Here is a 53,816-nt window from a genome sequence, read left to right as displayed (position 1 = left end):
TTGCCGAGGCCTACCCGGCCCGGCTCTGCGCGCTGGTGGCGCACCACTCGGCGGCGACGTGTGAGGCGGAGGAACGTGGCCGGCTGGCGGATCTGGAGGTCTGGCCGCGTGAGGAGTCGCCCGTTGCGGATGCGCTGTGGATGGCCGACATGACCACCGGGCCGCGCGGTGAGGAGCTGGCCTACTCCGAGCGCCTGGCGGAGATCCTGTCCCGCTACGAACCGGACTCGATCGTTGGCCGCGCCATGCGACGTGCGGAGCCGTCGATCTCGGCAGCGATCAGCCGCACCCAGCAGCGGATGCAGGACGCCTACACAATCTGAGGCGTCGCCCGTCCGGCCAGCGCGTCGTCGATCCGGCGCCGCATCGACGGGTGCACGTTCAGATCCGCAATGGCCGATGGCTCGACCCAGCGGACGGCCTTGGTCTCGGAGCCGTCCTCGCGCGCCTCGCCCGAGATCACCCGGGCGTGGAAGCACACCGAGAACTCCTGACGCACCTCGCCGTCGTCGTACTGCATCACGTGGCCCGGGTCGGTGTAGATGCCCACCAGACCGGTGATCTCGACGTTCAGACCGGTCTCCTCGACTACCTCGCGGACCGCGGCATCAGCGATCGACTCCCCGAGATCCATCCCGCCTCCGGGCAGCGCCCACAGGTCGTTGTCGACCTTGTGAATCATCAGCAGTCGGCCCGCGTCGTCGCGCACTGCTGCGGTGGTCGATGGGACGACGCTGTTGGCCTTCGGAGCGGCGGGGTCGTGGTAGTAGTCGCGGCGGCTCACCCACCCAGAATGCACCGAAGTCAACCGAGCGGCTTGGCCTCCGCCCAGACCGCCTCGAACGATCGCATGTAGTGGTCCCACATCCGGCCCCCCGGGACACGGCGCAGGTGCATCACCGGCGAGTGGCCGGCGGGCTCGCCGTACGCGTGGCCGTTGACCATCAAGTCCTGATCGAACCGGTACAGGGAGTTGTAGAGCGTCGTTCTATGCGCGCGGACCTCGACACCCGGCAGATCCGCAACGGCCGCCAGGTAGCGCCGGTGAAGCTGAATGCGGCCCTCCAGCCCGCCGGTCGTGCCCTCGTCGATCGCACGCTGACGCACGGCATCGGAGGTTTCGTCACCAATGAGGAAGCGGCATTGCACGCCCTGTGCAGACTTGGCCCGCAGCACCTCGCAGATGTCGAGCTGCTCGAACAGGAACGTCCCTGCGTAGGTCAGCACGTCCAGCGCTTCGCGCGTCGAGCCGATGAGCTGCCGCCACACAGCGTCCGGCACCGCGGCCCGGGAGGGGTGCAGCTCCAGGAGCTCGGCGACGCTCGCGGACTGAGTGGCCGGCGCGGTCAGTAGCTCGGGCCAGATGTACGCCTCGTCGACCCCTAGCGCAGTGGCAACAGCCGCGCGATGCGTCCGGTGCGGCAGACGTCCCTTGGTGATCCACCGCTCTACCGTCTTCGGGTCGACGCCGATCCGTTCGGCGAGGTCCGCCGTGCTGAGCTGCGCAGTTGCCAGTGACCCGCGCAGACGCTCGTTGGTTGGCATCAGGGACCCCCAGGGACGTTTAGAACCGACAGGGACGTTTATAGCACGGACGAGACGTCCTGTCGCGTCCCTTGTTGGTGGTGCCGACGTCCCCCGTGTCCGGGGTCCCATAGATCCACGACGGAGGACGGACCGACGAAGGAGGAGCGATGCAGAACATCCCGGTGATCCTGAACGGCTACCGGATGACGGTGGTGGACCCGCCCGCGCCGAAGATGCGCGAGGACGGCTCGATGGTGACCAATCGCGAGGGCGTGACCCAGTTCGTGGTGTCAGTGTTCGCGAAGCTCCGTCCCGGCCCCGGTGAGCGGGCGCCGAAGGGCGAGGAGATCAAGGTGACCCTGGAGACCGATCCGGGCCAGGGCTTCGAGGAGGGCGCGCGGGTGGAGCTGATCAGCCCGCGAGTGTCGCCGTACGAGATCAAGGGGGACAACGGGCGCACCGTGTCCGGTCTGGCGTTCCGGGCTATGGGCCTCGCGCCTGCCGCTCCGGCGCCGGCGCCGCGGGGTGAGAAGTGAACGTTCGACCGGATTGGGCCGCGAACTTGGCCGTGACGGTCTATGCCCACCTCTGCGACGACACCACGCTGTGGCACCGGCTCGGCTCCGAGAGCGGGCGCGCGGCGTTGCACATCGATGGTGCGAACTCCGCGGAGGTCGTCCTGTTCGCTGATCGCGCCGGTCTGGCCCGGCTGCAAGCGGCCGTAGGTGGCGCGCTCGCCGCTCTCGATGCACAGAAGACCCCGACCAGCCCGACCGACTCGGCGGACGTGCCCGCCGCGTGAGCATTTCGCCCGCGTTCTGCGGGTGAGCATTCCGGTTCTCTGCTGAGCGCCGATCGTTCGTTGAGAATTCCACAGTGGATACACCCATGCCTGAAACCGGCCGAGCAACTGTCACGGCCGGAACATTTCAATACGCATCAATCGGGAGGTTGATGACCGATGATCTGTGATTTCTGTTCAGGATCCGGGGCGTTTGATCCATGCGACGGCTACGGCACCTCCCCCGATTCCTTCCCCAATGCCGGCGACGGCGTCGACTGCGGAATCTGTGGCACCTCCGGTGTCTGCCCAGCCTGCGACGGCACTGGCGAGACCGACAACGACACAAGCGACAACGACAGCGGTGAATACGGCGAGTTCCTGGGAGTGATGACCTGATGAGCACGACGACGATCAACAAGGCCGCAGGCGGCCGGCGGGCGACGACGGGGGTGGCGCGGTTGGTGCGCCGACTGGAGCGGGAGCGCCGCCAGTGGAACCGCCCCGCCTCCGACGCGATGGAGCTGCCGACGGAGATGGCGTGGCGCGCCGGGGTCGCCGAGGGGTTGCGGCTGGCTCAGTACGCGATCCGGAAGGGCGTCTGACGTGGCTACATCGACGCTCGGTTCGGCTGCCCGTTCCACCCGGGCATGGGCGCAGCGGCGGCACAACCGCCGGGCACTGGCTCGGTTCGGTGAGTTCTGGCAGGCGCTGCAGCACGTGGGCGATGTCCTCGCCGAGGCCGAGCGGCTGTCCAAGTCGGCGGACGACTCGGCGTGGAAGAGCCGCAACACCCGACACTGGACGATCGCCACGGCCGATGAGGTCCGCACCTCGATCAAGCGGTGCCGGTCCTCACTGCGCATCGTCTCCTCCTCGGCGAAGCGGTTCGAGCCACAGCTCATCGTGAAGGACTGGAGGCGCTGACATGTCCAACCCGACTGATCGCATCATCGACGAACTGGACCGCTCCATGCGGGAACTGCGCGAAGCGATGCGCGGTATCCCGATTCGGCGCGGGTCATTCAAGAAGACCCACGACAACCTCGCCCGCGACGTCGCGCACGTCACCACGATGCTCGATGCGGCCCGACCGGTCCTACGCAAGAACGACAAGTAACGCACCACCACTTCTTCGGGCCGGGACGCATCACCAAGGGAATTGCGTCCCGGCCCGACCCATGTCCGCACCCTTTTCGCTGGAGACACGATGGCGACGTTCATGAAGACGAAGAACCGCACGAACACCAATCACTGGAACGGCACAGTGGCGGGCCGGCCCTCGACCCGCTCGACCGGCGCGGAGATCCGCGCGGTGGCGTGGCTGTGTCGCCACCCGCTGTTCCTGCTCCTGCCCGGCGTGCTGCTCGCGGCAACGCTGTGGTGGGGACCCGTCCCGCCGGGCGCAACACTGGGCGGGCTGGCGCTCGGGCTGGTGGCGTGGTGGCGCGCCCATCCACCCACCTACGACCGCTGGGTAGCGCCTCGGGTGCGCTCCTGCTGGCGGCGTTGGACCGCCTACCGCGGTCGCCGCTGGGCCCGCATGCTGAGCGACTGCGAACTCACCCGGGAGCAGCGCGGCACCGGCCACACCCTGGTACCCCGCGTGCTGCGGGTCCGGGCGGTCACCCCGTCGATCGACACTCTGACCGTGCGGATGGTCCGCGGGCAGGACGCGGAGACCTTCACCGACCGCGCCCCCGCCCTGGCCGACGCCCTCGGCGCCCACCGGGTCGCCACCACCCGCACCCGCCCCGGCGTGTTGACGATGGTCGTCGAGCGGCGGATGCCGTTCACCGCCCCTGTCCCGCCCGCACCCCTCCCGGCGACGGCCGACGAGGTGGACCTGTCGGCGTTGGATGTCGGGGACGTCGAGACAGGGGCGCCGTTCCTACTGCGCCTGCGCGGCAAGCACGTCCTGACCGTCGGCCGCTCCGGTGCCGGTAAGGGATCGCTGCTGTGGAACCCGTGGCGGGCGATGGCTCCGATGATCCGCGACGGCCTCGTCCGGCTCTGGGTCATCGACTTGAAGGGCGGCACCGAGACCGACCGCGGACGCCCGCTCTACCACCGGTGGGCCACTACCGGCCGTGAGGCTGTCGAACTGCTGACCGAGTACCGGGACTCGATGAAGGACCGGCAGTCCTGGATGCGCACCGAGGGTGTGCGGGAGAGCCCGATCAGCCGGGATACCCCGCTGGAGCTGCTGGTCATCGACGAACTCGCGATGCTCACCGCCTACGGCGACCGCACCGACGTCCGCGAATGCCTGCGCCTGCTCGCCGAGGTCCTGACCCAGGGCCGGGCTGCGGACCACAGCGTCATGGGCTACGTCCAGGAACCCACCAAGGACGTCGTCGACGTCCGGGACCTGTTCACCGTCCGGATCTGCCTCGCCGTCACTGCCGCGTCCCATGTGGACATGGCATTGGGCGACGGCGCCCGGGACCGCGGGGCACTGGCCGATCAGATCCCCGGCGATCCCGCCCACGCCGGCATCGGCTTCGTCATGGACGACCGATCGCGGCTGCCGGTGCGGTTCCGCGCGGGCTGGGTCACCGACCGCGACATCGACGAACTCGTCGCCCGCGCCACCCCCCGTACCGCCGACGTCCTGCCCTTCCCCACCGACACCGACACCGAGATCGACGACCGCGACGACGAGCGCGGAGAGGAGCACGCGTCATGAAGACCTTCGCCGCTGGCCGGGCCCGGGAGGCCCGCATCATCACCATCGCGCTCGCCACGGTGTGCGCGGCTGGCTGCGCCGCCGCCGTCGTCCCCGGTGCCGAGCACGTGATCACCGTCGGGGTGCTCGCACTTGCCGGGCTTGCCGTGGCCGTCCTGCTCGCCCGCCTCACCGTCCGGTGCGTTCGGGAGCGCCAGGAGGACCGGACCGACGCGGTCACCGCCGCCCGCTGGCGCGCCACCCACGCCCCGCGCCTGCTCGACGACCAGGACCGCGCCGTCCTGAACATTCGGGTGGTGGCGTGATGTGGGACGCCACCGTGTGGGCCGCCATGACCTGGCTCAAGCTCACCGCCCTGCTCGCGGTCGCCGTCGGGGTCTGCTGGCTCGTCTTCGGTGCTGGCTCCGGCGGGTTCGTCCTGGCCGTCATCGTCGCTGCGGTCGTTGAGCTGTACCTCACCCGTCAACTCGCCCGCGAATGGGCCTACGAAGCGGCGATGCGCTGGTGGTGGTCCCCGTGACCCCACGGCCGGACCCGCCGGCCGATCCGGGGCAGCTCGACCTGTTCGGGCCGCCGCCCGGCACGGCTCCCGCGCCGCGCTCGCCGACCGACCACAAGGGCACACCCGGACGGGACGAGTCGAACGATCTCGACCTGATCCGGCACGTGGCCGGCAATGCCGCCCGCGGGCTCTACCTGCTCGTCGGCACAGCCGATCGGGTCTACGCCCGCAGCGACGACGGCACGACCACCGACGCCGCCGTGCGTGTCCCCGGCTACGAGGAAGCCGCGGTGCACCAACTCATCGCGCGCGGCTGGCTCACCACCGGCAACGGGCAGCACCGCGTCACCTGCGGCGCCGCCCAGCTCACCGGAACCGCCGTGCTCGCACCCCGCTCCACCCGCAACCGGATCGTCCGCTGGGAGGCGTTGGCCCGCCCGACCTCGTGGCAGCCCGACTCCGGCCACGCCAACCGCACCCGTCGCTGACCACCCCGCCCGACCCCGGGCACGAGCACCGGGTGGGCGCCGCTGACCACTCGTGGCGTCCGCCCGGCCCCAACCATGCGCACCTGGAGTACCACCATGACCCGAACCACCCACGTCGACGTCATCCGTCCCGGCCGTGCGCTGGTGACGGGCCCCGCCGAGACCCGGCCGGACCGGGAGACCTTCGCCGGAGGAATCGTCCGCGACGGTCGCTACTACATCGTCGAAGACGAGTACGGCATGGTCATCGGCCGCGCTCGCAGCTACCGCGCCGGAGCCGAACGCCTCGCCCGCCACTACGACACCGACCCCGGCCACATCGAGATCACCTACGAACGCGACTCCGATGGACAGTGGTCCGGCGACATCAACGCCTCCCGCGCCGCCGCCGAGATCCGCCGCACCACCGCTAAGGAGTCCAGGTCGCCGCGGAGATCGGGGTGAGCGCCCCCACCCGGCAACGGGTCGGACGCTTCCGTCTCCTCACCGCCGCCGCCGACGCCCTGCGCCGCATCCACCACGACGGCGGCATTCCGGTCGTGGACTGCCCTCGTTGCGGCGACACCGTCCGCACCCGTCAACCCGTGCGCGCCGCTGACGCCGCGCGGGAGGGCAGCCCCCTGCACGCCGCCTTGCTGGATCACCTGTTCCGCGACTGCCCCGCCACGGAGGTAGCCCGATGATCCCCGCTCCTGCCACCGACCCGCTCGACCTCGTCGCCGCTCGGGTGCGCCGCCCGGACTTCGCCACCTGGCGGGCCCAGGTCGACGCCACCCGCGGCTGCTCCGCACCCATCCACCTGCGCGGCGCCTCCGCCGTGCTCGACCGTGACGGCGCCGTGCTCCTCGAGCGCAGCGGCGACGTGCTGGCCCCCTGCGGCAACCGCCGCGAGTCCGTCTGCCCGGCCTGCTCGGACCGCTACGCCGCCGACGCCTTCCACCTCCTGCGCGCCGGGCTCGCCGGGGACGACACCAAGAACGTCCCCGCCACGGTCACCAACCGGCCCCGGGCGTTCCTCACCCTCACCGCACCCTCCTTCGGACCGGTCCACACCCGCAAGGTCACCGCGCGCGGGCACGTCATCCCCTGCGGCTGCGGGGACCGCCACCACCCCGACGACCCGCGCCTGAGCACCGCTCGCGATCCCGAGTCCTACGACTACGTCGGGGCGGTGCTGTGGCAGGCCCACGCGGGAGCACTGTGGGCCCGGTTCACCACGGCTCTCCGGCGGGCGCTCGCCGCGCAGCTCGGGGTGAAGACGCGCGAGTTCCGCGACCACGCCCGGCTGTCCTACGCCAAGGTCGCGGAGTTCCAGCGCCGCGGGCTGGTGCACTTCCACGCCGTCGTCCGCCTGGACGGACCGGACGGCCCCGTCACCCCGCCGCCGGCTGGGCTCGACCACACCGCCCTGCGCGCCGCGATCACCCACGCTGCGGCCACAGCGACGCTCACCGTGGCCCGGCCGGACGGGTCGCTGATGGTGCTCGGCTGGGGTGCACAGCTCGACCTCCGCGCGGTCACCCCCTCGGCGCTGCGGCAGGTCGAGACCGAACAGGGCGAGATGACCGACGCCGCCTTGGCCGGCTACATCGCCAAGTACGCGACGAAGGGCACCGGCGCCACCACTGCCGCCGACCGGCCCATCCGCGACATCGAGCACGTGCAGTACCTCGACATCGGCCCGCACCACCGAGCGATGATCGAGACCGCGTGGGAGCTCGGCGGGCTCGACGCCTACGAGGCGCTGAACCTGCGCCGCTGGGCCCACATGCTGGGCTTCCGGGGCCATTTCCTCACCAAGTCGCAGCGGTTCAGCACCACCTTCCGGGCCATCCGCGCCGACCGACGGCTCTGGCGGCTGCGCGCCGACCTCGACGCGCTCGACCGCGCCACCGACGACCCGAACGCCATCCCGGTCGACCTGGAGACGGTCACCGTCATCAACGACTGGTGGCCCATCCACTTCGGACACCACGACGACGGCGAACGCGAGTTGGCCGCCGGTATCGCCGAACGCCACCGATCCCAACGACGCAGCATCCCGACGACCACCCCCAGGAGGGCAGCATGAGCATGGCCCTGACCGGCCCGACGATCGACACCGGGCGCTTGACCTACACCGTCGACGAGGTCGCCTACCTCCTCAACATCTCGCGCGGTATCGCCTACCAGTACGTCCGCGACGGAGTGATCCCCGCCGAGCGCGTGGGCCGACGCTGGCTGATCCCGCGCAAGCGCTTCCACGCCTGGCTCGACGGACAGGCGGTCGCGTGATGGCCGGCGGGATCCGCAAGACCCCGGCCGGTAACTGGCGCGCCTACTGGCGGGAGCCCAGCGGGCGCCAGACGTCCAAGACGTTCGGCACCAAGCGCGAGGCGACGGTGTTCCTGGCGCAGATGTCGGCGGCCGCAAGCACCGGGGGCTACGTGTCCCCGCACGCCGGGCGGGTGCTGTTCGGGGACCACGCCCAGCAATGGATGGACTCGTGGAACAACGAGAAGACCACCCACGCCCGCGATGCATCGATCATGCGCACGCACGTCCTCGCCCAGTGGGGCACCTGGCAACTCACCAAGATCGACCACCTCTCCATCCAGACGTGGATCACCGACCTGAGCAGGCGCCTCTCCCCCGCGACGGTCGCCGAGTGCCGCCGCCTGACCAGCGCTGTGCTCCGCTCCGCGGTGCGCAACCGGCTGATCGCCTTCAACCCCTGCGAGGACATCAAGGTGCAGAAGCGTCGGCGCCGCGACACCGACGAGCAGATCATCGAGCGCACCACGTTCCGGAGGCGGCTGCTACCCGCCGTTCCGGACCGACACCGCGGCATCGTCGCTGTGGCCGGCGGGTGCGGTCTGCGGTGGGGTGAAGCCGCTGGGCTCTGCATCGATGCGCTCGACCTCGACCGCGGGACGCTCCGCGTGATCCGAACCGTGATCGAGGTCGGCGGGCACACATCGTTCAAGCCCTACCCCAAGTCGACCGCCGGACGCCGCACCGTTCCGCTCCCGGGCTGGCTGGTCACGATCCTGCGGAAGCACATCGACCGGTACCCGCTCGGCGAGGCCGATCTGATCTTCGCCAACGAGGTGGGCGGGGCGCTGCGCCGCACGCTGTTCCGCTCGCGCATCTGGCGACCCTCGCTCGTCCGTGCCGGAATGCTCGGGTCGGTGGTGCCCGACGGCAACGCCTACCTCGCGCGGTGGACCGCCACCAACGGCCAGCGGCACCGGCGGCACTTCACTACGGAGCCCGCAGCAACCAAGCACGTCGTGCACGAGCAGGCCGGCGGGCTGCGCTTCCACGACCTCCGCCACTCCTACGCCACCTGGCTCGTCGACGACGGGGTCCCGCCCAACATGGTGCAACGGGTGATGGGCCACGAGCGGTCGTCGACGACCCTCGACCTCTACACCCGACGGACCGAGGACTCGACCCGGATTCTGCAGGCACTCGACCACGAGGACCCGGACGACGGGGCAGCCGACGCGCACGTGCCCGCGTGATGCTTTTCTGATGCCTCTCAGGGCGCTACAACGGCAAACGGCCTGGCCGGAAGCTCTCAAAAGAGCCTCTGACCAGGCCGTTCGGCTGTGGGCGATACTGGGATCGAACCAGTGACCTCTTCGGTGTGAACGAAGCGCTCTCCCCCTGAGCTAATCGCCCTTGCCGTCGTAGACCCTACCTCACCCGAACAACGGGCTCTGCAGCCAGGTCCATGATCCCAACCCGAGCCAGCGTGCCACCGGGTAGATCACGTTGAGTAGCCACAGGGTCGTGAGCACGACGAGGCCGGTGGCGGCCAGCACCGCGAGCCGGACGACGAGCGACTGGCGGCCGAGCCAGTCGGTCCAGGCGTCGTACTTCTTGCGGGCGTAGGTCAGGACACGGCGGGCCCAGAGGAACTCGCTCGCGAGGATGGCCAGCCCGACGAAGACGACCGCCCAGCCCGGGCCGGGGTACGGGATCATGATGATCCCCGCGATCAGCACGATGCCGCCCACGACGGCGATCGCGACGCGGTAGGTGCGCCGGAGCTTCGGCTTGGCCTCGATGCCGTCGCGGAAGGTCTTGACGCGCTGCTTGAGCGCCGCGCCGCGCCCGGGGGCCGCGGAACGCCCGCTCTCGGTGCTGCTCAGTTCTTCACCCCCGCGCCGCCGCTGCGTACCGGACCGCGACGTGACGGCGGAACGGCCTCTCACCGGCGTCAATCGTACTGGGAAGCATGCGCAGCGACGCCCCCGACGCTCCAACCGAGTGGGCAGAGTGACGCCCGCCACCGGCCGATCCGGGTACGCCGGCACCCCGAGAGGGACCCTTCTGCGAGGTTCACGCTGGTCACCGGGACGCCGTGCGCAGACCGGCTTCGACACGGAGCGTCGTGGCCGGGCGCATCCATTGGGCCGTCAGGGTGACACCGGGCGGTCAGTCAGAGGGAGTTCGTTCCTCTACCCGTCACGCCTTCGCACCCCAGTCGTTTTTCCGGTGACGAACCACGCAGGACCATGAAAGAGGACGCACGATGCGCGACGAGCACACGGTCATCTGCTCACCGGCGGTGTTCGAACTGATCGCTCCGGACGCCCCGGTGGTGCCCGTCAACGTCGATCTGACTTACAACAGCCGCGACCCCTACGCAGTTCAGGCTTCGTTCCGGACGGGGAACGGTACCGCTGTCGACTGGGTATTTGCACGGGACCTCCTGCACGACGGCCTGATTGGCCCGACGGGCACCGGTGACGTCCGGGTCCAGCCGATGCCGCTCAACCCGACGCGGGTCCAGCTCGAGCTGTCGTCACCGTCCGGGCATGCGGTCTTCACGACCTGTGCGCAGGCTCTCGGCGAGTTCCTGCACCGGACGTACGTGGCCGTGCCGCCGGAGACCGAGTACTCCTGGCTCGACTTCGATGTTGCTCTGTCGGATCTTCTGAACTACCCGGCGCGCGACTAACCGCAGGTCACGGGCCCCCTCCGAGTATGGAGGGGGGTGGTGTGGAGGTCCGGGCGCAGCTGCGCTAGTGTTCTCCCATCAACGCAGCGGGAGCTGCATAGGCGGACGTAGCGCAGCTGGTAGCGCATCACCTTGCCAAGGTGAGGGTCGCGGGTTCGAATCCCGTCGTCCGCTCGGAGGAACCTCGGGTCCCGTCGGACCTCCACGGAACGAACTCCACGGAACGCTCCGGGGACTTCGGCCCAGAGTTTCGGCGGAGTGGCCGAGTGGCTTAGGCAAGGGCCTGCAAAGCCCTGTACGCGGGTTCGATTCCCGCCTCCGCCTCGGGCGATTAGCTCAGTGGGAGAGCGCTTCCTTGACACGGAAGAGGTCACAAGTTCAATCCTTGTATCGCCCACCATGTAAGGCCTGGTCAGATCCCCATCTGGGGATTCGGATCAGGCCTTCTTGGCGTTCCGGGCCGGGGTGAGGGCCCAACCGAGGGCCTAACTCCTCGGCGGGGGAAGACGCGGTTCATCGCGGTGGTCCCGTCGTCGATGACGGGTCGGAGCTGCTTTGCGGTAGACGGCCTCGGTGACCTTCGAGCCACCCGCATGACCGATCGGCCGCGCGATCTGCTCGATCGGCACTCCCCCGTCCGACAGCAGCGACACGAAGCTGTGGCGGAGCTCGCGCGGTGTCCACATCCGGTCGTCCAGCCCACCGCGACAGCCACGCGCCGGAAGTCCCGCCGGACGTTCGCCGCGTCCATCGCCGTCCCGGCGTCGGTAGCGACGAGGTCGTGGTCGGCCCACCCTCCCGCGACCTGCTGCCGGCCGCGGTGCTCCTCCAGAGCCTCGACGCACCGCTCCGGCAACGCGGTCGGAGGTCAGCGCTTGCGACGGCCGTCCGCCCCGCCCGGTCGGAGTCCCGCACAGCAGTACGACGTTGCGCTTCACCTTGTCCCGAGCCTGCGCCCGAGTGATCGACCGGGCCAGGATCGACTTGATCCGCGCCACCGTGCTCGTGCTCAGCTCGCGCGACTTCTCCGCCAGCCAGCGGTCGACGTCCTCGGCCGAAAACTCCCGCAACTTCCGCCCGCCCAGGGTCGGGATGACGTGTCGCGGCGCCAGGTTGCGCAGGGTCTGCACCCTGCTCGGATCCCGCCCGCCGAGACCGTGATCGAGCCAGTCGGTCACGGTCTGCGCGACGGTGTACCCGCCCGCGCCAGAGACGGGCACGCCGTCCTCGTGGTCTCGGATGATCTCCCTGAGCCGGTCGCGTGCCTTGTCCGGCCGCCGGCCCGCCGTTGGATCCGCCGACCGGACGGGTGTAGCCGACCGTGGCGCTGACCATCCAGCGCCTGACCTCGTCCCAGTAGATGCTGCCGTCGCCGCAGCTACGCCGCGCCGTCATCGGCTTCCCGCACGAGCAGGTCGACGTAGTCGGCGATCGCGGTCGCCGGGATGAGGCGGGTGCGACCCTGCGTCACCGACCGGAGCCGGCCGGACCGGATCTGCTCGTAAACCACCGAACGACTCATCGAGAACAGCCGCATCGCCTCAGGCACCCGGTAGACCCCCCGATCACCTGCCCTACATCGCCTCGCTCGAGGCACTGGGCGTCGCGCGCGTGTTCACCCCCGGTACCACGACGGCGACCATCGTTGAATGGGTCCGGACGAACATCGGGCGGCCGGTCGGCTGACCGGCCGCGCAGAGGAGGAAGCGACCGTGACGATCACCCCGGAGGCGGTCGGGCGCGAGGCCCCACCGGTGACGCGCACGTGGTCGGGCGACGACGCCGCGCTCTACGCCCTCGGGGTCGGCGCAGGCATCGACGACCCGAGCCAGGAGCTGGCCTTCACGACGAGAACTCCACCGGGTTGGCGCAGCAGGTGCTGCCGACCTTCGGGATCCTGCTCGCCCGCACCCCGCTCCCCTACCTCGGCGACTACGACCGGGCCATGCTGGTGCACGCGGAGCAGGCCTGCACCCTCTCCGCGCCGATCCCCGTGGCGGGCACCGTCACGGCGCGGACGCGAGTGACCGCGGTGCACGACAAGGGCTCGGGCGCGCTCGCCGTCATGGAGTCGACGGCCACCCTGCCGGACGGATCGGTGTCGTGGGGCGAGAGCCAGGGAAGTTCAGGCGTCGGGAGGGTGGTCGTAGGCCTCGTCGAGGGCGGCCCGTGCTGCCGGGTTCAGGCGCGGGCACATTGCATGAAGCTCCGCCCTGCGGAAGTAGCGCTTCTGCGGGCGGATATGCGGCTGTTGCTCGAGGCGGTTCGCGACCTCGATATGGGCGAGGTCGCTCAACTCCTGTTCCGTGAGGGGGATCGACGCCCCTTTGAAGCGGTCGACGACCATCGGCGGGCCATCCGCGGCAGTGAAGTTGCGATAGAAGCTGTCCCGCTTCATGACCCCGAACAGATAGGCCAGCCGCTCGGCCTCCGTGCCCGCCAACGCCGAGATCCGCTCGCGCTCGGAGGGGTCGACCGACTGCTGTCGGAAGTAGTCGGTGCCGTAGATCGAGTGGATCAGCCCGGCACGTGAGACGCGCTCATGACAGCCCCATCGCTCGAGCAGTTGCTGGGTCTCGATGAGGTGGACGGTGAGGGACCGGTTCGAGTGGTCGACATCTTCGAATCCGATCTCAGCGAGGAAGGCAGCGGCCTCGTCAGGGGTCATGTCCGACAACCTCGCGATCGGTCTCCGCCGCTGCTTCAGTGCATCCCGCCATCGTGACGCTACGCGCCGGGCAGCCGCTTCACCAGCGGCGCGGAGCCGGCTGACCTCGCGTTCAAGAGCGAGCTGATGCGGGGTGCCTCGGCGAGGAGCAGCACGTGTCCCCGTTGGCGCCCTGCTGCCGGCGCTGCCCTGATTTTCGTTGACATGGAAGAGGTCACTGGTTCATTCCCGGTATCGCCCACCACCCACATGCCCCCTGGCGACGAGCCTCGTCAGCCAGGGCCGGCTCAGGCGGGCTCGACGGCCGAGATCCGGTACTTCCGCACATCGGCGTCGAGGATGCGCGCGGCGGTGCCCGCGTCCAGGCCCGAGCCGCGGAAGTCCTCCAGTTCCTCGTCGGACTCCCAGCGCTCGTAGACGTTCACGCGCCCCGGGTCGAGGGCGTCGGCGGTGAGGGCGAAGTCCAGGCAGCCGGACGCTTTGCGGGCGGCCTCCACCACGGTGGCGCAGTCGGCGACGTAGCGGTCCCGGTCGGCGGGGTCGACCACCAGGTGGCCTGCGATGACGAGCATGTCAATACGACTGCCGGCGGGCGCCGGACTCATCGGTCACGGCGCCGCGGCCTGTCCCCCGGTCGGGTTGACCACGAACCACGTGCCGTCCTCGCCATTGTGGCCCGCGTTCGAGAGGGTGCCGTCGTCGTCGCGGTTGCGGTAGAGCGGCCAGCCTGCGAGCGTCAGCTGGGTGCTGCCGTCGGCGCGCTGGAGGTGGCCAACCAGGTCCTTGGAGACGCCAGCCAGGTCGAGCTTCTGGTCGGGCGCGGCGACGATCGGGATCCAGGTTTCGGCACAGGCGTCCGTGCAGTTCGACGTCGGCGGGTTCGCCGAGTCGGCGGCGGACCGGTAGATCAGGCGGCCGGAGCCGTCGGTGACGACCACGCCGAGCGGTCCCGTCTGTACCGCGTACAGGGTCGGCGACGGGACGCCCGCGCCCCCGTGCGCTCCGTGACCCCCGTGCCCGTCGGCCGCGGCAGGCGCCGACGTCGGGGCGGGCTCGTCAGTCGGCGCGGACCCCGTACCGCAGGCGACGGCGCCCAGGAGCGCCACCAGCCCCACGGACGCGGCGACCGGGCGGCGCAGGCTGGAACGGGTGAGAGGGGAGCGTGACACGGTCCCCGATCCTCCCCCGCCCCCGCGCGGCGCGGCGAAGCGGGGTCACGATCCGGTAACCGTCTCCGCGTCAGGCCACGTCACGAGCCGTCAGCTCGCCGGCCGGTCAGGTACTCCACCTCGGCTGCGGTGAACGTGCTCAGGATCCCTCCAGGACGGGTTGCGAGGTGCGGTCGAGCAGGGCCAGCTCAGCCGCGTCCAACCGGACGTCCAGCGCGGCGACGTTCTCCTCGAGATGACGCACGCGGGTGGCGCCGGGGATCGGGACGACCGGCACGCCCCAGACGTCGGCGCGCTGCTGCACCCACGCGAGCGCCACCTGCCCGGTCGTCAGCCCACGCCGCTGCGCGATGTCCCGGACCAGCGCCGGGAGGCCTGCATGCTCCGGCGCATCCTGGGCGACGCGCGCGTTCGCCGTCTCCAGGTCGGCGTTGAACAGCCCGGCGCCCTGCGGGCCGTACGGAACCAGGCCCACACCGAGCTCGGCACACACCGGAACGACCTCCTCGACGCGGCGGACGGCGAGCGACCACGACGACTGCAGCGCCGCGATCGGGTGCACGGCGTGCCCAGCCCGGACTTCCTCCGCGGTGACCTCGGAGAGCCCGAGGTGGCGCACCTTCCCCGCGGCGACGAGCTCGGCCATCGCCCCGACGCTCTCCTCGATCGGAACGGCGGGGTCGCGCCGGTGCAGGTAGTAGAGGTCGATGACGTCGGTGCAGAGCCTGCGCAGGCTCGCGTCGCAGGCTTTGCGCACGTAGTCGGCGTCGCCCCGCAGCTGCACGTCGCCGTCGCCCTTCCAGCGCGCGCCCACCTTCGTGGCCAGCACGACTTCACCGCGGCGGTGGGCCAGCGCCCGCCCGACGATCTCCTCGTTGCGGCCGTTCCCGTAGAGCTCGGCGGTGTCGAGGAAGGTGACGCCGAGATCGAGCGCGCGCCCGATCACGGCGTCGGCGGTCTCGCGGCCGGGTCGGGGCGGCTCGGTCATCTTCATGCAGCCGAGCCCCTGCAGCGGGACAGTCAGCCCGCCCATGGTCGTTTCTGGCACGTGCCCAATCTCGACGCGCACACCCGACCCGGCAAGTACGCACTTCTTGGTGCCCACTTTCCGCCGGGATAGTGTGAAACGGTGCCGACCGAACGCTTCGACTGCGGGCTGGCGGCCGCCCGTCACGTCATCAGCGGCAAGTGGAAGCCACCGATCCTGCTCGCCCTTCGCACGTCAGGCCCCACCCGTTTCGGGCAGCTGCGGCGCGAGCTGGAGGGCGTCACCGAGAAGGTGCTGAGCCAGCAGCTGAAGGAGATGGAGGCCCACGGCCTCGTCGTGCGCACCTCCTACGACGAGGTTCCGCCGCGCGTCGAGTACTCGCTCACGCGCAGCGGCCAGCAACTCCTCATGGCCCTGCGCGAGCTGAGTGAGTGGGGCGACGAGCACTTCGGGCACCTGGTGGGCCCGGAGAGGTCAGTCGCCGCCCGGGCCTGACACCGCCGGCCGGGCCACATGCGCGCCGAGGCCCGAGCGGCCGGGTGCGACGCCGGGCCGCAGCACGAGATCCTCGTCGTACTCGCCGCCGTCCTGGTGGCGGAACGGGATGGGTGCGCCGGTGGGGAGCGCCCGCAGCCGCTCCCGCAGCGCGGTGGTCGTGCATGCGCACTCCGCCACGGAGAGGCGGTCCGCGCCCGGCACCACGAACGGCGGCAGCACCGACATGCCCGTGTAGAAGAGCGTGCCGTGCTGCAGCGGGAACAGCAGTTCGTCGATGTGCCCGTTAACGCCACGCGGCCCGAGGCTCGGCTCGGGCGCGCCCGCCGTCACGACGACCAGCGCGCGCTTTCCGCGCAGCAGCCCGTCGCCGTAGCGGCGGGTCCGGCACGAGTCCGGGTCACGCACGCCGTAGGCGAAGCCCTTGACGAAGACGCGGTCGGCGAGCCGCTGAGGGAGCGGCGCTCCGGATGGGCGAAGACCCACAGCACGTTCATGCCATCGATGGTGCGCGGCTGACGCTGCCTACACGAGTGGCAGGAACGACCACGTCCGCCAAGATTCCGCCACCACTCAGTTGAGCGGCGCCGCCGTCATACTTCGGTGAGGGGAGAGCACGTGCGCGGGCAACAGGGCGCAGCGCGGCGAACAGTCCCTCGGCCACGGTCGCCGGATCGCCGTTCCCACACCCTTCGGACCAGCAGGCCACCGCCGTGAAACCCGGGTCTGGCACCGTCCACCTCCGGAATACAACGACAATCATTCTCGTTAAGCCAGACGGTAACAGACTCCAGCGACCAGGGAGGCCGCGATGCGCCCCGACATCCACCCCGCCTACGGACCCGTCGTCTACCAGGACCGGTCCACGGGCGACTCGTTCCTCACCCGCTCCACCGAGACGTCCCGCGAGACGATCGAGTGGTCGGACGGGGACACGTATCCGCTGGTCCGCGTGGACATGACGGCCTACTCCCACCCGTTCTGGACGGGCGCGGCGCGCGTGCTCGACTCCGCGGGCCAGGTCGAGAAGTTCCGCCGCCGCTACGGCGCTCGCAGCCGCGGCTGACGGCACACCAGCGGCATCCGCACGGGCGGTCTGTTCACCAGGTGGGCGGGCCGCCCGTCGTCATTCGGGCGCAGGGAGCACCTGCTTCGGCAGCAGGTCGGGGGTGTGGGTGCCGAAGCGCTCGTCGCGCGCCTTCCACTCGCGCGGGTAGCCGAGCGACGCCTCGACGAACCGCACGCCGTTCTCCCAGGTCACGCGTGGGATGTGCAGGTGCCCGTACACGACAGCGCTCGCCCGGTAGCGGACGTGCCATTCCGCTGTGCGCGTCGAGCCGCACCACAGCGCGAACTCCGGGTGGCGCAGCACCCGCGTCGGGAGGCGGGTGAGTGGCCAGTGGTTGACGAGCACGGTCGGCAGGTCCGGGTCGCACGTGGCGAGCCTGCGCTCGGACTCGGCGATCCGCGCCTCGCACCACGCGGCCCGGTCCGGGTGGGGGTCGGGGTGCAGCAGGTGCTCGTCGGTGCACACCACCCCCGCCTGGTAGGCCGCCGCGAGCCCGTCGGCCGAGGTCGACGTGCCGTCGGGCAGGAACGAGTAGTCGTACAGCGTGAAGAGCAGGGCCACGGTGGCCGGGCCGCCCGCGCCGTCCCATACGGGGAACGGGTCTTCGGGGGTGAGCACGTCGAGGCTGCGGCAGGCCTCGACGAGCCGCTCGTAGCGGTGCTCGCCGCGCAGCGACACAGGGTCCTTGGTGCGCGTCCACAACTCGTGGTTGCCGGGCACCCAGAGCACCTTCGCGAAGCGCTCCCGGAGCACGCCCAGCGCCCAGGCGACGTCCCCGACCTCCTCGGCGACGTCCCCGGCGACGATCAGCCAGTCACCGTCCGATGTGGGCCGTAGCTCCTCGACGATCGCGCGGTTCTCGGGGTAGCGGACGTGCAGGTCGCTGACGGCCAGGAGCCGCGGTTCATCCACCCTCCCAGTCCTACCGGACGCCCGTGGGCTCCGCCGCTGAGACCGTCATGAGGGCTCTGGCCCACCACAGTTACCGAGCGGTAGCGTCCGGGCGGGGACGCGATCGGGAGGCGCAGAGATGGCAGCGGTGACGGGAATACGGCAGGCGATCCGGTGGGGGCTGCGGCACGGCCTGATCCGCCGCGCGGTCGAGCGCCGGGTGCGCGAAGGCGACCTCACGGCCCGGCTGATGATGGACCCGGACGTGATCGCCGACCCGTTCGCGCACTACGACTCGCTCCGCGAGCAGGGCCGGCTCGTCGACAACACGCTGGTGCTCAACACCGCGCACCACGACGTCAGCACCGCGATCCTGCGCAGCACGGACTTCGGCGTGGTCGGCGGGCCGAGCGGGCGCGCCCCCGCAGCGCTGCGCCACGCCGTGCGCGCCGGCGGCCGCGGCCCGCTGGGCCCGGTCGAGCCGCCGTCGATGCTCGCCACCGACCCGCCGGACCACACTCGCTACCGCAAGCTCGTCACCAGGGCGTTCAGCGCCCGCGCGGTGGCCGCGCTGCGCTCGCGCACCGAGGAGATCGCCGCCGCCCTGCTCGACGAGATGGCCGCCAAGGGGCGTCGTGCTGACCTCATCGACGACTACGCGAGCCTGCTGCCCGCCACCGTGATCGCCGAGATGCTCGGCGCCCCCGTCGAGATGCGCAGGCAGTTCCTGGAGTGGGGCGCGGGCGGCGCGCTGTCGCTCGACGCCGGGCTCACGTTCCGGCAGTTCCGCGGCTCGGAGCGCAACCTCGCGGCGCTTCAGGACTGGATGCGCGGGCACTTCGAGCGGATCCGCCGCCACCCGGGCGAGGACATCCTCTCCACGCTCGTGCACGCCCAGAGCGAGGAGGGCCGGCTGACCGAGGACGAGCTGACCAGCATCGCGATGCTGCTGCTCGCCGCGGGCTTCGAGACCACGGTCAACCTCATCGGCAACGGCGTCGCCCTGCTCACCTCGAACCCCGACCAGCTCGCCCTGCTGCGCGCCGAGCCGCAGCGGTGGCCGGCCGCGGTGGACGAGGTCCTGCGCGTCGACTCTCCCGTGCAGCGGACCGGGCGGATCGCGCACCGCGACACGGTGGTCGCCGGCGAGCGGATCAGCGCCGGCCAGGTGGTCGTGATCATGCTGGGCGGGGCCAACCGGGACCCCGCCGTCTTCCGCGACCCGAACCGCTTCGACGTCATGCGCCCGAACGCCGGCGACCACCTGGCCTTCTCCAGCGGGGCGCACTTCTGCCTAGGAGCGGGCCTCGCGCGCATGGAGGGCGAGGTGGGGCTGCGGGCGCTGTTCGACCGCTTCCCCGACCTCGCGCTGGACGGCGCGCCGCACCGCCGTCCCACACGCGTGCTGCGCGGCTACGACGCGATGCCGGTGCGCCTCTCCACCGCCGACGTCGATGCCGCCACGGTCGATGCTTGAGTGAGGCTCAGGCGCTGCGGAGCATGCGAGCCGCGGGCGTCCACGTCGCGAGGGCGTCGAGCAGGTCCTTCCCGCCGACCTCGATCTCCTCGTTCGGCGTGAAGACGCGGTCCTCGCCCTCGCCGCTCACGTGCTGCGCCACGAACGGGACGAGCACCGCCTCGTTCACGGGCACCATCGAGAGCGTGACGAGCACCGGCTTGAGCGCCTCGACGGCCCGCGCACCTGCGCTGAGGCCGCCGTAGCTCACAGTGCCCACCGGCTTGTGCTTCCACTCCTGGGAGAGGAAGTCGATCGCGTTCTTCAGCGGGGCGGTGAAGGAGTGGTTGTACTCGGGCATCACGAAGACGACGGCGTCGGCACGGTCCACCACCGCGCTCCACCGGTGGGTGTGGTCGTGGACGTACGCCCGCAGCCGCGGGTGGTTCGGCTCGTCCATCAGCGGCAGGTCGATCTCCGCGAGGTCCGCGACCTCGACGTCGAACCCGCCGTGCCGACGGGCGTAGTCGGCGAACCAGCGCGCGACGGGCAGGCCGACACGGCCGGGCCGGGTGCTCGCGACGACGACCAGCAGTACGGGCTTGTCTGCACTCACGCCCCCGATGATTCAGCGCACGCCGACGAGGGCTGTCCGATCCGTCCCGGTATGAGGGGACCGGCGTGCGCAACGTCACGAGCGGCGACAATCCGTTCAGGCGAACGCGCCTACTCGTCCAGCGCGGCGAGTGCCGCCCTGGCCTGGGTCTGCAGCGCCTCCAGCCGGGCACTCCCCTGGTCCGCCTCCTGCACGCCCATCACGCCTCCCGCGTACCGGCTGTAGACGCCCGCGCCGATGCACGCCGAGCGCCAGCGGGCGAAGGCCACGTAGAAGGCGAGATGCTCGACGTCGCGCCCGGACCGCTGCACGTAGCGCGCCACCAGCTCGTCGCGGTCGGCGTAGCCGTCGACGAGGCTGGGACCGGAGATCGTCGGCAGCACCTCGTCGCCGGGACGCCCCCACGAGGCGATCAGCCAGCCGAGGTCCGCGAGCGGGTCGCCCAGCGCCGCCAGCTCCCAGTCGAACACCGCGCGCACCCGCCCGTCCGGCCCGACGGCGAGGTTGCCCAGCCGGAAGTCGCCGTGCGCGATCCGGACGTCGGACGGCGGGAGCGCGGCGGCCCGTTCCACCAGCCGGGCGTGTGCGGTGTCCACCGCGGAGAGGTCGGGCACGCTGGACTCGTGCACCTGTCGGTGCCAGCGCCGCAGCTGCCGGTCCAGGTAGCCGCCGGGGCGGCGCAGGTCGCCGAGCCCTACCGCGTCGGGATCGACGGCGTGCAGGTCCGCGAGCACGTCGACGGCGTCGAGGCCGGCCGTGCGCCGGGACTCCCCCGCGGCCAGCCGGTGACCGGAGGCCTCGTCGCCCAGCACGTCTCCGTCGACGAACTCCATCAGGTAGAACTGCGCGCCGATCACCTCCGGGTCGGCGCAGAACGCCACCGGCGGCGGCACGGGCACGGGCGTGCCGGCGAGCGCGCTGATGAACCGCCACTCGCGGCTCATGTCGTGCGCGGTGGCGAGCACCATCCCGGTGGGCGGGCGGCGCAGCGCCCAGCGCCCGCCGGCGGCGTCGGTGATCCGGTAGGTGAGGTTCGAGTGTCCGCCGGAGATCCGCTCGACCGCCACCGGGCCGTCCCCGACGGGCAGCTGCGGCACCACGGTGCGCAGCCAGTGGGTGAGCGGTTCGGGCGGAACGGCGACGATCTCCGTCGATCGGGCGGTCATCACCCCATCCAATATCGACGTGGCCCGCACCGGCCACCCCCACCGATGAGTCTCGGGGTCGGTCAGCCGATCTGACCGCGGCGGAGCGGCAGCACGAGCGCGTCCAGCAGGTGCTCCAGCTCCGCGACTGGGTCGCCGGTGAGACCGGTGTGCACCGGCCCCGCCTGCACGATGGTGCTGCGTGGAGCGGTGAGCCTGCGGAAGCGCCGGCCGCGGTCCTCCTCACCCGCCGGGCCCGCGTAGCGGGCGGCCTCGGTGCGCCCGTCGCCGCACTGCGCCACCACGGAGTCGAGCGCACGCCCGATCACGACGTCGTCGGCGTCCGGGTCGAGTGCGCGCAGCCGCGGCACGTCGAGGTACACACGGGCGCCGAGGAAGTCGAGCGGCCTGCTGTAGATCAGCACACCGGCGTTGATGGCCTCGCCGCGCTCGATGCGCGGCACGACCCGCAGCAGCGCGTACTCGAAGGGGTGTCGCTGGCTCATGTCCGGCCCTCCGCAACCCAGAAGGGCAGCTTGCGCCCGCGCGTGTCCGGCGGCTCCGCACCCTCGGCCCGCGCTGCCACCGCCGCCCGCACACCGGGCAGCCACGCCTCGCGTGCGTCCCGGCGGGCCAGCAGCTGCGCGACGAACGCTGCGCGCACGGCGTCCGGCCCGTCGAAGCCGGGCTCGTCCGCGAGCCAGCGGTCCGGCACCGCGTCGACGGCCGCGCGCAGCAGCTCCGGGGTGACCAGCGGCGCGAGTGCCGCGTCGGCGGCGTCGAGATCGGGATGGCAGCCGAGCAGGACGTGATCCTCGGCGGCGTACGCGCGGCCCACCCACCCCTCGGCCGCCGACCAGGCGTGCTGGAACGTCAGGGTGGCGCCGTGGTCGATGAGGTACGGCGAGCCGTGCCAGAACAGCATGTTGGTGTTGCGCCACGAGCGGTCGACGTTGCCGACGAGCGCGTCGAACCACATCACGCGCCCGGCGAAGGCCGGGTCGACCGGGAAGGCCTTGGTGTCGAGGTCGAGCGCGCCGGGCAGGAAGTCCATGCCCAGGTTCATCCCCGGACTGGCGCGCAGCAGCTCCTGCACCTCCTGGTCGGGCTCGGACGCCCCGAGCGCCGGGTCGAGCTCCACCGTCACCAGCTCGGGGACGGGCAGCCCGAGGCCGCGCGCCAGCTCACCGGAGACGATCTCCGCGACGAGCACCTTCCGGCCCTGCCCGGCCCCGTGGAACTTGACCACGTACGTGCCGAGGTCATCGGCCTCCATGAGGCCCGGCAGCGACCCGCCCTCACGCAGCGGTGTGACGTAACGGATGGCCGTGACATGGCGCAGCATCCTGGCACCTCCTTTTCCGGCGACCGAAGATACGCACCTGGATCTGGATGCACTACTGCATATCTTCTTCCCGAGCGAGGGCCGTGAACGCGCGCAGGAGCAGGTCCGTCGCATCCACGACCACCTCCTCCCGGGTGCCCTCCGGGCAGAGCAGCCGCTGGATCAGCAGCCCGTCCTCCAGAGCGTGGACGACCAGTCCGAGGAACGCTGGGTCCGCGGGCGGCCGCACGCCCCGCTCAGCCAGCTCGCGAGCGATCGCGTCGGCGAGCGCGCCCCGCGCGAACCGCTCCCGCTCGGCGACGGCGGGCAGGATCGCCGGATTGCGCAGCGCGTGCAGCCACAGCTCCGTGCGCAGCCGCAGCCAGTCGCCCGCGTGCTCGGCGCGGTCGCGGTGCCACGCCGCCAGCGCGTCCCTGGTCTGGCCGTACGAGCCGGCGGCCAGCGCACGCACCTCCGCGAGCTCGCGCTCGGTGCGCAGGCGCAGCAGCTCGGTCACGAGACCGTCCCGGTCGGCGAAGTTGCCGTAGAACGCTCCGCGGGTGAAACCGGCCCGCTCAGCCACCTGCTCCACCGAGGTGCCGGTGACGCCGCGCTCGGTGAACAGGTCGGCGGCGGCCGCCAGCAGTCGCTCCCGTGTGCGCTGCCTGCTCTGCTCCCGTGTCAGCCGGACCACCGCAGGATCTTCCCACCACGCCTCAGCACCGCTCGTGTCATTGGGAGGCGACGCGCGAACTACCGTCCGAGCATGAGCGAGACGCCGACGCCCCGCCCCGATGTGACGAGCCCGGTCGACGAGGTGCCCCCGGCCGGGCGGCTACTGGTGCTCGGGCTGCAGCACGTGCTCGTCATGTACGCGGGTTGCGTCGCCGTGCCGCTCATCGTCGGCAGCGCGCTCGGTCTGGATACCCGCACGATCGGCCTGCTCGTCAACGCCGACCTGGTTGTGGCCGGGATCATCACGCTGATCCAGACCCTCGGGGTCGGCAAGATCCTCGGCGTGCGGCTGCCGGTGGTCACCGGCGCCACGTTCGCGGCGGTGACGCCGATGATCCTCATCGGGCAGAACTTCGGCCTTCCGGGCGTGTACGGCTCGATGATCGTCTCCGGGGTGTTCGGGATGCTGATCGCGGTGCCGTTCTCGAAGATCATCCGGTTCTTCCCGCCGGTGGTGACCGGCAGCGTCATCACGATCATCGGGCTCTCGCTCATATCCGCGGCCGCCGGGCTCATCGCCGGCAACGACCCGACGGCACCCGGCTACGGGAACCTGGCCGGGCTCGGGCTCGCCGCCGGGATCGTGCTGGTGATCATCCTGATCACGCGGTTCGTCCGCGGGTTCCTCGGCCAGATCGCCGTGCTCACCGGGCTGGTCGTCGGGGCGCTCGTGGCGATCCCGATGGGCCTTACCGACTTCTCCGGGGTGGCGAGCGCACCCTGGTTCGGCGTGGCCCCGCCGTTCCTGTTCGGGGCGCCGGAGTTCCCGGTCGCCGGGGTCGTCTCCATGTGCGTGGTGATGCTGGTGATCTTCGCGGAGTCGACGGCCGACATGCTCGCGATCAGCGAGATGACCGGCGAGCGGCTCTCCCCCGCCCGGATCGCGCGAGGCCTCGCGGCGGACGGCTTCTCCGGGGTGCTCGGCGGGACCCTGAACTCGTTCCCCGACACGATCTTCGCCCAGAACGTCGGTCTCGTGCAGCTCACGCGGGTGCGCAGCCGGTTCGTGCCGGCCGTGGCGGGCGGGGTGCTCCTGCTGCTGGGGCTCGTGCCGAAGTTCGGTGAGGTGGTCGCATCGCTACCCGGGCCCGTGGTGGGCGGAGCCGGTCTCGTCATGTTCGCGACGGTGACGGCGGTGGGCATCCGCACCCTGCACAAGGTGCGGTTCGAGGGCACCCACAACCTCATGATCGTGGCCGTGTCGCTCGGCGTGGGGATGCTGCCGGTGGTGGCGCCGAACTTCTACCGACAGGTGCCCGCCACGATCGAGATCATCATCGGCTCGTCGATCACCTCGTGCGTGATCGTGGCGTTCCTGCTGAACCTGCTGTTCAACCACCTGCCATGGGGCCGCGCCCAGTAAAAAAACCTAGCGCGACGTGACCCTTTCGAGCTCACGCTCGAGCTGTGACTGCCGGCCGCGTACGACGTGGTCGACGCTGAACTTGCCCGGGCCGACCGCCGCCAGCGCGATGAGGCCCGCTCCGATCACGCCGACCAGCTCCCACCCACCGTCCGTGATGAAGATCCCGTTGGGGATGTGCACGAACACGGCTGCGCCGACCATGATCACGAGCATCAGCCCGCATGCGACCGGCGTCAACGCACCGATGATGAGCAGCGCACCCGCGGCGAACTCGACCACCGTGACGAAGGAGGCGGAGACGATGGCGAGCGGGATGCTCAGGTTCTCGAAGCCGTCGGTGGTGCGGCCGATCCCGTTGATCACGAGTTTCTGGTAGCCGTGGGCGAACATCACGACGCCGATGAGCACACGCACGAGCAGCAGCGCCCAGTCACGGGCCGGCGGCGGGAGCGGTCGGTTCATGGAAGCACCTCCGGAACGGTGGGTAAGCGGATCGATCCGCTGCGTGAGCAGTCAATCGGACGAGTGGACATGATCACGTTCAATCGGATGATCCGGCGGCGGCCGACCGGCTCTGGGCGGCGAGCAGTCGGCCCAACGCGACGAGCGCGCGACGAACGGTAGCCGGACGCTCGCCCGCAGTGACGTTCTGGCTGAGGGCCCCGGTGAGGATCACCACTGGCGCAGGCGGTGGCATTGACGCGGCCGCCCGTGCGGGTTTGCCTGCCGTCGTGGCACTTGCAGCGGCGCCCGCCGCCTCAACGACTCCCCTCACCCACCCCGCCGACTCCGCAAGCTCCGCCGGCTTACCATCCCCCGTGTACTCCACGCTCTCGCATCTCGAGTGCTCCCGCGACGGCTCGCGCCATGACGCGGACGTCGTGCAGGGCACCTCCCCACTCGGTGCCCCGCTGCTCGCCCGCTACGACCTGGAACGCGCCGCCGCCACGGTGACGCCCGCGGAGATCGGCACCCGAGCGCCCGACCTGTGGCGCTACCACGAGCTGCTGCCGGTGCGGGACCCCGCGCACGTCGTCACGCTCGGGGAGGGCATGACGCCCCTGCTCGACCTCCCCCGCCACGGCGCCCGCCTCGGTGTGCCCGGCCTCCGGATGAAGGACGAGGGCCTCGTGCCGACGGGGGCGTTCAAGGCGCGCGGGGCGGCGGTCGGCGTCTCCCGGGCCGCCGAGCTGGGCGTCGCCGGGATCGCCATGCCCACCAACGGCAACGCCGGCGCCGCCTGGGCCTGCTACGCCGCGCGTGCCGGGCTGAGCGCGCTGATCGCGATGCCCGTGGACGCCCCCGTGATCACCCGGCGCGAGTGCGTCGTCTCCGGCGCGGAACTGCACCTCGTCGACGGCCTCATCGGCGACGCCGGGCGGCTCATCGCGGCGGCCGTCGCGCAGCGGCCCGGCGTGCAGGACACCTCGACGCTGCGCGAGCCGTACCGCATCGAGGGCAAGAAGACGATGGGCTACGAGATCGTCGAGCAGCTCGGGTGGCGCGCCCCCGACGTCATCCTCTACCCCACGGGCGGCGGCGTCGGGATCATCGCGATCCACAAGGCGCTGCTGGAGCTGCAGGAACTTGGCTGGCTGACCGGCGACCTGCCCCGGCTCGTCGCGGTGCAGGCAACCGGCTGCGCTCCCATCGTCGACGCCTTCCACGCAGGCCTCGACGAGAGCACCCCGCCCGCGAACGCGCACACCGTCGCGTTCGGGATCACGGTGCCGAAGGCGCTCGGCGACTTCCTCGTCCTCGACGCCGTGCGCTCGACCGGCGGCACCGCCGTCGCCGTCACCGACGAGGACCTGCTCGCCGCGCAGGCCGCGCTCGCCCGCGACGAGGGCACGTGGGTGTGCCCCGAGGGAGCGGCCTGCTTCGCCGCGGTGGCGCAGCTGCGGGAGGCGGGTTGGCTCGACGGCAGCGAGGACGTGGTGGTGCTGAACACCGGCACCGGGCTGATCTACCCCGACACGGTGCCGGTGGATCTGCCCGTCCTGCCGAAGGACGGGGCCATCCCAGCGCGCTGACCCGTCACGCGGGCAGGACCTGCTTCCACATCTCCGCCGCCTCACCAGCGCAGCCTCCGGGCCGGAGGGGGTGCTGCCCACACCCCCGGACGGCGGCCAGCACAGTGCCGCATGGCCGTCGGGCCCGAGATGCTGGTCGGGCCGCGCCATGGGGAGCGATCCGGTGCGGCGGGGCGAGATTGGTACGGGCGGGGCGTGAGCCGTGGCCGGACGACGGGCCGGGGGCGGCCGCCGTCGGGCGAAGGGGTCGGCTCGAGCGGCCGCCCGTACCGATCCGCCGACCCACCATGGGGAGGAGCCTGCCGTGCCGATCTGGTCGCCGATGTGGACGCGGAACAGAACATCCGGCTGGACAGACCGAATGCGTGGGCTCGTCGTGCTCTGCTGCTTCGCGCTCCGCCTGCTGCGCGCCGACCGCCTCCCGGAGAACCTGCGCCGACCTGCGGATGTGCGGCTGCCACCGCTCCCGCATAAGGTTCCGCGGGTGGGCTAGAGAACGAACGAGGAGGGCCCGGAGCGATGGACGGACCGCGCACGCTGGCGATCGACATCGGCGGCTCGGGCCTGAAGGCCGTGGTGCTGGCACCCGACGGGCGGATGGTGTCCGACCGCAACCGCCGCGCGACGCCCTACCCGTGTACCCCGCCGGTGCTCCTCGACGAGCTAGCGGCGCTGGCCGCCACCCAGCCTGTCTACGACCGGGTCTCCGTCGGCTTCCCCGGCGCCATCCGGAAGGGCCGGGTCCGTGACGTCACTGCGTTTGCCCGTCCCGCGCCGGGCCGGCCGAAGGATCCGGGCCTGGTCGCGCTCTGGGCGGACTTCGAGCTGGAGACGGCGCTCGCCGGGCGTTTCGGCAAACCGACCCGGGTGGCCAACGACGCCGACGTGCAGGGCGCCGCCGTGATCTCCGGTCACGGCATGGAGCTGGTGATCACCCTCGGCACGGGCGTCGGCTGCGCGGTGTTCTTCGACGGGGAGCTGCTACCGCACATGGAGCTGTCACACGGCCGCTTCGGCCACGGCCATTCCATCGAGGTGGCCTGCGGCGACAACGAGCGCCAGAAGGTCGGCAAGGACACCTGGCGCGACCGGGTGCTGGACGCGCTGGACGCGTTCGAGGCGATGGTGCTTCCCGACCACCTCTACATCGGTGGCGGCAACGCGAAGAAGCTCGACGCCGACAAGCTCGGCCCCAACCGGACGCTCGTGCCGAACATCTCGGGGCTGCTCGGCGGCATCGCCCTGTGGGAGCGCACCGCCGACATCGAGCACGCGGCGTCCACGCACGGACACACCCCGGGACCGAGCGCGACCTGAGGAGCGCCCTGGACCGCGCCACGGCCGGGGACCGGGCAGGATGGCCGCGTGTCCACCTCCGACATCACCAGCACCTCCGAGTGGTCGGCCCTCGCCGAGCACCACGCGGCCATCGCGGGCCTGCACCTGCGCCAGCTCTTCGCCGACAACCCGGAGCGCGCCACCGCCCTGACCGCCTCCGCCGTCGACCTGGTTCTCGACTACTCCAAGAACCGCATCACCCGCGACACGCTGCCGCTGCTCACCGCGCTGGCCCGCCGGGCGGGCTTGCCCGAGCGCACCGAGGCGATGTTCGCCGGGGAGCACATCAACACGAGCGAGGACCGGGCCGTCCTGCACACCGCGCTGCGCGCGCCCCGCGCCACGGCCCTCGCGGTGGACGGCCAGGACATCGCCCCCGACGTGCATGCCGTGCTCGACCGCATGGGCGAGTTCACCGACGCCGTGCGGTCCGGATCGTGGACCGGGTACACCGGCGAGCGGATCCGGGCGGTCGTCAACATCGGGATCGGCGGCTCCGACCTCGGCCCGGTGATGGCCTACGAGGCCCTGAAGGCGTACTCCCAGCGGGATCTCGTCTGCCGGTTCGTGTCGAACATCGACCCGACAGACATCACCGAGGCCACCCTCGACCTCGACCCCGCGACCACGCTGTTCATCGTGTCGTCCAAGACGTTCACCACGCTGGAGACCCTGACGAACGCCCGGGTCGCGCGGAAGTGGCTGGTCGACGCGCTGGGCGACGAGGCCGCCGTCGCCAAGCACTTCGTCGCGGTGTCGACGAACGCGAAGGAGGTCAGCGCGTTCGGCATCGACGAGGCCAACATGTTCGGCTTCTGGGACTGGGTCGGCGGGCGGTACTCCCTCGACTCCGCGATCGGGCTCTCCCTCATGGTCGCGATCGGCCGGGAGCGGTTCGGCGAGTTCCTGGGCGGCATGTACGAGATGGACCGGCACTTCCGCACGGCGCCGCTCGAGGAGAACCTCCCGGCGATCGCGGGGCTGCTGAACATCTGGTACGTCAACTTCTTCGGCGCGGAGACCCACGCTGTGCTCCCCTACAGCCAGTACCTGCACCGGCTCCCCGCCTACCTGCAGCAGCTGACGATGGAGAGCAACGGCAAGTCGGTGCGCGGCGACGGCACCCCCGTCACCACGGTCACCGGCGAGATCTTCTGGGGCGAGCCGGGCACCAACGGCCAGCACGCCTTCTACCAGCTCCTGCACCAGGGGACGCGGCTCGTCCCCGCTGACTTCATCGGCTTCGCCGAGCCGATCCACGTGGTGGAGGTCGATGGTGAGGGGGACATGCACGACCTGCTCATGTCCAACTTGTTCGCCCAGACCTCCGCGCTCGCATTCGGCAAGACGGCCGAGGAGATCGCCGCGGAGGGCACACCCGCCGACGTCGTGCCGCACAAGGTGATGCCCGGCAACCGGCCGTCGTCGACGATCCTCGCGCCCAAGCTGACGCCGTCCGCGCTGGGCCAGCTCATCGCGTTCTACGAGCACGTGACCTTCGTGGAAGGCACGATCTGGGGCATCGACTCGTTCGACCAGTGGGGCGTCGAGCTGGGCAAGGTGCTCGCCAAGCAGCTCGCGCCCGTGCTCGCGGCGGCCGACGCGGACAGCACGGGACTCGACCCCTCCACGGCGGCGTTGGTGCGTCTGTACCGGGAGTGGCGAGGCCGCCACACTGCCTGACCGATGGGGAGATCCACACTGCACAACAACGAGGACAAGGACCGCACAGCCGACGGCGTGGAGCACGCGCCCGCCGGGCTGACGGCGCCGCCCGCCCTCCCCCGTCCCCGGCCGGTGCGGGACGCCGTGGTCGCCGTGGTGCTCGCGCTCGCCGCCGCGGGTGGGCTCGTCGCGGCCTTCACCGGGGTCGGGCCCGCCCAAGCGGACGCGCAGCTGCTCGACGAGTCGGTGGAGGCGCGCAGCAGCGGGCTGACCGCGCTCGCCGTGGCCGTCACCAACATCGGCGGCACCGTCGCGATGGCCGTGCTCGCGGTGGCCGTCGCGGTCTGGTGCTGGTACGTCGGGCGGCGCGCGGACGCCGTCCTCGCCATCGCGGCGATGGGCGGCGGTTTCGCACTGTTCGACGGGCTCAAGAACCTGCTGAATCGGCCGCGGCCACCAGTCGACAACCGGCTGGTGGCCGTCGCGAACGAGTCGCTGCCCTCCGGCCATGCGACGATGTCGATCATCGTCGTCGGCACGATCGTCGTGCTCGCGTGGCCCGGCCGCGGAACGGCGGCCCGGGTGGCGATGGTGGCCGTGGCCGCGGCCTGGGTGATCGCCGTCGGGCTCACCCGCGTCTACCTCGGTGTGCACTGGTTCAGCGACGTCTTGGCCGGATGGCTCGTCGGTGGGGCATGGCTCGCCGTGTGTGTGACGGTGTGGAGCTGGTGGCGGTCGCGGCGGCTGGTGACCGAGACGTCAGGCGGCTGACCGGCCTGCCGGGTCCACCGCGGCTGCCGCGTCCCGCGCGGCATCGGCCACCCGGTGCGCAGCATCGCGCTCGGGCGTGCCGTGCCCGCGCCTCCGAGGTGCCCCAGGCTCTGCACACACATACGCGTCCAGCACCCGGCCAGTCGCGTCGTCAGATGCACACAGGGGCTGATCCGCCAAGATCCAAAAGCTCTGGTGTGAATCTGACGCGCCGCGCGCCGCCGTGGTGCGTATCTGTGTGCAGAGCCTGGTCGGGCGTACCCGCTCAGGCGGTGTGGGACTGCTCCTGCGAGCACCACCACGTCGTGCGGCCACCGACCTTGCCGGTCACCATCGGCGCCCCGCACCGCGGGCAGAACGCCTCGGCGTGCCGGAACGGGATCACCTCGCCGGTGTGCACGCCGCCGCCCGCGATCGCAACCTTCAGCGAGCGGGCCAGCGCGTCGTGCAGCCGGTCGAGCGCGCCGTCGTCCAGCTCGTCGGCGGGCACGGACGGCGACACGGCCGCCTGCCACAGCGTCTCGTCGGCGAGCAGGTTGCCCACCCCCGCGAGCACGGACTGGTCCAGCAGGCGCGCCTTCACCGGCGCCCGGCTCCGGCCCACACGCTCGCGGAACTCGGCACGGCTGATCATCTCGGCGTCCGGGCCGAGCGCGGAGAGGTCGGGCTCCAACCGGACCCGCCCGAGCCGGCGCTTGTCGAACAGGCGTAGCCGCCCGCCGTCGGCGAACACCATCGTGAAGCGGTCCCACTCGGCCTTGAACGGGGTGCGGTCGGGGCGCACGAGCTCGCCGCCGCTGTGTTCGCCGCTGTGTTCGCCGCTGTGTTCGCCGTCGGGACCGGTGACGATGATCCGCCCGCCCATCCCGAGGTGGATGCCGAGGTGCGGGCCCGGCTCGCCGTCGCGCCCGACGGTCTCGCACCAGATCGTCTTGCCGCGCCGGTGCGCGGCCACCAGGCGGCCACCGACGAGGGCACGTGCGATGTCGCCCGGCCGGTGGGGCCGGCAGACCCACTCGTCGTTGTCGTCGATGGCGCGGATCTCCCGGTCCAGCGCGGCCTCCAGCGCCTGACGCGCGCTCTCCACCTCGGGCAACTCGGGCACGACTCCAGTCTGACGCCAAAGCGGCCGGCGCACCCGGCGCGGCGGCCCCGACCAGGCTCTGCACACACATACGCGTCCAGGCAGGGACGGCGCGCGCGCGAGATCGACATGAGACGGGTTTGATCACGCGCCGACCCCTCTGGTGTCGATCTCGCCAGAGACTCACGGGGGGCCGGGATCAGCGGCGATGCGTCGAGCCGCCTGCGCCAGCTTCGCCATCGAGCACGGCCATGGGTCGCGGGGAGTGCCTTGGCCGGGAGTGGTGCAGGCGCGGCACCGGCCGTGGCCGCCGTCGCGGTGCTCGGCGCTGAGGCGGGCGACGGCACCGGGCATGCCGGCCAGGAGGTGCGCGACGCCGTTCCACTGGTCAGGCGTCACGAAAGGGCCCCTTCGCCCGGCCCAGCTCGTCCCATCGCTTCCGGGCGGCTTCGAGGCGGTCGTCGACGTGCTGGTCGGCGGGGTCGGCGACGAGGGTGCAGAGGCACCACGTCGACCCGCCTGACGAGCGATAGAGCAGGGATCGCCGATGCGGGCACAGCCGCAGCGGCTCGACGAGGGGCACCCCTCCATCATTGCGCATAACGTTCAGAACGCACAAAATCACTGCTCAACGATACTGATTGACAACTTTGCATTTAATGCTCAACAGCGCCTGCATCGAGCAGAACGGCCACCTACGGTCCAAAACGTGGGGCTACTGACGACCGGGCAGCTCGCGAAGGAGCTGGGCGTGAGCCGTGGCGCGATCCTGACGTGGACCAACGACGGGTTGATCACGCCGGAGTTCACGACTCCGGGCGGGCACCACCGGTGGGACGCCGAGAAGGTGCGTCAGCAGCTGCGGGCGCAACGGCAGCGGGACGAGTAGCCGGAAGCGGGAGACGGAACACCCGTTCGCCCGGCGGTGTTGGGCTGCCCGTGGGTCGATCACGAGTACGTGCACCGGAGCTGACCGGCCGCCGCTGGCTGAACACGGGCGGCGTCCCCCTGTCGCTCAAGGCCCTGCGCGGCAAGATCGTGCTGCTCGACTTCTGGACCTTTTGCTGCGTCAACTGCCTCCATGTCCTCGACGAGCTGCGGGAGCTGGAGGAGCGGTACGCCGACGTCCTCGTGACCGTCGGCGTGCACTCGCCGAAGTTCATTCACGAGGCCGACCCGGATGCCGTCGAGGCGGCCGTCGAGCGCTACGGCGTGCACCACCCGGTGCTCGACGACCCCGAGCTGACCACCTGGGACGCCTACGCCGCCAGGGCGTGGCCGACGCTGGCGGTGGTGGACCCGACCGGATACGTCGTCGCGCAGATGTCCGGCGAGGGCCACGCGAACGGGCTCGCCGTGCTGATCGAGGAGCTGATCGCCGAGCACGAGGCCGCCGGCACGCTCCACCGCGGCCAGGGCCCGTACGTGGCGCCGCCCGAGCCGACCACGGCGCTGCGGTTCCCGGGGAAGGTCATCGGGCTGCCCGGTGGCACGTTCCTGGTCTCCGACACCGCGCACCACCAGCTCGTGGAGCTGGAGGCGGACCTCGTCACCGAGCGCCGGCGGATAGGCACCGGCGCGCGTGGCCTGGCAGATGGCAGCGAACCCCGGTTCGCGGAGCCGCTCGGGCTCTTCCTGCTCCCGGAGGCAGTCGCGGCGGCGGCCGGGTACGACGTGGTGGTCGCCGACAGCGTCAACCATGCGCTGCGCGGGGTCCGCCTCGCCGACGGGGCCGTCACGACGGTCGCCGGGACGGGCGCGCAGCTGCGTACGCGAGTGGCCCCCGGGGAGTCCGCCGCCGAACTGTCCACGCCGTGGGACCTGACCTGGTGGGATGACCGGGTGGTGGTGGCGATGGCCGGCAACCACCAGCTGTGGACGTTCGACCCCGTCACCAGCGCCGTCGCGGTGCTCGCGGGCACCACCAACGAGGGGCTGCGCGACGGGCCGCCGGACGAGGCGTTCTTCGCCCAGCCCTCAGGGCTCGCGACCGGCCCCGACGGCACGCTCTGGGTGGCCGACGCCGAGACCTCGACGCTGCGCTCGGTCGTCTCCGGGCCAGCGGTGGGCGCGGCGGTGACCACGGCCGTCGGGCAGGGCCTCTTCGACTTCGGGTTCCGCGACGGGCCTGCGGAGGGGACGGAGCCCGCCCTGCTCCAGCACCCGCTGGGCGTCACCGTGCTGCCCGATGGCTCCGTAGCGATCGCCGACACCTACAACGGCGCGGTCCGCCGCTACAACCCGGCCACCCGAGCCGTCGGCACGCTGGCCCGCGACCTGCGCGAGCCGAGCGACCTGCTCGTCGACGGCGACTCGCTCGTCGTGGTGGAGTCGGCGGCGCACCGGCTCGTGCGGGTGCCGATCCCGGCGAGCACCCGCGTCGACCGCGGTGCCCACACGGTGCGGCGGGCCCGTACCGACCTCGCACCCGGCCCGCCCTCCCTGCGGATCGACTTCACCCCGCCCACCGGGCAGCACCTCGACAGCCGCTTCGGCGACCCCACGTCCCTGACCGTGGCCGCGTCACCGCCGGAGCTGCTCGCCGACGGGGCCGGCACCGGCAGCGGGCTCGCCCGCACGCTCCGGTTCGCCGTCGCCGGGCCCGTCGAGGGGGTGCTGCAGGTGAGCGTGGCCGCCGCGGCGTGCGACGACGGCGATACCGGGGGACGGCAGCCGGCGGAGCTTGCGGAGCCGGCGGGGAGGGTGAGCCCCGTCTTCGCCGCCTGTCACCGCTACCAGCAGGACTGGGGCATCCCCGTGCGGTTGGTCGCGGACGCGCCGGACGAGCTGGTGCTCGCCCTGCGCGCGGTGCGGTAACCGGTCAGCAGATCGTGACGCGGACGTGGCCGAGCAGGCTGTGGCCGGAGAGCCGCACCACGGGCGCGTCGGGCCGCGGGATCGGGCGGCTTCCGCGCCTACCGTGGTCGACGGTGGTGCGCTTGCCGAGGCTCGCCGTGCCCGTGTCGACGAGCCGGGTGCCCGGCGAGACGTGCACCTCGACCTTGCCGAGCAGCGAGTTCGCCACGACGTCGAGCACGGTTCCGGCCGGCAGGTCACGCAGGTCAAGCACCGCCGCGCCGAGCGTGGCGTCGACGTCCAGGCGGCCCACGGCCGGGTCCGGGCGCCTGCGGACCTTGCCGAGCGCTACCCGCAACGGCTCGCCCGCCGCGCCGGACATGGGAACAGCGGACACGGGAACGGCGGGCGCGGCCCGGGCGACCGGCAGGTCGGCAAGCCACGGCACCAGCTCCGACTCGGTGCGCGCCGAATAGACGCCCGCCAGCCGCTCCTCGTGCTCCACCCACGTCAACCGGCCCTCGCCAACGGCCGTGTGCAGCGCAGCGGCGGCCCGCTCGCGGTCGGCGTCGGAGATCCGGAGCTCTAGCTCATCCATGGCGGAGATCGTATGCCGCCACAATGACGGCATCAAGACGTCAGATGACGTCAGATGTCAGGTCAGGGTGGCGTCAGCGGACGGACTGCTTCACCTGCTGCACGACCAGCGAGTTGTGATCCGGGTCGTCGAAGAAGATGAAGGACCCGTAGTCGCGGTCCTCCGGGTCGGGCCCCGGCGTCATCTTGCCGTCCACGAAGTGCTGCGGGCCGCTGTTCTCGATCCCCGCGGCGGTCAGCTGCTTCGCCGCGGCATCGATATCCTCGACGACGAAATGCACGCCCTTCAGCGTGCCCGGCTCCCCGCCACCCACGTTGACGCCGAACGTCAGCGAGCAGGCCGAGCCCGGCGGCGTCACCTGCACCACGCGGAAGGCCTCACCTGCGCTGTGGTCGACGTCGAGCCGGAACCCCAGCTTGTCGATGTAGAACTCCTTGGCGCGGTCGACGTCCGTGACGGGCACGACGACGAGCTCCAGCTTCCAGTCCATGGTGCGCTCCTTCGGTTTCGGTCGGTCATGGAGTGGAACGCCGGGCGCGCCCAGGACTCATCGGTGCGCGGCGCTCATGCCCCCAGCCAGGTGAGCACGGCAATGACCCGGCGGTGGTCGTCGGTCGACGGAGGCAGCGCGAGCTTGGTGAAGATCGACGAGATGTGCTTCTCCACCGCGCCCTGGGAGATCACGAGCTTGCGCCCGATCGCGGTGTTGGTGCGGCCCTCGGCCATGAGCCCGAGCACCTCCCGCTCGCGCGGCGAGAGCTCGCCGAGCGGGTCGCGGCGGCGGCGGTGGGAGAAGAGCGCGGAGACGACCTCTGGGTCGAGTACGGTGCCGCCGTCCACCACGCGCTGCAGCGCGTCGGACAGGTCGGCGAGCTTCGAGACCCGGTCCTTCAGCAGGTAGCCGACGCCGCCGCCCGCGGTGAGCAGGTCGGACGCGTAGGACTCCTCGACGTACTGGGAGAGCACGAGGATCGCGGTGCCGGGCACGGTGCGCCGGACCTCCAGCGCGGCGCGCAGCCCCTCGTCGGTGAAGGTCGGGGGCATCCGCACGTCGACGACCGCGACGTCCGGTTTGTGCTCCTGGACCGCTGTGACCAGCGTGGTGCCGTCACCGACCGCAGCGACGACGGTGGCACCCGCCTCGTCGAGGAGCCGGACCAGCCCTTCCCTGAGCAGGAGGGAGTCCTCCGCAAGCACCACGCGCACCGGGCCGATTGTGCACGGGCGTCAGCCCAGACCGGCGAGTGGGATCTCCGCGGTGAGCACGGTCGGGCCGCCGGGTGGGCTCACGACGTCGAGCACGCCCTCCACCGTCGCGAGCCGGTCCGCGAGGCCGGCGAGACCGTGGCCCTTGCCGAGGTGCGCGCCGCCGCGGCCGTCGTCGCGCACCTGGACGAGCACGCGCTCGGCGTCGGCGCTGACGACAACCGTGCACAGGGTGGCGCCGCTGTGCTTGGCGACGTTGGTGAGCGCCTCGGTCACCACGAAGTACGCCGTGTTCTCGACGGCGGGCGCGAGCCGCTTGCCGTCCGGCAGCGCGACGTCGAGGGAGACCTCCACCGGGGAGCGCGCGGCCGCAGCCGCGAGCGCCGGGCCGAGGCCGCGGTCGGCCAGGATCGGCGGTGCGATCCCGCGGGAGAGCGCCCGCAGCTCGCCGAGCGCCTCCCGACTCTGCTCCAGCGCCTCCGCGACGAGCGGGCGAGCCTTCGCCGGGTCGTCATCGAGGCGGCGGGCGACCGTCTCCAGGTCCATGTTCAGCCGGACGAGCCGCTGCTGCGGACCGTCGTGGATGTCGCGTTCGAGACGCCGCAGCGTCTGGGCCTCGGCCTGCACGGCGGACCGCCTGCTCGACTCGAGCTGCACGGCGCGGGCCCGCAACGCGGCCGTCTGGTTGGTGAGCAGCCCGCGGGCCAGGGCGGCGCGGGTGGCGACGAGCCCCCTGATCACCAGCGGCGACGTGCCGACCATGATCGCGCCGATCACCGTGTTGATGGCGATCTCGCCGAGCCGGCCCTCGATGCCCGTGAGGAGCCAGAAGAGGCCGCCGCCCTCGTCGTTGTCCGGCAGCGCCCACTGCCACGTCACGTACAGCAGCCCGCCCAGACCGGCGACGGTCCACGTCACGGCGAGCACGAACGTCACCAGCCGGACGGGGAAGGCGAGGACCCCGTGCAGGAGGTCGCGCCAGGACTGCGGGTCGGCCAGCATGCTCAGCATCCGCATGAGACCGCGGCCGCGGGGGTCGCGGTAATAGTGCGGCGGCAGCGGACGCCCGGTGGCCCACTCGGTGCTCCGGCGCTCCACCGCCGCCAGGCCCCGGCAGGCCCGCAGCGCGCCCGCGAGGATCGGCACCCCGATCCAGACCACGAGCGTCGGCACCCCGGCCGCGAACCCGGCGATCGCGATCACGAACGCCACGATCGCGAGCGGCAGCCCACCCAGCAGGTAGCCGTACCCGCGCCAGAACCGGGAGACGCCGCCGACGGTGGGAGGGGCGGACGCGTACTCAGTCATGCCACAACCTTCGCCCCCCAGCGCGCGGCCACCCAGCCGGTGCGCCTCCCCGGTGAGGGTAGGGCCAACCCGAACCGGTGAGCGATCAAGGTCCGCATGCACGTTCACGGTCGTCACCGCCACCGGGCACGGACTGCCACCCGCCACGGACTGCGGTCAGCCGGGGAACTTCGCCCCGCGCTTCTCCCGGTGCGCCGCCAGGCCCTCCTGCACGTCGGGCAGCCCGAAGCCGTAGAACTCCAGCGCCAGCGAGGCGTCGAAGGTCGGGCCCGCGGTGCGGTACCAGTTGTTCAGCGCCAGCTTCGTGAACGACAGCGCGCTCGATGACCCCGTGGCGAGCTTCCTCGCGACCTCCATCGCCCGTTCGTGCACTGCGTCGTCGTCCACGCACAGCGACACGAGACCGATCCGCTCGGCCTCCTCGCCGGTGAGCGCGTCGCAGGTCAGGAGGTAGTACTTGGCCTTGGCCATCCCGCACAGCAGCGGCCAGCTGATGACGGCGTGGTCGCCGGCGGCGACGCCGAGCCGAGTGTGCCCGTCGACGATCTTCGCGGTGCGGGCGGCCACGGAGATGTCCGCGAGCAGGGCCACGGCGAGTCCCGCCCCGACGCATGGGCCGTGGATCGCCGAGACGACGGGCTTGGAGCAGTTCACGAGGTTGTAGACGAGGTCCCGGGCCTCGCGGAGCACCCGCGTGCACACGGCCGGGTCGGCAATCATCGACTCGATCATGTCGAACGAGCCGCCCGCCGAGAACCCCTTGCCCGCGCCCTGCACCACCACAACCCGGACGGACTCGTCGCGGTCGATCACCGGCCACACGTAGGCGAGCTGCTCATGGGCGTCCGGCGCCGACCGCGTTGAGGTTCGGCCCGTCCAGCACGATGCGCAGGATGCCGTCCTCCGGACGTTCGAGCCGCAGCGCCGGGAATCGATCGTAGGGTTCGACCATGGGGTCACCATAGGACCGAGTCCAGCGGATCTAGCTCCCGCAGAGCAGCCCTCAACTGATCCATCGGAGGCGGAGCAGCGCGCGAGTCGCGGGCTGGACCGGCGCTGTCCGTTCGGGCAGGAGCGACGAGGGTGTGTCACTCACCGGGCCCGCCCGCGCCCGGCCCGCGGCGGCCGGGCCGCTCGCGACGGCGAGCCACGGGCGCGCGCCGGACAGCCGGAGCCGGCGCATCAGGTTGCGGTGCGTTCACGTCCGGACGCGGCCGAGCCGGTCGCTCCGGCCGCCGGCCCTCCGGCTGGGGGCGCCGGGCCGATCGCGTCGCGGGTTCGCGACCATCAACCCGGTCCTCGGCGGCCTCCTCGTCGAGGGCCTCCTGGTCCTCCGCGGCCTCCTCGCCGACGACCTCCTCATCCTCAAAGGCCTCGTCCTCGAAGGCCTCATCCTCGAAAGCCTCGTCTTCGTCCTCAAAGGACTCCTGCTCGCCACCGCGGCGCCGGGCCGCTGCTTCCCGCAGGCGGAGTGCCTGCTGTCTGAGTGCCTCCAGCAGCTGGAGCTCCAGCTGGCGCAGGAACCGAAGGAGCAGCATGATCTTGTTGACGACGAGAGCGAACGCTGCCCCACTCAGTACCGGCCTCGCCACTGTGTCAGTGACCGTTGTGACGGCGCGCTTCGCGGTGCCGCTTGCGGTGCCGGCGGTCGTCTTGACGGCGCCTGCCAGCCGCCTGAGTGCCTCCAGCAGCTGGAGCGCCAGATGACGCAGGAACCGGATGAGCAGCATGATCTTGCGGATGACGAGAGCGAACGCGACCCCACTCAGTAGCGGCTTCACCACTGTGTCAGTGACCGTCGTGACGGCGCCCTTCGCGGTGCCGGTTGCGGTGCCGGCCGTCGTCTTGACGGCGCCCTTCGCGGTGTCGGTCGCGGTGCCGGCGGTCGTCTTGACGGCGCCCTTCGCGGTGTCGGTCGCGGTGCCGGCGGTCGTCGCCAGGCCGCCCGCGGCACTCCTGCCAGACGCGGTGCCGCTGGTCGCGACCCGGTCGAGCTTGTTCGCGACGCCGTGGACCCCCGAGCGTGCCTTGCTGACCGCCGCGCCCACACCGGCACTTCCGGCGCGCCGCCTGGCGGACCGCGCGGGATTGCCTGATCCGGCGCCGTCGGCGGATCCCGTGGTCTCCCTCGAATCTCGGGTCGGTTTGGTGGTCATGCCCATCCCTCCATGTGGTGAGGTGCGGATGCGGGCACAGGGTCATTCCGCGGACGGCATACCACCTGCGACCCTCGGCGTAAACAGCTGATTGGCGAGCTGTATGTCGTGCCTCGGCTCAAGCGGCCGTTCTGGGTCGCCGAGCAGCTGGAGACCGCGCTGTTCGACCGCCTCGCCCCGCTCATCCGCCGGGCCTTGAACCGGCGCGGCGTCGCCGTGGAGGCCGTGCCATGCGTGCGAGGGAACCCTCGGCGCCAGCACGCTGATCTTCGGCACCCTCCACCACAGTTCAGTGCGCGCCGCGCCGCACCTCCACCTTGGAATTGATCATCTAGTGTCGAGGCCGTGAGCGAAGACGTGTGGAAAGCCGTCGACGAGTACTTCACCGGGCACCTCCTCGGGCCCGACCCGGTGCTCGACGCGGCCCTCGAGGCCAACGCGATCGGGAAGCTCCCCGCGATCGACGTCTCGGCGGCGCAGGGCAAGCTCCTGCAGATTCTCGCCCGGTCCATCGGCGCCCGGCGCATCCTCGAGGTCGGCACGCTCGGCGGGTACTCGACGATCTGGCTCGCCCGCGCGCTCCCCGCCGACGGGCTGCTCGTCACGTGCGAGGTGGACCCGCACCACGCCGAGGTGGCCAGGGAGAACCTCAAGCGGGCCGGGCTCGACGCCGTCGTCGACGTGAAGGTCGGGCCCGCCCTGGAGACCCTCCCGGGCCTCGACGGCCCGTTCGACCTGTCCTTCATCGACGCCGACAAGGTCTCCAACACCGCGTACTTCGAGCACGCCCTGGGCCTGTCCCGGCCTGGCAGCCTGATCGTCATCGACAATGTGGTCCGCGGCGGGCGGGTGCTGGACCCCGCCGACGACCACCCTTCGGTGGTGGGCACCCGCCGCCTCGTCGAGGCCGTGGCGCGGGAGCCGCGCGTGGAGGCCACGGCGATCCAGACGGTCGGCGCGAAGGGCTACGACGGGTTCCTCCTCGCGCGCGTGAAATGAGTCGCGAACGATCGTCATGCCGACGTCGACCGCGCCGTTGACCAGAACGCCGTGACGTGCGGCAGGCCCCTCCGCGTCGTGCAACTTAGGGTCCGGCAACGGAACGCGAGATCTACGTGGTTGCCGCCCCGAGCTGTTCACGGTTGCGGCGTGCGTTGGCACGCGTCGCTCTCGGACGGAGTGGCGCGAGCTGGCGACGCTCGACGGCATCTGACCGCGAACCCGAGGAGCCGCACTGATCACTGGCGACACGAACATCCTTACCGGCTGGCGCTCCCAGTAGCGTGCCGGGGTACCGGCAATGCAGACGGGAGATCGACGTGGAGCCCTCCGACCTGGCCGACGTGTTGTCCGCGGTGCGCGACTTCGTGCGCAAGGAGGTCGTGCCCATCGAGGAGCAGATCGACGCCGAGGACGCCATCCCGGAGCGGGTCATCGCCACCTGCAAGGAGATGGGGCTCTACGGGTTCGCCATCCCCGAGGAGTACGGCGGGCTCGGCATGACGCTCACCGAGGAGGCGCAGCTCGCGTTCGAGCTGGGCTGGACCACACCCGCGCTGCGTTCGCTCTTCGGCACCAACAACGGCATCGCCGGGCAGGTGCTGCTCGTCGGAGGCACCGACGAGCAGAAGAAGTCGTGGCTGCCACGTCTGGCCTCCGGCGAGGTGACCGCCTCTTTCGGGCTCACGGAGGCCGACGCGGGCTCCGACCCGTCCGGGCTCGCGACGACGGCGCGGCGCGACGGCACCGACTGGGTGCTCAACGGTGCCAAGCGCTACATCACCAACGCCCCCGTCGCCGACGTGATCATGGTGTTCGCCCGCACCAACCCCGGGGCCTCCGGCAACCGGGGCATCTCGACGTTCCTCGTGCCCGCGGGCACGCCGGGTCTCTCGATCGGACCCAAGGACCACAAGATGGGCCAGTCCGGCGCCTGGACCGCGGACGTCTACCTCGACGACGTGCGCGTCCCCGCGGAGGCGCTGGTCGGCGGCGAGGCCGGGGTCGACCAGGGGTTCCAGACGGCGGCGAAGTGCCTCGCCCACGGCCGCGCGCACATCGCCGCGCTGTGTGTCGGGATGGCCGGGCGGCTCGTGCACGAGTCGGTGGAGTTCGCGAAGACGCGCGAGCAGGGCGGCCGGCCGATCGCCTCGTTCCAGTTGATCCAGGGGCTCATCGCCGACTCCGTGACCGACCACCTCGCCGGCCGGGCCCTCGTGCTCGACGTCGCCCGGGCCTACGACGCCGGCACCGACAAGGTGCAGGGGCCGTCGGCGGCCAAGTACTTCGCGAGCGAGATGGTGGGCCGGGTCGCCGACCGGGCGGTGCAGGTGCACGGCGGCGCGGGCTACATCCGCGGGGTCGCCGTGGAGCGCTTCTACCGCGACGCCCGCCTCTTCCGCATCTACGAGGGCACGTCACAGATCCAGCAGGTGATCATCGCCCGCCAGGCGCTGGGCAAGGCCGCGAGGGGCTGACCCTCCTAGGACCCGGACCCGCTCGCGGTGACGAGGGCGAGGGCGCTCTTCGCGTCGACCACCTGCACGAGCGGGCCGTAGAGGCCCAGGACGTGCAGAGCCGCGGCGTGGCTCTCGTCGTCCACGCCCGCGCAGGCGTCCGACACCACTCGCACCGGCACACCCGCGTCGGCAGCCGCGACGGCGGTGGACATGACGCAGCAGTCCGTCGACACCCCGGCGAGCACCATCGCGTCCGCCCCGACGCGCTCGGCGAGCCGGCTGCCCCACTTCGAGAACGTGGTGGCGTCGACGGTCGGGCCGGTCCCCCCGAGCTCGCCCACCACGCCGTAGATCGGCGAGTCCGGCGGCACGAGCGCGAACGGCCACTGCTCGTAGTAGTCGCGCCACGCCCCCACAGGGTCGGACGGGGCGACGAACCGCGTGAACGTGACAGCGGGCCCGAACGCGTCCACCAGTTTCCGCACGGTCGGCAGGATCTCGCCGAACCGGGGAGTGGCCCACCGGCTCCCCGGGTCGGCGAACACGTCCTGCATGTCGATCACGACCAGGTGGGCACTCACGATGCGGCTGCGCTCTCCTGCGCCCGCACCGCCGACCGCGTTCCGAAGTAGGTCACGACGAAGCCCAGTACCAGCGCGACGAGCACACCCAGGTTGGCGAAGGCCCAGTCGCCCTCCTGGCCGCCGAGCCCGAGCGGGCCGAGCAGGTAGCCCTGCCAGCTGAGCCACTCGGCCATCGAGTTGGTGACGAGTCCCCAGCCGAGCACCGTCCCGACGAGCACCACCGCGATCGGGAGCGGGCGGATGTCGCCGTAGCGGCCGGCCGGGTCGAACAGGTCGGCCTCGGCGTAGTCGCGGCGGCGCAGGGCGATGTCGGCGACCATCACGCCGCACCACGCGGCGACGGGCACGCCCAGCGTGATGAGGAAGCCCTGGAACTGGTAGAGGAACTCGCCGCCGAAGAACACCACGTACACGGTGCCGATGATCATGATCACGCCGTCGACGAGCGCGGCGGCGTACCGCGGCAGCTTCACTCCCATCGCGAGCAGCGCGAGCCCGGACGAGTAGATGTCGAGCACCGCACCGCCGACGAGCCCGAGCACCGCGACGAGCGCGAACGGCACGAGGAACCAGGTGGGCAGCGCCGCGGCCAGCGCGCCGATCGGGTCGGACGAGATCGCCGTGCTCAGGTCTGCGGACGACCCGGCGAGCATCAGCCCGAACGAGAAGAGCACCACCGGGGCCACCGCGGCGCCGAACGTCGTCCAGCCGACGACGCCCTTGCCGGACGTGTCCCGCGGGAGGTAGCGGGAGTAGTCGGCCGCGGCGTTCACCCAGCCCAGGCCGAAGCCGGTCATCATGAACACCAGCGCGCCGACGACCTGCTGCGCCGAACCGGACGGCAGCGCCGCGACCGTGCCCCAGTCGACCTGCCCCGCGACCAGCGCGATGTAGACGACGGTGAGCACGGCCGTGACCACCGTGATGACGGTCTGCAGCCGCATGATCAGCTGGAAGCCGAGCACACCCGCCGCGACCGTCAACGCGGCCACGACGATCAGCGCGATCACCATCGTCTCCGTGCCACCGCCCCAGCCGAGCCGGGTGAACACCGTGGCCGTGGCGAGTGTGGCGAGGATCGTGAGGACGGTCTCCCAGCCGACGGTCAGGACCCAGGAGATGAAGGCAGGCAGCCGGCCGCCGCGCACCCCGAACGCCGCGCGGCTCAGCACCATCGTCGGCGCCGAGCCGCGCTTCCCCGCGAGCGCGACGAGGCCGCACAGGAGGAACGAGAAGACGATGCCGATCAGACCCGCAATGAGCGCCTGGGCGAACGAGATGCCGAAACCGAGCGCGAACGCCCCGTAGCTCAGCCCGAGCACGGATACGTTGGCCCCGAACCACGGCCAGAACAGCTGCCGCGGACGGCCGTGGCGCTCCTCGTCCGCGATGACGTTGATGCCGTTGCCCTCGACCTGGAGCACGGCCTGCTGTCCCGCGGGTCGTACGCCCGGATCGCCGTCCGGGGCGTTCTGCACCTCGACCACTTCTGTCCCCTCCCGTGCCGCTGACCGGCGCACGTTATGGGCCGCCGGACGTCCGGTCAACGCGGATGGCGCGCCGGCGCACGTGATCTTAGAAACTCAGTATTCGGTCGATTTGCCCGGGCTCGTAAACGCGGCTGCGCTCGGCCACCGACGGGGGGTGACCGAGCGCAGCCGGGCGTGAATGAAGGTCAGTGGTCGGCAGGGCGGATGTGGTACTCGAAGACCAGCCCGCCGACCGCGAGGAGCAGCAGCACCCCGCCGATCACGAGCAGCCAGACGTAGAAGAACGCCAGCGCGATGCCGCAGAGGGCGGCCGCGCCCGCCAGGGCGATCGGCCAGTAGCTGCCCGGTGAGAAGAAGCCCACGTCACCGGCGCCGTCGGAGACCTCGGCATCCGGGTTGTCCTCAGGGCGCTCCTCGATGCGCCGCGAGACGAACCGGAAGTAGGTGCCGATGATCAGCGCCAGCCCGCCGGTGAGGAACAGACCCGCCATGCCGACGGGCTCCCGGGCCAGCACCGCGTAGACGATGGCGGCCAGGAAGAAGAACGCCATCACGATCTCGAAGATGCGGGATTCGACCTTCATGGCGTTCAGCTCCCGACCGGCAGTGAGGCGGACCGGTGCGTGCGGTCCGTGTTGAACGGATACGTGGTGTAGGCCTCCGGCGAGCAGAGCTGGCCGCACCCGAGCGCGGCCAGCGCCTCACCCGCGGTGTAGGGCGCCCCGGTGGCCGGGTTGTTCTGGGCACGCAGCGCGACCCACCGGTCGTAGAGCGCGGGCTGCAGTGCTCTGACCTCGAAGTTCATCATCGCGTGGTACGAGCCGCACAGCTCGGCGCAGCGGCCGACGAACGCGCCCTCGCGCTCGATCTGGTCGATCTGCCAGACGTTGTCCTGGTCGTTCTTGTCGGGCAGCGGAAACACGTCGCGCTTGAAGAGGAACTCCGGCACGAAGAAGCTGTGGATCACGTCGTTGGACTGCTGGGTGAACTGGATGCGCCGCTGCGTCGGCAGCACGAGCAGCGGGATCGTCTCGCTCGTGCCCAACGTGCTGACGGGGGTGCCGTCCGGCCCGGGGTTGTCCGGGTAGTCGAACCGCCAGTTCCACTGGAAGGCGGTGACGTTCACGCGCACATCCGGATTGGGCTGGTCGGTGTCGACGTAGTTCTGGACGTTGACGGTGAAGCCGAACAGCACCGCCACGATGATCGTCGGGATCACCGTGAACGCGATCTCGACCGGCAGGTTGTACTGGGTCTGGCGCGGCGGCGTGTCGTCGTCGCCCTTGCGCTTGCGGTGGAAGGCGATCGCCCAGAACATCGCGCCCCACGTGATCGCACCCACGACGAGCGCGGCGACGGCGGACCACGTCCACAGCTCGCGCATCGCGTGGGACTGCGGCGTGACTCCCGCCGGCCAGCCGAAGCGCAGGACATCCTGCACCGAGCAACCGGAGGTGAGCGGAATGACCAGAAGGGCCAGGGCCGCAAGCTGGACCACACGCCGCTTCGACCCGCGGCGCTCTTCCCCGCGCTGTGCTCGGCCCACTGCTCGCCGCCTCCCACCCGTCGTATGCGTCTTGTTCGGCCGCGGGTACCCCCGCGGGCGCGTATATTCACGCGCCTTCGACCTCGCGTAGAGACTAGCCGAGCAAGGAGTCGATCCACGCGACCGGGTCGTCACCGGACGGGTCCCGGGCGAGTCGCATACTGCTTCCCGTGTGCGGGCTGCTCGGGCTGCTTGCCGCGCGGGGCGGTGCCCTGTTCGACGACGCTCTCTTCGACGCTCAGTTCGACGAGGCGCTGGCCTGCGCCCGGCACCGGGGCCCGGATGGCACCGGCACGTGGCGCGACCCGGACATCGCGCTCGGGGTCAACCGGCTCGCGGTGGCCGACACGCCGCCACGGCCCACCCACCACGGCGGTCGGTACACCGTCGTCCTCGACGGCACGATCCACAACGAGCGCGCTCTGCGCAACGAGCTCGTCCGCCGACAGGGCGCCGCCCTCGCCACCGGCGGTGCCGCCGACGTCGTCGCCGCCGCGTTCCACCGCTGGGGTCCCGCCGCCCTCGGCCGGCTGCGCGGCACGTTCGCGTTCCTGATCTGGGACGCCCGGGAGCGGGTGCTGTTCGGGGCGCGCGACCCGTTCGGCGTCAAACCGCTCTACGTCGCCACCGGGCCGGGCGGTGCGGCGTTCGCGAGCGAGAAGAAGAGCCTGCTGCGGCTCGCCCCCGCGCTGGGGCTCGTCAACCCGCACACCGACGTGGACCCGGCGGCGCTGCAGTACTACCTGCTGCTGCAGTACGTCCCGGAGCCCGCCACGCTGCACCGGGCCGTGCAGCGCGTCGAGTCGGGCACGTATTTCACGCTGCGCCCCGGCGGGGAGATCGAGTTCGAGCGCTATTTCGTGCCCACCTTCCACGCGGGCGCCGCCGCCGGGACCGGGTCGGGCAGCGCCGCCGGGCTGCACTACCGCATCGCCTCGGTGCTGCGGGACTCGGTGGCCACACGCATGCGGACCGACGCGCCCGTCGGCGCGTTCCTGTCCGGTGGCCTCGACTCCACCGCCATCGCCGCACTCGCCAAGGAGCACGACCCGGGGCTGGTCGCGTTCACCGCCGGCTTCGAGCGCCCCGGCTACACCGAGACCGACCTCGCCGCCGAGACCGCGGACGAGATCGGCGTCAAACACGTCGTGCGCACCGTCACCCCCGACGAGATGACCGCCGCGCTGCCGCTCATCGTCTGGTACCTCGACGACCCCGTCGCCGACCCCGCCCTCGTGCCGCTCTGGTTCATCGCCCGCGAGGCCCGCAAGCACGTCAAGGTCGTGCTCTCCGGCGAAGGCGCCGACGAGCTGTTCGGCGGCTACACCATCTACCGCGAACCGCTCTCGCTCGCCCCGTTCGAACGGGTCCCGGGCGCCCTGCGCGGCCTGCTCGGACGCGCCTCGACCCACCTACCGGAAGGCCTGCGCGGCAAGGACCTGCTGCGCCGCGGCGCCCTCCCCCTCGAACAGCGCTACTACGGCAACGCCCGCATCTTCCGCGACGACCAGCTTGCCGGTGTGCTGCGGCAGTACGACCCCCGCCGCTCCCACACCGACCTGACCGCGCCGCTCTACGCCGAGTCAGCCGGCTGGGACCCGGTCTCCCGGATGCAGTACATCGACCTGTTCACCTGGCTGCGCGGCGACATCCTCGTCAAGGCCGACCGGATGAGCATGGCCAACTCGCTGGAGCTGCGCCTCCCGTTCCTCGACCCCGAGGTGTTCGCAGTGGCGTCCGGGCTCCCGGCTGCGCAGAAGCTGGGCAGGCGGGAAACGAGCCGGGGTATCACGAAGTACGCCCTCCGCCAGGCGTTGCGCGGCGTCGTCCCCGACCACGTGCTGCACCGGCGCACTCTGGGCTTCCCTGTGCCGATCCGGCACTGGCTGCGCGACGAGATCTACCCGTGGGCCCGCGCCGTCGTCCGCGACTCCCAGGCCGACCACCTCGTCGACCTCGCCGCCGTCCAGCGCATGCTCGACGCCCACCGCGACGGCCCCGTCGACCACAGCCGCCGCATCTGGACCCTGCTGGTGTTCCTGATCTGGCACGGCATCTTCGTCGAGGAGCGCATCACGCCCACCCCGATGCCCGAAAAGCCACATTCAGGACCTCTACCGCCCTGATGTGGCTCTTCAGGCCTGTGCGTGGGCCCTAGGGAGGATCCGTTCGATCTCCCCCGCTGCGTCTGGGCCGTAGGCGTCGCGCAGCCGGCTCAGGGCGCCTGGGCGGTCCCACGTCCACTCCTGCGGCCCGTCGGTCTCCAGCACCTGCACCGCGATGAGCGAGCCGAGCTGGGCGCCGCGCTCCAGCGACAGCCCACCGGAGACGGCGGCGAGGAAGCCGGCGCGGAAGGCGTCGCCGACGCCCGTCGGGTCGACCTTGCCGGTCTCCGGGACCACGCCGACCTTGAGTGTCTCGGGCCCGTGGATCTCCACGCCCTTCTCGCCGTGCGTGGTGACGCGGATGTCGATGCGCTCGGCCACGTCGGACTCGGTCCAGCCGGTCTTCTGGAGCAGGAGCTCCCACTCGTAGTCGTTGGTGAGCAGGTACCTGGCCCCGTCGACGAGCCTGCGGATCTCCGGCCCCTCCATGCGGGCCAGCTGCTGCGAGGGGTCCGCGGCGAACGGGACGCGCAGCTCACGGCACTGGTCGGTGTAGCTCAGCATCGTCGCCGGGTCGTTGGCCCCGATCAGCACGAGGTCCGCGCCGCGCTCGGCGAGCGGCGCGAGCGGGATCTGCCCCGAGCGGGCCATGGCGCCGGTGTAGAAGGACGCGATCTGACGCATGTCGTCGTCGGTGGTGCAGACGAACCGGGCGGTGTTGACGTCATCGCAGACGAGCACGGCCGAGCAATCGACGCCGTTGGCCTCCAGCCGTGCCCGGTACTCGCCGAAGTCAGCGCCCACGGCGCCGACCAGGATCGGCGACTGCCCGAGCACACCGAGTGCGAAGGCGATGTTGCCGGCCACGCCACCGGGCCGGATCACCATGTCGTCGACGAGGAAGCTGAGCGACAGTCGGTCGAGCTGGTCCATGACCAACTGGTCGACGAACCGCCCTGGAAAATGCATGAGTTGATCGGTGGCGATGGACCCGGTCACGGCGATAGGCACGGCACGGCAGCCTACCGGCCCCCTGACGCGACGAACCCCGGCTCGGGAGCCAAAGCTCCCCGCCGGGGTTCGTGGTAGCTCACAAACGCTGTTCGACGCTGGGTGACCGTCAGTTGAACGAGTCGCCGCAGGCGCACGACCCGCCGGCGTTCGGGTTGTCGATCGTGAAGCCCTGCTTCTCGATGCTGTCGACAAAGTCGATCACGGCGCCCTGGAGGTAGGGAGCGCTCATCCGGTCGACACCGACCTTCAGGCCGTGGAAGTCGCGGAAAAGGTCGCCGTCGAGCGAGCGGTCGTCGAAGAACAGCTGGTAGCGAAGGCCGGCACAGCCGCCGGGCTGCACGGCGATGCGCAGGTGCATGTCGTCGCGGCCCTCCTGATCCAGCAGGGCGCGAGCCTTGGTGGCGGCGGCGTCCGTGAGCTCAACGCCGTGCGTCTCGGTCTCGGCGATGGTGTTGTCGACAGTCATGGCTCTCCAAACAGCGAGCGGGACGGTGCTGTTCCCGAGATTTGGGTGGTACCCGGTCTCCTGAGGCAATAGTAGGCCTCGGTAGCCGGATCGCGTCCACGGCGCCGCCGCGAGCGGGTGATCCGGGCCACCCGCCCCTCGTCAGCGCCCTCCTCAGCGACTCCAGGTGGCGGCCACGTGCTCGGCGAGCGCAGCCAGGGTTCCGGCGGGGTCGGCCAGCGATGCCTCCACTCCACCTGCGTGGTCGGCCACCCCGTACGCGGAGTCGACGCCGACCGCCGCGGCCTCCCTGCGCCCGACAGTCACCTGCCCGGCCAGCACGATGCACGGGACGCCCCGGTCGGCGGCGCCCCTGGCCACGGCGGTGATGAGCTTCCCGCGCAGCGACTGCCAGTCGAAGCTCCCCTCGCCGGTGATCGCAAGCTGGGCCTTGTCCAGCTCCGCGTCCAGCCCGACGAGCTCGCGCACCAGCCCGGCGCCCGACACCCGAGTGGCCCCGCACGCCAGCAGCGCCGCGCCGAGCCCGCCTGCCGCGCCCGCACCGGGCTCGTCGCGGACGTCCACGCCGAGGGACTCGGCCAGCACCCCGGCGAACCGGGTCAGCGCCGCGTCCAGCTCCGCCACCGCGTGCTCGTCGGCGCCCTTCTGCGGGCCGAACACCGCAGCGGCCCCGTGCTCTCCGAGCAGCGGGTTGTCCACGTCGGCCGCCGCGACGAGCCGCACCCCGCCGAGGTCGGGTGTGCCGGTGAGCCGGGCGCAGCCTGCCAGGGCGGCGCCGCCGTCCGCGACCGGCTGCCCGGCCTCGTCGACGGCGACGGCCCCGAGCGCGGCGAGCATGCCCGCGCCGCCGTCGGTGGTGGCCGAGCCGCCGAGCCCGATGACGACCTCGGTCACACCGGCGTCCCGGGCGTCGGCGACCAGCTCGCCGACCCCGCGGGAGGTGACCGTGCGTGCGACCGCCGGCACCCGCTGCTCGCGGGGCACGAAGTGCAGGCCGCACGCAGCCGCCGACTCCAGGTAGGCGGTGCTGCCGATCTGCAGCCACCGAGCAGGCACCGGGTCGCCGAACGGGCCCGTGACGTCCAGCTCGTGCCAGGTGCCGCCGAGGGCGGTGTGCAGCACCTCGACGAAGCCGGTGCCGCCGTCCGCGAGCGGGAGCAACCGCATCTCGTCGTCTGGGGCTGTGCGCGACCAGCCCGCAGCGATCGCCTCGGCCGCAGCCGTCGCGCTGAGGGTGCCGCCGAAGGAATCCGGTGCCACGACCACTCGCATGCGCCGGACCCTACAGTCAGGGGCCTGGTTGCCGGTCCAGTGAATTCTCGCTGCCCGTAAGGTGATGTCCGTGAGGTTCCTGCGCCGTTCATCGCCGTCCGAGGTCGTCGCCGACCAGTCGGGATCCGACGCCGCGCAGGGCCCTGCCGAGTCGACTCGCACCGCGGGCAAGGGCCGCCCCACGCCGAAGCGCCGCGAGGCCGAGGGCAAGCGCCGCGGCCCGGCCCCGCCCCCGCCGCGCACGCAGCGCGAGGCGTCCCGCCTGGCCAAGGCGAACCGGCCGGACAAGGACGAGCGCCGCCGCGCCGCGGCCGAGCGCCGGGAGCGGATGGCGGCAGGCGACGACCGCTACCTGATGCCGCGCGACCGCGGGCCGGTGAAGGCCTACATCCGCGACCTCGTGGACTCCCGCCCGCACATCATGGGTCTGTTCATGCCGCTCGCGGTGGTGGTGGTGGTGTCGCTGCTGGTGCCGGTCCCGGCCGCCCAGCAGTACCTCAGCCTCTTCAGCCTCATCGCCCTCACGGTCATGATCGTCGAGGGGATCTTCCTCGGCATCACGATCACCAGGAAGGCGCGCGAGCGGTTCCCCGACGAGCACGTGGGCGCGCTGGGCACCGGGTGGTACGCCTTCACGCGGGCGAGCCAGCTGCGCAAGCTGCGGATCCCGAAGCCGCGCGTGCAGCGGGGCGCGAACCCCTGATCGGCGGGCCCGCCACAGGAAAGTCCTACGCCTCGTGGAGGCTCATCGGGCCGTAGACCTCGGTGTCGCCGTCCAGCAGCGTCACGGCGTCCACACCCCGGTTGCGCAGCTCGCGCCACTCGTCGGTGAACCAGCCCTCCGCCTGCTGCTGGTCGTCGAACTCCTCGTCGGGGCCCTCGATCGGTCCACCCGACGCATCCAGGTACCGCCAGCGGAACGTCACAATGGGAGGTTAGTGCCCCCCGCCGGAGATCCGGCGGGGGACACTTGCCGCGTGACCTCCCGCCGCACCCTCGTACTCGGCGGCACCCGGTCAGGAAAATCGCGCTACGCGGAGGACCTCCTGCCCGCGGACGCGCCCGTCCGCTACGTGGCCACGGGCCGCCGACACGACGACGACCCCGAGTGGTCCGCGCGGATCGACGTGCACCGGGCCCGGCGGCCCGCGAGCTGGACTACGCTCGAGCACGTCGACGTCGCGGCGCTCGTGCGCACCGGCGGCGGCCCGCTGCTCGTCGACGACCTCGCCACCTGGCTCACCGGCGTGCTGGACGACGCGGGGGCCTGGGATGCACCTGTTGTCCCATCCGAGGTGAACGCCGAGGTCACCGCCCTGGTGGACGCCGTTGCGGCCGCCCCAGGACCGGTGGTGCTCGTGTCCGCCGAGGTCGGGTTGGGGATCGTGCCGGCCACCCGCGCCGGACGCCTGTTCCGCGACGAGCTGGGCGCGCTCAACGCGGCCCTGGCGGCAGTGTCCGACGAGGTGCTGCTGCTTGTGGCCGGCCTGCCGGTGCGCCTCAAATAGACCCCCACCCGGACGTGGCCGCCTCGGTCGCTCGCTGTAGGAAGTGCCCGTGGATCTGCCTGCCGTCACCCGTCCGGACGTCGAAGCGCGCCGCGCAGCCGTCGCCCGGCACGCCGAGCTCGCCGTCCCCGATGGGGCGCTCGGGCGCCTCGCCGAGCTGGGTGTGTGGCTCGCCGCCGCGCAGGGCAAGTGCCCGCCGCGGCCGCCGAGCAGGGCCAGGGTGGTGGTGATCGCCGGCGACCACGGCATCACCGCCGCCGGCGTCTCCGCCCACCCGGCGGGCACCACGCTGCGGCAGGTTGTGGCCGTGCACCAGCAGAGCGCGCCAGTGGCCGTGCTGGCGCGGGTGGCGGGCACGAGCGTGCGGGTGGTCGACGTCGCGCTCGACCACCACGTCCCCGAGGACGCGCTGAGCAGCGGGTACCGGGTGCGCCGCAGCAGCGGCCGCATCGACCGCGAGGACGCGCTGAGCGCTGAGGAGACCGAGCACGCCTTCGCCATCGGCAGGCGCCTCGCCGACGAGGAGGTGGACGCCGGAGCCGACCTGCTCATCCCGGCATCGCTCGGCGTCGGCGCCACCACACCCGCCTCGACGCTCGTGGCCGCGCTGACCGGCACCGAGCCGGTCGCCGTGATCGGACGCGGCAGCGGCATCGACGACAACGCCTGGATGCGCAAGGCCGCGGCCGTCCGGGACGCGCTGCGGCGCGGCCGCCCGCACATCCGCGAGCCGCTGACCCTGCTGCAGGTCGTCGGCGGGGCGGACATCGCCGCGCTCGCCGGCTTCTGCTTGCAGGCGGCGCTGCGGCGGACGCCGGTGCTGCTCGACGGGCTCGTCGTCGGCGCCGCCGCCCTGGTGGCCGACGAGTTGCGGCTCGGCGCCCGCGACTGGTGGCTCATGGCCCAGCGCTCCCCCGAGCCCGCCATGACGCTCGTCGGCGAGCACCTCGACCTGGAGCCGATCCTCGACCTGGGCGTCCGCCTCGGCGACGGGACGGGCGCGGCGGCCGTCGTGCCGCTGCTGCAGATGTCCGCGCGACTGCTCGCCGAGTCGGTCACGGCGGAGGACCTCGGGATCGCGTGAGGTCCCTGGCGCTGGCGCTCAGCTGGCTGACGGTGCTGCCGGTGCGCGCCGGCACCCCGGACGCCGGGGTGGCGGCCGGCGCCCTGCGCTGGGCCCCGGTCGTCGGAGCCCTGCTCGGTGCTGCCGCGGGCGGGGTGCTGGTCGGGCTGGCGGCGCTCGGCGTGCCGTCGCTCGTGGCGGGCCTGCTGACCGTCGGGTTCCTGGCGCTCGCCACCCGCGGCATGCACCTCGACGGCCTGGCCGACACCGCGGACGGGCTCGGCTGCTACGGCCCGCCGGAACGCGCGCTGGCCGTGATGCGCGACGGGGGCGCAGGCCCGTTCGCGGTGGTGACACTGATCGTGGTGCTCGGGGCGCAGGCGGCATCCCTCGCCGCCATCGCCCCGTACGGCTGGCGCGCGGTCGCCGCCGCCGCGCTGGCCGCGGCCGCCGGGCGCGCGGCGTTCGCCTGGGTCGCCCGGCGCGGGGTCGCC

At 71.8% G+C, this 53,816-nt stretch carries 67 protein-coding genes, 4 tRNA genes and 1 pseudogene (1 of these 72 running past the window's edge); 38 read left to right on the top strand and 34 right to left on the bottom strand.

The features are described from left to right. Nucleotides 1–323 carry the 3' portion of an HD domain-containing protein gene (locus ABD143_RS18050; RefSeq protein WP_343979318.1) on the top strand. The gene continues 241 nt to the left of window position 1, outside the view, so the window shows 323 of its 564 coding nt (coding positions 242–564); its start codon lies beyond the left edge, outside the window; it ends in the stop codon at nt 321–323. Here ABD143_RS18050 and ABD143_RS18045 read toward each other — a convergent pair. Together ABD143_RS18045 and ABD143_RS18040 are read right to left on the bottom strand one after the other, a co-directional pair. Then, a complete protein-coding gene (locus tag ABD143_RS18045; protein ID WP_343979316.1) occupies nt 311–784 on the bottom strand; it encodes an NUDIX domain-containing protein in 474 nt (157 codons plus the stop codon). The genes ABD143_RS18050 and ABD143_RS18045 overlap by 13 nt on opposite strands. A gap of 20 nt (nt 785–804) precedes the next feature. Then, a complete protein-coding gene (locus tag ABD143_RS18040; protein ID WP_343979313.1) occupies nt 805–1,545 on the bottom strand; it encodes a helix-turn-helix domain-containing protein in 741 nt (246 codons plus the stop codon). 149 nt (nt 1,546–1,694) lie between these two features. Between ABD143_RS18040 and ABD143_RS18035 the strand changes: the two genes are divergently transcribed. The 15 genes from ABD143_RS18035 to ABD143_RS17965 all read left to right on the top strand — a co-directional run bounded on the left by ABD143_RS18035 (nt 1,695) and on the right by ABD143_RS17965 (nt 9,493). Next, nucleotides 1,695–2,063, top strand: coding sequence for a hypothetical protein (locus ABD143_RS18035; protein ID WP_343979310.1), 369 nt, complete (start codon nt 1,695–1,697; stop codon nt 2,061–2,063). A gap of 32 nt (nt 2,064–2,095) precedes the next feature. After that, a complete protein-coding gene (locus ABD143_RS18030) occupies nt 2,096–2,329 on the top strand; it encodes a hypothetical protein (RefSeq protein WP_343979307.1) in 234 nt (77 codons plus the stop codon). Nucleotides 2,330–2,488: 159 nt separating this feature from the next. Continuing rightward, entirely contained in the window at nt 2,489–2,707 is a 219-nt protein-coding gene (locus ABD143_RS18025; protein ID WP_343979305.1) for a hypothetical protein, read from the top strand. After that, nucleotides 2,707–2,913, top strand: coding sequence for a hypothetical protein (locus tag ABD143_RS18020; protein WP_343979302.1), 207 nt, complete (start codon nt 2,707–2,709; stop codon nt 2,911–2,913). Before ABD143_RS18025 ends, ABD143_RS18020 begins: the two co-directional genes overlap by 1 nt. A gap of 1 nt (nt 2,914) precedes the next feature. Continuing rightward, on the top strand, nt 2,915–3,235 hold the full coding sequence (locus ABD143_RS18015; protein WP_343979300.1) for a hypothetical protein: 321 nt from the start codon (nt 2,915–2,917) through the stop codon (nt 3,233–3,235). A gap of 1 nt (nt 3,236) precedes the next feature. Further along, nucleotides 3,237–3,428 carry a hypothetical protein gene (locus ABD143_RS18010; protein WP_343979297.1) on the top strand — a complete coding sequence of 64 codons (192 nt, stop codon included), beginning with the start codon at nt 3,237–3,239 and terminating at the stop codon, nt 3,426–3,428. A 90-nt stretch (nt 3,429–3,518) separates the two neighbouring features. Then, nucleotides 3,519–4,997, top strand: a complete 1,479-nt coding sequence (locus ABD143_RS18005) for an FtsK/SpoIIIE domain-containing protein (protein ID WP_343979294.1) — start codon at nt 3,519–3,521, stop codon at nt 4,995–4,997. Beyond that, the gene (locus tag ABD143_RS18000; protein ID WP_343979291.1) at nt 4,994–5,302 is read left to right on the top strand and encodes a hypothetical protein; all 309 of its coding nucleotides are present in this window, start codon (nt 4,994–4,996) and stop codon (nt 5,300–5,302) included. Before ABD143_RS18005 ends, ABD143_RS18000 begins: the two co-directional genes overlap by 4 nt. Then, a complete protein-coding gene (locus ABD143_RS17995; RefSeq protein ID WP_343979288.1) occupies nt 5,302–5,517 on the top strand; it encodes a hypothetical protein in 216 nt (71 codons plus the stop codon). Before ABD143_RS18000 ends, ABD143_RS17995 begins: the two co-directional genes overlap by 1 nt. Next, nucleotides 5,514–5,987: a hypothetical protein gene (locus ABD143_RS17990; RefSeq protein WP_343979285.1), complete on the top strand. Its 474-nt coding sequence runs from the start codon at nt 5,514–5,516 to the stop codon at nt 5,985–5,987. Before ABD143_RS17995 ends, ABD143_RS17990 begins: the two co-directional genes overlap by 4 nt. 96 nt (nt 5,988–6,083) lie before the next feature. Beyond that, nucleotides 6,084–6,431: a hypothetical protein gene (locus ABD143_RS17985; RefSeq protein ID WP_343979282.1), complete on the top strand. Its 348-nt coding sequence runs from the start codon at nt 6,084–6,086 to the stop codon at nt 6,429–6,431. Next, nucleotides 6,428–6,670 carry a hypothetical protein gene (locus ABD143_RS17980; RefSeq protein ID WP_343979279.1) on the top strand — a complete coding sequence of 81 codons (243 nt, stop codon included), beginning with the start codon at nt 6,428–6,430 and terminating at the stop codon, nt 6,668–6,670. Before ABD143_RS17985 ends, ABD143_RS17980 begins: the two co-directional genes overlap by 4 nt. Then, the gene (locus ABD143_RS17975) at nt 6,667–8,058 is read left to right on the top strand and encodes a replication initiator (protein ID WP_343979276.1); all 1,392 of its coding nucleotides are present in this window, start codon (nt 6,667–6,669) and stop codon (nt 8,056–8,058) included. The genes ABD143_RS17980 and ABD143_RS17975 overlap by 4 nt, the downstream gene beginning before the upstream one ends. Continuing rightward, the gene (locus ABD143_RS17970; RefSeq protein WP_343979273.1) at nt 8,055–8,261 is read left to right on the top strand and encodes a helix-turn-helix domain-containing protein; all 207 of its coding nucleotides are present in this window, start codon (nt 8,055–8,057) and stop codon (nt 8,259–8,261) included. Before ABD143_RS17975 ends, ABD143_RS17970 begins: the two co-directional genes overlap by 4 nt. Next, nucleotides 8,261–9,493 carry a tyrosine-type recombinase/integrase gene (locus ABD143_RS17965; protein WP_343979271.1) on the top strand — a complete coding sequence of 411 codons (1,233 nt, stop codon included), beginning with the start codon at nt 8,261–8,263 and terminating at the stop codon, nt 9,491–9,493. The genes ABD143_RS17970 and ABD143_RS17965 overlap by 1 nt, the downstream gene beginning before the upstream one ends. A gap of 88 nt (nt 9,494–9,581) precedes the next feature. On the opposite strand, the gene ABD143_RS17960 is transcribed toward ABD143_RS17965, so the two are convergent. Together ABD143_RS17960 and ABD143_RS17955 are read right to left on the bottom strand one after the other, a co-directional pair. Then, nucleotides 9,582–9,653: transfer RNA gene (locus ABD143_RS17960), tRNA-Val, on the bottom strand. Between the two features lie 20 nt (nt 9,654–9,673). Continuing rightward, on the bottom strand, nt 9,674–10,189 hold the full coding sequence (locus ABD143_RS17955) for a TIGR02611 family protein (protein WP_343979268.1): 516 nt from the start codon (nt 10,187–10,189) through the stop codon (nt 9,674–9,676). 320 nt (nt 10,190–10,509) lie between these two features. Between ABD143_RS17955 and ABD143_RS17950 the strand changes: the two genes are divergently transcribed. The 4 genes from ABD143_RS17950 (at nt 10,510) to ABD143_RS17935 (ending at nt 11,338) form a co-directional block, all read left to right on the top strand. Then, the gene (locus ABD143_RS17950) at nt 10,510–10,938 is read left to right on the top strand and encodes an SsgA family sporulation/cell division regulator (RefSeq protein WP_343979265.1); all 429 of its coding nucleotides are present in this window, start codon (nt 10,510–10,512) and stop codon (nt 10,936–10,938) included. A gap of 101 nt (nt 10,939–11,039) precedes the next feature. Continuing rightward, a tRNA-Gly gene (locus ABD143_RS17945) sits at nt 11,040–11,112 on the top strand. Between the two features lie 78 nt (nt 11,113–11,190). Continuing rightward, nucleotides 11,191–11,262 (top strand) — tRNA-Cys (locus tag ABD143_RS17940). A gap of 1 nt (nt 11,263) precedes the next feature. Then, nucleotides 11,264–11,338: transfer RNA gene (locus ABD143_RS17935), tRNA-Val, on the top strand. Nucleotides 11,339–12,316: 978 nt separating this feature from the next. Here ABD143_RS17935 and ABD143_RS17930 read toward each other — a convergent pair. Further along, nucleotides 12,317–12,487, bottom strand: coding sequence for a helix-turn-helix domain-containing protein (locus ABD143_RS17930; protein ID WP_343979263.1), 171 nt, complete (start codon nt 12,485–12,487; stop codon nt 12,317–12,319). Nucleotides 12,488–12,703: 216 nt separating this feature from the next. Here ABD143_RS17930 and ABD143_RS38230 point away from each other — a divergent pair. Further along, nucleotides 12,704–12,958: pseudogene (locus tag ABD143_RS38230) on the top strand (hypothetical protein); the annotation flags it as partial. Nucleotides 12,959–13,063: 105 nt separating this feature from the next. Here ABD143_RS38230 and ABD143_RS17925 read toward each other — a convergent pair. From ABD143_RS17925 to ABD143_RS17910, 4 genes are all read right to left on the bottom strand, one after another. Next, nucleotides 13,064–13,606: a DUF6817 domain-containing protein gene (locus tag ABD143_RS17925; RefSeq protein ID WP_343979260.1), complete on the bottom strand. Its 543-nt coding sequence runs from the start codon at nt 13,604–13,606 to the stop codon at nt 13,064–13,066. 287 nt (nt 13,607–13,893) lie between these two features. Continuing rightward, on the bottom strand, nt 13,894–14,178 hold the full coding sequence (locus ABD143_RS17920; protein ID WP_343979257.1) for a putative quinol monooxygenase: 285 nt from the start codon (nt 14,176–14,178) through the stop codon (nt 13,894–13,896). 36 nt (nt 14,179–14,214) lie between these two features. Continuing rightward, the gene (locus tag ABD143_RS17915; RefSeq protein WP_343979254.1) at nt 14,215–14,775 is read right to left on the bottom strand and encodes a hypothetical protein; all 561 of its coding nucleotides are present in this window, start codon (nt 14,773–14,775) and stop codon (nt 14,215–14,217) included. Nucleotides 14,776–14,914: 139 nt separating this feature from the next. Further along, nucleotides 14,915–15,823 (bottom strand): aldo/keto reductase, encoded by a 909-nt coding sequence (locus ABD143_RS17910; RefSeq protein ID WP_343979252.1) that lies wholly within the window; start codon nt 15,821–15,823, stop codon nt 14,915–14,917. A gap of 81 nt (nt 15,824–15,904) precedes the next feature. On the opposite strand from ABD143_RS17910, the gene ABD143_RS17905 reads away from it, so the two are divergent. Beyond that, nucleotides 15,905–16,258 (top strand): winged helix-turn-helix transcriptional regulator, encoded by a 354-nt coding sequence (locus tag ABD143_RS17905; RefSeq protein WP_343979249.1) that lies wholly within the window; start codon nt 15,905–15,907, stop codon nt 16,256–16,258. Here ABD143_RS17905 and ABD143_RS17900 read toward each other — a convergent pair. Then, nucleotides 16,238–16,744, bottom strand: a complete 507-nt coding sequence (locus tag ABD143_RS17900) for an NAD(P)H-dependent oxidoreductase (RefSeq protein WP_343979246.1) — start codon at nt 16,742–16,744, stop codon at nt 16,238–16,240. The genes ABD143_RS17905 and ABD143_RS17900 overlap by 21 nt on opposite strands. 325 nt (nt 16,745–17,069) lie before the next feature. Here ABD143_RS17900 and ABD143_RS17895 point away from each other — a divergent pair, with 325 nt between their 5' ends. Beyond that, a complete protein-coding gene (locus ABD143_RS17895) occupies nt 17,070–17,324 on the top strand; it encodes a type B 50S ribosomal protein L31 (RefSeq protein ID WP_343979243.1) in 255 nt (84 codons plus the stop codon). 60 nt (nt 17,325–17,384) lie between these two features. On the opposite strand, the gene ABD143_RS17890 is transcribed toward ABD143_RS17895, so the two are convergent. Further along, on the bottom strand, nt 17,385–18,239 hold the full coding sequence (locus tag ABD143_RS17890; RefSeq protein ID WP_343979240.1) for a metallophosphoesterase family protein: 855 nt from the start codon (nt 18,237–18,239) through the stop codon (nt 17,385–17,387). Nucleotides 18,240–18,357: 118 nt separating this feature from the next. On the opposite strand from ABD143_RS17890, the gene ABD143_RS17885 reads away from it, so the two are divergent. Further along, the gene (locus ABD143_RS17885; RefSeq protein WP_343979237.1) at nt 18,358–19,695 is read left to right on the top strand and encodes a cytochrome P450; all 1,338 of its coding nucleotides are present in this window, start codon (nt 18,358–18,360) and stop codon (nt 19,693–19,695) included. 7 nt (nt 19,696–19,702) lie between these two features. On the opposite strand, the gene ABD143_RS17880 is transcribed toward ABD143_RS17885, so the two are convergent. The 5 genes from ABD143_RS17880 to ABD143_RS17860 form a co-directional block, all read right to left on the bottom strand. Continuing rightward, complete coding sequence (locus tag ABD143_RS17880) at nt 19,703–20,290, bottom strand: NADPH-dependent FMN reductase (protein ID WP_343979234.1); 588 nt, start codon at nt 20,288–20,290, stop codon at nt 19,703–19,705. 110 nt (nt 20,291–20,400) lie between these two features. After that, the gene (locus tag ABD143_RS17875) at nt 20,401–21,456 is read right to left on the bottom strand and encodes a phosphotransferase family protein (protein WP_343979231.1); all 1,056 of its coding nucleotides are present in this window, start codon (nt 21,454–21,456) and stop codon (nt 20,401–20,403) included. Nucleotides 21,457–21,518: 62 nt separating this feature from the next. Beyond that, nucleotides 21,519–21,941: a DUF3037 domain-containing protein gene (locus ABD143_RS17870; RefSeq protein ID WP_343979228.1), complete on the bottom strand. Its 423-nt coding sequence runs from the start codon at nt 21,939–21,941 to the stop codon at nt 21,519–21,521. Then, entirely contained in the window at nt 21,938–22,780 is an 843-nt protein-coding gene (locus ABD143_RS17865; protein WP_343979225.1) for a HipA family kinase, read from the bottom strand. Before ABD143_RS17865 ends, ABD143_RS17870 begins: the two co-directional genes overlap by 4 nt. 52 nt (nt 22,781–22,832) lie before the next feature. Next, nucleotides 22,833–23,453: a TetR/AcrR family transcriptional regulator gene (locus ABD143_RS17860; RefSeq protein WP_343979222.1), complete on the bottom strand. Its 621-nt coding sequence runs from the start codon at nt 23,451–23,453 to the stop codon at nt 22,833–22,835. Nucleotides 23,454–23,525: 72 nt separating this feature from the next. Here ABD143_RS17860 and ABD143_RS17855 point away from each other — a divergent pair, with 72 nt between their 5' ends. Next, nucleotides 23,526–24,857 carry a nucleobase:cation symporter-2 family protein gene (locus ABD143_RS17855; RefSeq protein ID WP_343979220.1) on the top strand — a complete coding sequence of 444 codons (1,332 nt, stop codon included), beginning with the start codon at nt 23,526–23,528 and terminating at the stop codon, nt 24,855–24,857. A gap of 6 nt (nt 24,858–24,863) precedes the next feature. Here the strand turns inward: ABD143_RS17855 and ABD143_RS17850 are convergent, their stop codons facing one another. Continuing rightward, the gene (locus ABD143_RS17850) at nt 24,864–25,322 is read right to left on the bottom strand and encodes a DoxX family protein (protein WP_343979217.1); all 459 of its coding nucleotides are present in this window, start codon (nt 25,320–25,322) and stop codon (nt 24,864–24,866) included. Nucleotides 25,323–25,678: 356 nt separating this feature from the next. Here ABD143_RS17850 and ABD143_RS17845 point away from each other — a divergent pair, with 356 nt between their 5' ends. The 4 genes from ABD143_RS17845 (at nt 25,679) to ABD143_RS17830 (ending at nt 30,667) form a co-directional block, all read left to right on the top strand. Next, nucleotides 25,679–26,893, top strand: a complete 1,215-nt coding sequence (locus ABD143_RS17845) for a threonine synthase (protein WP_343979213.1) — start codon at nt 25,679–25,681, stop codon at nt 26,891–26,893. A gap of 519 nt (nt 26,894–27,412) precedes the next feature. After that, complete coding sequence (locus ABD143_RS17840) at nt 27,413–28,210, top strand: ROK family protein (RefSeq protein WP_343979210.1); 798 nt, start codon at nt 27,413–27,415, stop codon at nt 28,208–28,210. A gap of 48 nt (nt 28,211–28,258) precedes the next feature. Then, nucleotides 28,259–29,914, top strand: coding sequence for a glucose-6-phosphate isomerase (pgi, locus tag ABD143_RS17835; protein WP_343979207.1), 1,656 nt, complete (start codon nt 28,259–28,261; stop codon nt 29,912–29,914). Between the two features lie 3 nt (nt 29,915–29,917). Continuing rightward, on the top strand, nt 29,918–30,667 hold the full coding sequence (locus ABD143_RS17830) for a phosphatase PAP2 family protein (protein ID WP_343979204.1): 750 nt from the start codon (nt 29,918–29,920) through the stop codon (nt 30,665–30,667). Nucleotides 30,668–30,932: 265 nt separating this feature from the next. Here ABD143_RS17830 and ABD143_RS17825 read toward each other — a convergent pair whose 3' ends face one another. The 3 genes from ABD143_RS17825 to ABD143_RS17815 form a co-directional block, all read right to left on the bottom strand. Then, nucleotides 30,933–31,772 (bottom strand): Fpg/Nei family DNA glycosylase, encoded by an 840-nt coding sequence (locus ABD143_RS17825; protein ID WP_343979201.1) that lies wholly within the window; start codon nt 31,770–31,772, stop codon nt 30,933–30,935. 162 nt (nt 31,773–31,934) lie between these two features. Continuing rightward, nucleotides 31,935–32,150 (bottom strand): hypothetical protein, encoded by a 216-nt coding sequence (locus tag ABD143_RS17820; RefSeq protein ID WP_343979198.1) that lies wholly within the window; start codon nt 32,148–32,150, stop codon nt 31,935–31,937. Then, on the bottom strand, nt 32,140–32,334 hold the full coding sequence (locus ABD143_RS17815; protein WP_343979196.1) for a hypothetical protein: 195 nt from the start codon (nt 32,332–32,334) through the stop codon (nt 32,140–32,142). The genes ABD143_RS17820 and ABD143_RS17815 overlap by 11 nt, the downstream gene beginning before the upstream one ends. Before the next feature lie 126 nt (nt 32,335–32,460). On the opposite strand from ABD143_RS17815, the gene ABD143_RS17810 reads away from it, so the two are divergent. After that, entirely contained in the window at nt 32,461–32,640 is a 180-nt protein-coding gene (locus tag ABD143_RS17810) for a MerR family transcriptional regulator (protein WP_343979193.1), read from the top strand. 50 nt (nt 32,641–32,690) lie between these two features. Beyond that, entirely contained in the window at nt 32,691–34,568 is a 1,878-nt protein-coding gene (locus tag ABD143_RS17805; protein ID WP_343979190.1) for an NHL domain-containing thioredoxin family protein, read from the top strand. A gap of 4 nt (nt 34,569–34,572) precedes the next feature. Here ABD143_RS17805 and ABD143_RS17800 read toward each other — a convergent pair whose 3' ends face one another. From ABD143_RS17800 to ABD143_RS17775, 6 genes are all read right to left on the bottom strand, one after another. Then, on the bottom strand, nt 34,573–35,145 hold the full coding sequence (locus ABD143_RS17800; RefSeq protein ID WP_343979187.1) for a DUF1707 SHOCT-like domain-containing protein: 573 nt from the start codon (nt 35,143–35,145) through the stop codon (nt 34,573–34,575). Nucleotides 35,146–35,218: 73 nt separating this feature from the next. Then, a complete protein-coding gene (locus tag ABD143_RS17795) occupies nt 35,219–35,635 on the bottom strand; it encodes a glyoxalase superfamily protein (RefSeq protein WP_343979184.1) in 417 nt (138 codons plus the stop codon). A gap of 74 nt (nt 35,636–35,709) precedes the next feature. After that, on the bottom strand, nt 35,710–36,351 hold the full coding sequence (locus tag ABD143_RS17790) for a response regulator transcription factor (RefSeq protein ID WP_343979181.1): 642 nt from the start codon (nt 36,349–36,351) through the stop codon (nt 35,710–35,712). Nucleotides 36,352–36,372: 21 nt separating this feature from the next. Next, nucleotides 36,373–37,659, bottom strand: coding sequence for a sensor histidine kinase (locus tag ABD143_RS17785; protein WP_343979179.1), 1,287 nt, complete (start codon nt 37,657–37,659; stop codon nt 36,373–36,375). Nucleotides 37,660–37,815: 156 nt separating this feature from the next. Continuing rightward, the gene (locus tag ABD143_RS17780) at nt 37,816–38,472 is read right to left on the bottom strand and encodes an enoyl-CoA hydratase/isomerase family protein (RefSeq protein WP_343979176.1); all 657 of its coding nucleotides are present in this window, start codon (nt 38,470–38,472) and stop codon (nt 37,816–37,818) included. A gap of 275 nt (nt 38,473–38,747) precedes the next feature. Next, on the bottom strand, nt 38,748–39,815 hold the full coding sequence (locus ABD143_RS17775) for a hypothetical protein (protein ID WP_343979173.1): 1,068 nt from the start codon (nt 39,813–39,815) through the stop codon (nt 38,748–38,750). Between the two features lie 345 nt (nt 39,816–40,160). Between ABD143_RS17775 and ABD143_RS17770 the strand changes: the two genes are divergently transcribed. Together ABD143_RS17770 and ABD143_RS17765 are read left to right on the top strand one after the other, a co-directional pair. After that, nucleotides 40,161–40,814 (top strand): O-methyltransferase, encoded by a 654-nt coding sequence (locus ABD143_RS17770; protein WP_343979170.1) that lies wholly within the window; start codon nt 40,161–40,163, stop codon nt 40,812–40,814. A 320-nt stretch (nt 40,815–41,134) separates the two neighbouring features. Further along, nucleotides 41,135–42,292: an acyl-CoA dehydrogenase family protein gene (locus ABD143_RS17765; protein ID WP_343979167.1), complete on the top strand. Its 1,158-nt coding sequence runs from the start codon at nt 41,135–41,137 to the stop codon at nt 42,290–42,292. A 5-nt stretch (nt 42,293–42,297) separates the two neighbouring features. Here the strand turns inward: ABD143_RS17765 and ABD143_RS17760 are convergent, their stop codons facing one another. The 4 genes from ABD143_RS17760 to ctaC form a co-directional block, all read right to left on the bottom strand. Further along, complete coding sequence (locus tag ABD143_RS17760) at nt 42,298–42,855, bottom strand: cysteine hydrolase family protein (protein WP_343979164.1); 558 nt, start codon at nt 42,853–42,855, stop codon at nt 42,298–42,300. Continuing rightward, a complete protein-coding gene (locus ABD143_RS17755; RefSeq protein ID WP_343979161.1) occupies nt 42,852–44,345 on the bottom strand; it encodes a purine-cytosine permease family protein in 1,494 nt (497 codons plus the stop codon). The genes ABD143_RS17760 and ABD143_RS17755 overlap by 4 nt, the downstream gene beginning before the upstream one ends. Before the next feature lie 188 nt (nt 44,346–44,533). Next, nucleotides 44,534–44,932, bottom strand: a complete 399-nt coding sequence (locus ABD143_RS17750; protein ID WP_343979158.1) for a cytochrome c oxidase subunit 4 — start codon at nt 44,930–44,932, stop codon at nt 44,534–44,536. Nucleotides 44,933–44,937: 5 nt separating this feature from the next. Then, on the bottom strand, nt 44,938–45,894 hold the full coding sequence (gene ctaC / locus ABD143_RS17745) for an aa3-type cytochrome oxidase subunit II (RefSeq protein ID WP_465269703.1): 957 nt from the start codon (nt 45,892–45,894) through the stop codon (nt 44,938–44,940). A gap of 170 nt (nt 45,895–46,064) precedes the next feature. Between ctaC and asnB the strand changes: the two genes are divergently transcribed. Next, nucleotides 46,065–48,020, top strand: coding sequence for an asparagine synthase (glutamine-hydrolyzing) (gene asnB / locus ABD143_RS17740; protein ID WP_379659977.1), 1,956 nt, complete (start codon nt 46,065–46,067; stop codon nt 48,018–48,020). Nucleotides 48,021–48,029: 9 nt separating this feature from the next. Here asnB and ABD143_RS17735 read toward each other — a convergent pair whose 3' ends face one another. The 3 genes from ABD143_RS17735 to ABD143_RS17725 form a co-directional block, all read right to left on the bottom strand. Continuing rightward, on the bottom strand, nt 48,030–48,968 hold the full coding sequence (locus tag ABD143_RS17735; RefSeq protein WP_343980273.1) for a carbohydrate kinase family protein: 939 nt from the start codon (nt 48,966–48,968) through the stop codon (nt 48,030–48,032). A gap of 151 nt (nt 48,969–49,119) precedes the next feature. Next, entirely contained in the window at nt 49,120–49,479 is a 360-nt protein-coding gene (locus tag ABD143_RS17730) for a HesB/IscA family protein (protein ID WP_343979152.1), read from the bottom strand. Nucleotides 49,480–49,632: 153 nt separating this feature from the next. Next, nucleotides 49,633–50,751, bottom strand: coding sequence for a glycerate kinase family protein (locus tag ABD143_RS17725; RefSeq protein ID WP_343979149.1), 1,119 nt, complete (start codon nt 50,749–50,751; stop codon nt 49,633–49,635). A gap of 70 nt (nt 50,752–50,821) precedes the next feature. On the opposite strand from ABD143_RS17725, the gene ABD143_RS17720 reads away from it, so the two are divergent. Beyond that, complete coding sequence (locus ABD143_RS17720; RefSeq protein WP_343979146.1) at nt 50,822–51,454, top strand: DUF3043 domain-containing protein; 633 nt, start codon at nt 50,822–50,824, stop codon at nt 51,452–51,454. 25 nt (nt 51,455–51,479) lie between these two features. On the opposite strand, the gene ABD143_RS17715 is transcribed toward ABD143_RS17720, so the two are convergent. Further along, entirely contained in the window at nt 51,480–51,677 is a 198-nt protein-coding gene (locus ABD143_RS17715; protein ID WP_343979144.1) for a hypothetical protein, read from the bottom strand. 51 nt (nt 51,678–51,728) lie between these two features. On the opposite strand from ABD143_RS17715, the gene ABD143_RS17710 reads away from it, so the two are divergent. The 3 genes from ABD143_RS17710 to ABD143_RS17700 form a co-directional block, all read left to right on the top strand. Next, entirely contained in the window at nt 51,729–52,259 is a 531-nt protein-coding gene (locus ABD143_RS17710; RefSeq protein WP_343979140.1) for a bifunctional adenosylcobinamide kinase/adenosylcobinamide-phosphate guanylyltransferase, read from the top strand. A 43-nt stretch (nt 52,260–52,302) separates the two neighbouring features. Then, nucleotides 52,303–53,343: a nicotinate-nucleotide--dimethylbenzimidazole phosphoribosyltransferase gene (gene cobT / locus ABD143_RS17705; RefSeq protein ID WP_343979137.1), complete on the top strand. Its 1,041-nt coding sequence runs from the start codon at nt 52,303–52,305 to the stop codon at nt 53,341–53,343. Continuing rightward, on the top strand, nt 53,340–53,816 hold a 477-nt coding region (locus tag ABD143_RS17700; RefSeq protein ID WP_343979134.1), incomplete at its 3' end, for an adenosylcobinamide-GDP ribazoletransferase. The genes cobT and ABD143_RS17700, both read left to right, overlap by 4 nt.

Origin of the sequence: Pseudonocardia aurantiaca, assembly GCF_039526725.1 — a bacterium.
Taxonomy (GTDB): domain Bacteria; phylum Actinomycetota; class Actinomycetes; order Mycobacteriales; family Pseudonocardiaceae; genus Pseudonocardia; species Pseudonocardia aurantiaca.
This window is presented reverse-complemented; position numbering and strand designations above follow the sequence as displayed.

Excerpts from the sequence above, each read along its gene's own strand:
- ABD143_RS17885 (WP_343979237.1), top strand. The coding sequence starts at position 18,358 with ATGGCAGCGGTGACGGGAATACGGCAGGCGATCCGGTGGGGGCTGCGG.
- ABD143_RS17775 (WP_343979173.1), bottom strand. The coding sequence starts at position 39,815 with ATGACCACCAAACCGACCCGAGATTCGAGGGAGACCACGGGATCCGCC.
- ABD143_RS17795 (WP_343979184.1), bottom strand. The coding sequence starts at position 35,635 with ATGGACTGGAAGCTGGAGCTCGTCGTCGTGCCCGTCACGGACGTCGAC.
- ABD143_RS17875 (WP_343979231.1), bottom strand. The coding sequence starts at position 21,456 with ATGACCGCCCGATCGACGGAGATCGTCGCCGTTCCGCCCGAACCGCTC.
- ABD143_RS18040 (WP_343979313.1), bottom strand. The coding sequence starts at position 1,545 with ATGCCAACCAACGAGCGTCTGCGCGGGTCACTGGCAACTGCGCAGCTC.
- ABD143_RS17750 (WP_343979158.1), bottom strand. The coding sequence starts at position 44,932 with ATGAAGGTCGAATCCCGCATCTTCGAGATCGTGATGGCGTTCTTCTTC.
- ABD143_RS17735 (WP_343980273.1), bottom strand. The coding sequence starts at position 48,968 with ATGCATTTTCCAGGGCGGTTCGTCGACCAGTTGGTCATGGACCAGCTC.
- ABD143_RS17830 (WP_343979204.1), top strand. The coding sequence starts at position 29,918 with ATGGGGAGATCCACACTGCACAACAACGAGGACAAGGACCGCACAGCC.
- ABD143_RS17730 (WP_343979152.1), bottom strand. The coding sequence starts at position 49,479 with ATGACTGTCGACAACACCATCGCCGAGACCGAGACGCACGGCGTTGAG.
- ABD143_RS17965 (WP_343979271.1), top strand. The coding sequence starts at position 8,261 with ATGGCCGGCGGGATCCGCAAGACCCCGGCCGGTAACTGGCGCGCCTAC.
- ABD143_RS17975 (WP_343979276.1), top strand. The coding sequence starts at position 6,667 with ATGATCCCCGCTCCTGCCACCGACCCGCTCGACCTCGTCGCCGCTCGG.
- ABD143_RS17725 (WP_343979149.1), bottom strand. The coding sequence starts at position 50,751 with ATGCGAGTGGTCGTGGCACCGGATTCCTTCGGCGGCACCCTCAGCGCG.
- ABD143_RS17950 (WP_343979265.1), top strand. The coding sequence starts at position 10,510 with ATGCGCGACGAGCACACGGTCATCTGCTCACCGGCGGTGTTCGAACTG.
- ABD143_RS17920 (WP_343979257.1), bottom strand. The coding sequence starts at position 14,178 with ATGCTCGTCATCGCAGGCCACCTGGTGGTCGACCCCGCCGACCGGGAC.
- ABD143_RS18025 (WP_343979305.1), top strand. The coding sequence starts at position 2,489 with ATGATCTGTGATTTCTGTTCAGGATCCGGGGCGTTTGATCCATGCGAC.
- ABD143_RS18005 (WP_343979294.1), top strand. The coding sequence starts at position 3,519 with ATGGCGACGTTCATGAAGACGAAGAACCGCACGAACACCAATCACTGG.
- ABD143_RS18000 (WP_343979291.1), top strand. The coding sequence starts at position 4,994 with ATGAAGACCTTCGCCGCTGGCCGGGCCCGGGAGGCCCGCATCATCACC.
- ABD143_RS17840 (WP_343979210.1), top strand. The coding sequence starts at position 27,413 with ATGGACGGACCGCGCACGCTGGCGATCGACATCGGCGGCTCGGGCCTG.
- ABD143_RS17995 (WP_343979288.1), top strand. The coding sequence starts at position 5,302 with ATGTGGGACGCCACCGTGTGGGCCGCCATGACCTGGCTCAAGCTCACC.
- ABD143_RS17865 (WP_343979225.1), bottom strand. The coding sequence starts at position 22,780 with ATGCTGCGCCATGTCACGGCCATCCGTTACGTCACACCGCTGCGTGAG.
- ABD143_RS17855 (WP_343979220.1), top strand. The coding sequence starts at position 23,526 with ATGAGCGAGACGCCGACGCCCCGCCCCGATGTGACGAGCCCGGTCGAC.
- ABD143_RS18020 (WP_343979302.1), top strand. The coding sequence starts at position 2,707 with ATGAGCACGACGACGATCAACAAGGCCGCAGGCGGCCGGCGGGCGACG.
- ABD143_RS17785 (WP_343979179.1), bottom strand. The coding sequence starts at position 37,659 with ATGACTGAGTACGCGTCCGCCCCTCCCACCGTCGGCGGCGTCTCCCGG.
- ABD143_RS18010 (WP_343979297.1), top strand. The coding sequence starts at position 3,237 with ATGTCCAACCCGACTGATCGCATCATCGACGAACTGGACCGCTCCATG.
- ABD143_RS18035 (WP_343979310.1), top strand. The coding sequence starts at position 1,695 with ATGCAGAACATCCCGGTGATCCTGAACGGCTACCGGATGACGGTGGTG.
- ABD143_RS17925 (WP_343979260.1), bottom strand. The coding sequence starts at position 13,606 with ATGACCCCTGACGAGGCCGCTGCCTTCCTCGCTGAGATCGGATTCGAA.
- ABD143_RS17970 (WP_343979273.1), top strand. The coding sequence starts at position 8,055 with ATGAGCATGGCCCTGACCGGCCCGACGATCGACACCGGGCGCTTGACC.
- ABD143_RS17800 (WP_343979187.1), bottom strand. The coding sequence starts at position 35,145 with ATGGATGAGCTAGAGCTCCGGATCTCCGACGCCGACCGCGAGCGGGCC.
- ABD143_RS17895 (WP_343979243.1), top strand. The coding sequence starts at position 17,070 with ATGCGCCCCGACATCCACCCCGCCTACGGACCCGTCGTCTACCAGGAC.
- ABD143_RS17985 (WP_343979282.1), top strand. The coding sequence starts at position 6,084 with ATGACCCGAACCACCCACGTCGACGTCATCCGTCCCGGCCGTGCGCTG.
- ABD143_RS17870 (WP_343979228.1), bottom strand. The coding sequence starts at position 21,941 with ATGAGCCAGCGACACCCCTTCGAGTACGCGCTGCTGCGGGTCGTGCCG.
- ABD143_RS17850 (WP_343979217.1), bottom strand. The coding sequence starts at position 25,322 with ATGAACCGACCGCTCCCGCCGCCGGCCCGTGACTGGGCGCTGCTGCTC.